The sequence below is a fragment of the Algoriphagus faecimaris genome, assembly GCF_900101705.1.
In the GTDB taxonomy this organism is placed as follows: domain Bacteria; phylum Bacteroidota; class Bacteroidia; order Cytophagales; family Cyclobacteriaceae; genus Algoriphagus; species Algoriphagus faecimaris.
Genome location: NZ_FNAC01000015.1, coordinates 1 through 57,671, shown reverse-complemented (window position 1 = coordinate 57,671; position 57,671 = coordinate 1). Strand labels below are relative to the sequence as shown.

50 protein-coding genes (1 of these 50 running past the window's edge) are annotated in these 57,671 nt (G+C 40.2%); 22 read left to right on the top strand and 28 right to left on the bottom strand.

The genetic code is table 11. The annotated features are described in order from the left end of the window. Positions 1–211, bottom strand: partial view of a VWA domain-containing protein gene (locus BLQ57_RS09745; protein ID WP_087939071.1) — the beginning only. It extends 755 nt beyond the left edge of the window; only the first 211 of its 966 coding nucleotides appear in the window; the start codon lies at positions 209–211; its stop codon lies beyond the left edge, outside the window. 147 nt (positions 212–358) lie between these two features. On the opposite strand from BLQ57_RS09745, the gene BLQ57_RS09740 reads away from it, so the two are divergent. From BLQ57_RS09740 to BLQ57_RS09710, 6 genes are all read left to right on the top strand, one after another. After that, complete coding sequence (locus BLQ57_RS09740; RefSeq protein WP_087939072.1) at positions 359–2,746, top strand: TonB-dependent receptor; 2,388 nt, start codon at positions 359–361, stop codon at positions 2,744–2,746. Further along, entirely contained in the window at positions 2,746–3,576 is an 831-nt protein-coding gene (locus BLQ57_RS09735) for a DUF4249 family protein (protein ID WP_087939073.1), read from the top strand. The genes BLQ57_RS09740 and BLQ57_RS09735 overlap by 1 nt, the downstream gene beginning before the upstream one ends. 213 nt (positions 3,577–3,789) lie before the next feature. After that, positions 3,790–4,164, top strand: coding sequence for a BlaI/MecI/CopY family transcriptional regulator (locus tag BLQ57_RS09730; protein ID WP_087939074.1), 375 nt, complete (start codon positions 3,790–3,792; stop codon positions 4,162–4,164). Beyond that, positions 4,161–5,435, top strand: coding sequence for a M56 family metallopeptidase (locus BLQ57_RS09725; protein ID WP_087939075.1), 1,275 nt, complete (start codon positions 4,161–4,163; stop codon positions 5,433–5,435). Before BLQ57_RS09730 ends, BLQ57_RS09725 begins: the two co-directional genes overlap by 4 nt. Before the next feature lie 371 nt (positions 5,436–5,806). After that, positions 5,807–6,355 carry an RNA polymerase sigma factor gene (locus tag BLQ57_RS09715; protein WP_087939077.1) on the top strand — a complete coding sequence of 183 codons (549 nt, stop codon included), beginning with the start codon at positions 5,807–5,809 and terminating at the stop codon, positions 6,353–6,355. Then, entirely contained in the window at positions 6,342–7,682 is a 1,341-nt protein-coding gene (locus tag BLQ57_RS09710; RefSeq protein WP_087939078.1) for a hypothetical protein, read from the top strand. Before BLQ57_RS09715 ends, BLQ57_RS09710 begins: the two co-directional genes overlap by 14 nt. A 208-nt stretch (positions 7,683–7,890) precedes the next feature. Here BLQ57_RS09710 and cas6 read toward each other — a convergent pair whose 3' ends face one another. From cas6 to BLQ57_RS09685, 5 genes are all read right to left on the bottom strand, one after another. After that, positions 7,891–8,790 (bottom strand): CRISPR-associated endoribonuclease Cas6, encoded by a 900-nt coding sequence (gene cas6 / locus BLQ57_RS09705; RefSeq protein WP_087939079.1) that lies wholly within the window; start codon positions 8,788–8,790, stop codon positions 7,891–7,893. A gap of 100 nt (positions 8,791–8,890) precedes the next feature. After that, on the bottom strand, positions 8,891–9,988 hold the full coding sequence (gene ychF, locus BLQ57_RS09700; RefSeq protein ID WP_087939080.1) for a redox-regulated ATPase YchF: 1,098 nt from the start codon (positions 9,986–9,988) through the stop codon (positions 8,891–8,893). Next, on the bottom strand, positions 9,989–11,083 hold the full coding sequence (locus tag BLQ57_RS09695; RefSeq protein WP_087939081.1) for an AI-2E family transporter: 1,095 nt from the start codon (positions 11,081–11,083) through the stop codon (positions 9,989–9,991). An 81-nt stretch (positions 11,084–11,164) separates the two neighbouring features. Beyond that, a complete protein-coding gene (locus BLQ57_RS09690; protein WP_087939082.1) occupies positions 11,165–11,494 on the bottom strand; it encodes a DUF3276 family protein in 330 nt (109 codons plus the stop codon). Between the two features lie 170 nt (positions 11,495–11,664). Then, the gene (locus BLQ57_RS09685) at positions 11,665–12,012 is read right to left on the bottom strand and encodes a 4Fe-4S dicluster domain-containing protein (RefSeq protein WP_087939083.1); all 348 of its coding nucleotides are present in this window, start codon (positions 12,010–12,012) and stop codon (positions 11,665–11,667) included. 126 nt (positions 12,013–12,138) lie between these two features. Here BLQ57_RS09685 and BLQ57_RS09680 point away from each other — a divergent pair, with 126 nt between their 5' ends. Further along, the gene (locus tag BLQ57_RS09680; protein ID WP_087939084.1) at positions 12,139–13,155 is read left to right on the top strand and encodes an acyl-CoA reductase; all 1,017 of its coding nucleotides are present in this window, start codon (positions 12,139–12,141) and stop codon (positions 13,153–13,155) included. On the opposite strand, the gene BLQ57_RS09675 is transcribed toward BLQ57_RS09680, so the two are convergent. Then, entirely contained in the window at positions 13,156–14,910 is a 1,755-nt protein-coding gene (locus BLQ57_RS09675; protein ID WP_087939085.1) for a sensor histidine kinase, read from the bottom strand. A gap of 103 nt (positions 14,911–15,013) precedes the next feature. Here BLQ57_RS09675 and BLQ57_RS09670 point away from each other — a divergent pair, with 103 nt between their 5' ends. The 5 genes from BLQ57_RS09670 (at position 15,014) to BLQ57_RS09650 (ending at position 23,714) form a co-directional block, all read left to right on the top strand. Further along, the gene (locus BLQ57_RS09670; RefSeq protein ID WP_087939086.1) at positions 15,014–16,321 is read left to right on the top strand and encodes a TIGR00366 family protein; all 1,308 of its coding nucleotides are present in this window, start codon (positions 15,014–15,016) and stop codon (positions 16,319–16,321) included. 140 nt (positions 16,322–16,461) lie between these two features. Then, the gene (locus tag BLQ57_RS09665) at positions 16,462–18,723 is read left to right on the top strand and encodes an aconitate hydratase (protein WP_087939087.1); all 2,262 of its coding nucleotides are present in this window, start codon (positions 16,462–16,464) and stop codon (positions 18,721–18,723) included. A 154-nt stretch (positions 18,724–18,877) separates the two neighbouring features. Beyond that, positions 18,878–19,453, top strand: coding sequence for a hypothetical protein (locus BLQ57_RS09660; protein ID WP_139162705.1), 576 nt, complete (start codon positions 18,878–18,880; stop codon positions 19,451–19,453). 441 nt (positions 19,454–19,894) lie between these two features. Continuing rightward, positions 19,895–20,575, top strand: coding sequence for a DUF2490 domain-containing protein (locus tag BLQ57_RS09655; protein WP_087939089.1), 681 nt, complete (start codon positions 19,895–19,897; stop codon positions 20,573–20,575). A 235-nt stretch (positions 20,576–20,810) separates the two neighbouring features. Continuing rightward, complete coding sequence (locus BLQ57_RS09650; RefSeq protein ID WP_087939090.1) at positions 20,811–23,714, top strand: ATP-binding protein; 2,904 nt, start codon at positions 20,811–20,813, stop codon at positions 23,712–23,714. Here the strand turns inward: BLQ57_RS09650 and BLQ57_RS09645 are convergent. The 7 genes from BLQ57_RS09645 to BLQ57_RS09615 form a co-directional block, all read right to left on the bottom strand. Further along, the gene (locus tag BLQ57_RS09645) at positions 23,702–24,658 is read right to left on the bottom strand and encodes a tetratricopeptide repeat protein (RefSeq protein WP_087939091.1); all 957 of its coding nucleotides are present in this window, start codon (positions 24,656–24,658) and stop codon (positions 23,702–23,704) included. The genes BLQ57_RS09650 and BLQ57_RS09645 overlap by 13 nt on opposite strands. After that, the gene (locus BLQ57_RS09640) at positions 24,630–25,724 is read right to left on the bottom strand and encodes an AI-2E family transporter (protein WP_087939092.1); all 1,095 of its coding nucleotides are present in this window, start codon (positions 25,722–25,724) and stop codon (positions 24,630–24,632) included. Before BLQ57_RS09640 ends, BLQ57_RS09645 begins: the two co-directional genes overlap by 29 nt. 41 nt (positions 25,725–25,765) lie before the next feature. Then, the gene (locus tag BLQ57_RS09635) at positions 25,766–27,802 is read right to left on the bottom strand and encodes a M3 family metallopeptidase (RefSeq protein WP_087939120.1); all 2,037 of its coding nucleotides are present in this window, start codon (positions 27,800–27,802) and stop codon (positions 25,766–25,768) included. Positions 27,803–27,965: 163 nt separating this feature from the next. Beyond that, entirely contained in the window at positions 27,966–30,386 is a 2,421-nt protein-coding gene (locus BLQ57_RS09630; protein ID WP_087939093.1) for a zinc-dependent metalloprotease, read from the bottom strand. Positions 30,387–30,448: 62 nt separating this feature from the next. Next, positions 30,449–32,542 (bottom strand): helix-hairpin-helix domain-containing protein, encoded by a 2,094-nt coding sequence (locus BLQ57_RS09625; RefSeq protein ID WP_087939094.1) that lies wholly within the window; start codon positions 32,540–32,542, stop codon positions 30,449–30,451. Beyond that, the gene (locus tag BLQ57_RS09620) at positions 32,539–33,354 is read right to left on the bottom strand and encodes a PorV/PorQ family protein (protein WP_087939095.1); all 816 of its coding nucleotides are present in this window, start codon (positions 33,352–33,354) and stop codon (positions 32,539–32,541) included. The genes BLQ57_RS09625 and BLQ57_RS09620 overlap by 4 nt, the downstream gene beginning before the upstream one ends. 83 nt (positions 33,355–33,437) lie before the next feature. Then, positions 33,438–34,883, bottom strand: coding sequence for a POTRA domain-containing protein (locus BLQ57_RS09615; protein WP_240507783.1), 1,446 nt, complete (start codon positions 34,881–34,883; stop codon positions 33,438–33,440). 58 nt (positions 34,884–34,941) lie between these two features. On the opposite strand from BLQ57_RS09615, the gene yidD reads away from it, so the two are divergent. Then, complete coding sequence (gene yidD / locus BLQ57_RS09610; protein WP_087939096.1) at positions 34,942–35,166, top strand: membrane protein insertion efficiency factor YidD; 225 nt, start codon at positions 34,942–34,944, stop codon at positions 35,164–35,166. On the opposite strand, the gene BLQ57_RS09605 is transcribed toward yidD, so the two are convergent. The 5 genes from BLQ57_RS09605 to BLQ57_RS09585 are packed head-to-tail and all read right to left on the bottom strand — an operon-like array spanning position 35,163 to position 40,375. Further along, complete coding sequence (locus tag BLQ57_RS09605) at positions 35,163–36,269, bottom strand: prolipoprotein diacylglyceryl transferase (protein WP_087939097.1); 1,107 nt, start codon at positions 36,267–36,269, stop codon at positions 35,163–35,165. The two genes, yidD and BLQ57_RS09605, sit on opposite strands and share 4 nt — an antisense overlap. Before the next feature lie 10 nt (positions 36,270–36,279). Beyond that, on the bottom strand, positions 36,280–38,109 hold the full coding sequence (gene nadE / locus BLQ57_RS09600) for an NAD(+) synthase (RefSeq protein WP_087939098.1): 1,830 nt from the start codon (positions 38,107–38,109) through the stop codon (positions 36,280–36,282). A gap of 11 nt (positions 38,110–38,120) precedes the next feature. Further along, positions 38,121–38,861 (bottom strand): ribonuclease III, encoded by a 741-nt coding sequence (gene rnc / locus BLQ57_RS09595; protein ID WP_087939099.1) that lies wholly within the window; start codon positions 38,859–38,861, stop codon positions 38,121–38,123. A 7-nt stretch (positions 38,862–38,868) separates the two neighbouring features. Further along, positions 38,869–40,119 carry a beta-ketoacyl-ACP synthase II gene (gene fabF, locus BLQ57_RS09590; protein ID WP_087939100.1) on the bottom strand — a complete coding sequence of 417 codons (1,251 nt, stop codon included), beginning with the start codon at positions 40,117–40,119 and terminating at the stop codon, positions 38,869–38,871. A 19-nt stretch (positions 40,120–40,138) separates the two neighbouring features. Further along, positions 40,139–40,375, bottom strand: a complete 237-nt coding sequence (locus BLQ57_RS09585) for an acyl carrier protein (protein ID WP_024282156.1) — start codon at positions 40,373–40,375, stop codon at positions 40,139–40,141. A gap of 151 nt (positions 40,376–40,526) precedes the next feature. On the opposite strand from BLQ57_RS09585, the gene BLQ57_RS09580 reads away from it, so the two are divergent. From BLQ57_RS09580 to BLQ57_RS09555, 6 genes are all read left to right on the top strand, one after another. Further along, positions 40,527–40,955, top strand: coding sequence for an IPExxxVDY family protein (locus tag BLQ57_RS09580; RefSeq protein ID WP_087939101.1), 429 nt, complete (start codon positions 40,527–40,529; stop codon positions 40,953–40,955). Between the two features lie 3 nt (positions 40,956–40,958). Then, a complete protein-coding gene (gene pyk / locus BLQ57_RS09575) occupies positions 40,959–42,383 on the top strand; it encodes a pyruvate kinase (RefSeq protein WP_087939102.1) in 1,425 nt (474 codons plus the stop codon). A 226-nt stretch (positions 42,384–42,609) separates the two neighbouring features. Next, on the top strand, positions 42,610–44,919 hold the full coding sequence (locus BLQ57_RS20900) for a fasciclin domain-containing protein (RefSeq protein ID WP_139162704.1): 2,310 nt from the start codon (positions 42,610–42,612) through the stop codon (positions 44,917–44,919). A gap of 179 nt (positions 44,920–45,098) precedes the next feature. Beyond that, positions 45,099–46,127: a sensor histidine kinase gene (locus BLQ57_RS09565; protein ID WP_087939103.1), complete on the top strand. Its 1,029-nt coding sequence runs from the start codon at positions 45,099–45,101 to the stop codon at positions 46,125–46,127. Beyond that, positions 46,102–46,872: a LytR/AlgR family response regulator transcription factor gene (locus BLQ57_RS09560; RefSeq protein WP_087939104.1), complete on the top strand. Its 771-nt coding sequence runs from the start codon at positions 46,102–46,104 to the stop codon at positions 46,870–46,872. Before BLQ57_RS09565 ends, BLQ57_RS09560 begins: the two co-directional genes overlap by 26 nt. 2 nt (positions 46,873–46,874) lie before the next feature. Next, positions 46,875–47,249 carry a hypothetical protein gene (locus tag BLQ57_RS09555; RefSeq protein ID WP_139162703.1) on the top strand — a complete coding sequence of 125 codons (375 nt, stop codon included), beginning with the start codon at positions 46,875–46,877 and terminating at the stop codon, positions 47,247–47,249. Between the two features lies 1 nt (position 47,250). On the opposite strand, the gene BLQ57_RS09550 is transcribed toward BLQ57_RS09555, so the two are convergent. The 5 genes from BLQ57_RS09550 to BLQ57_RS09530 all read right to left on the bottom strand — a co-directional run bounded on the left by BLQ57_RS09550 (position 47,251) and on the right by BLQ57_RS09530 (position 51,006). Continuing rightward, positions 47,251–48,765: an NFACT RNA binding domain-containing protein gene (locus BLQ57_RS09550; RefSeq protein ID WP_240507784.1), complete on the bottom strand. Its 1,515-nt coding sequence runs from the start codon at positions 48,763–48,765 to the stop codon at positions 47,251–47,253. 65 nt (positions 48,766–48,830) lie between these two features. Beyond that, entirely contained in the window at positions 48,831–49,595 is a 765-nt protein-coding gene (locus BLQ57_RS09545; RefSeq protein WP_087939107.1) for an MBL fold metallo-hydrolase, read from the bottom strand. After that, positions 49,592–49,870 (bottom strand): hypothetical protein, encoded by a 279-nt coding sequence (locus tag BLQ57_RS09540; protein ID WP_087939108.1) that lies wholly within the window; start codon positions 49,868–49,870, stop codon positions 49,592–49,594. The genes BLQ57_RS09545 and BLQ57_RS09540 overlap by 4 nt, the downstream gene beginning before the upstream one ends. Before the next feature lie 3 nt (positions 49,871–49,873). Then, positions 49,874–50,254, bottom strand: coding sequence for a response regulator (locus tag BLQ57_RS09535; RefSeq protein WP_087939109.1), 381 nt, complete (start codon positions 50,252–50,254; stop codon positions 49,874–49,876). Beyond that, on the bottom strand, positions 50,251–51,006 hold the full coding sequence (locus BLQ57_RS09530) for a response regulator (RefSeq protein ID WP_087939110.1): 756 nt from the start codon (positions 51,004–51,006) through the stop codon (positions 50,251–50,253). Before BLQ57_RS09530 ends, BLQ57_RS09535 begins: the two co-directional genes overlap by 4 nt. A gap of 44 nt (positions 51,007–51,050) precedes the next feature. On the opposite strand from BLQ57_RS09530, the gene miaA reads away from it, so the two are divergent. Next, positions 51,051–51,959, top strand: a complete 909-nt coding sequence (gene miaA / locus BLQ57_RS09525; protein WP_087939122.1) for a tRNA (adenosine(37)-N6)-dimethylallyltransferase MiaA — start codon at positions 51,051–51,053, stop codon at positions 51,957–51,959. On the opposite strand, the gene BLQ57_RS09520 is transcribed toward miaA, so the two are convergent. Both BLQ57_RS09520 and pfkA read right to left on the bottom strand, forming a co-directional pair. Then, entirely contained in the window at positions 51,947–52,282 is a 336-nt protein-coding gene (locus BLQ57_RS09520; protein ID WP_087939111.1) for a hypothetical protein, read from the bottom strand. The genes miaA and BLQ57_RS09520 overlap by 13 nt on opposite strands. 3 nt (positions 52,283–52,285) lie before the next feature. After that, the gene (pfkA, locus tag BLQ57_RS09515) at positions 52,286–53,260 is read right to left on the bottom strand and encodes a 6-phosphofructokinase (RefSeq protein ID WP_087939112.1); all 975 of its coding nucleotides are present in this window, start codon (positions 53,258–53,260) and stop codon (positions 52,286–52,288) included. A gap of 132 nt (positions 53,261–53,392) precedes the next feature. On the opposite strand from pfkA, the gene BLQ57_RS09510 reads away from it, so the two are divergent. Together BLQ57_RS09510 and BLQ57_RS09505 are read left to right on the top strand one after the other, a co-directional pair. After that, complete coding sequence (locus BLQ57_RS09510) at positions 53,393–54,283, top strand: aldo/keto reductase (protein ID WP_087939113.1); 891 nt, start codon at positions 53,393–53,395, stop codon at positions 54,281–54,283. 69 nt (positions 54,284–54,352) lie between these two features. After that, the gene (locus BLQ57_RS09505; RefSeq protein ID WP_087939114.1) at positions 54,353–56,530 is read left to right on the top strand and encodes an acylase; all 2,178 of its coding nucleotides are present in this window, start codon (positions 54,353–54,355) and stop codon (positions 56,528–56,530) included. A 30-nt stretch (positions 56,531–56,560) separates the two neighbouring features. Here the strand turns inward: BLQ57_RS09505 and BLQ57_RS09500 are convergent, their stop codons facing one another. Together BLQ57_RS09500 and BLQ57_RS09495 are read right to left on the bottom strand one after the other, a co-directional pair. Next, complete coding sequence (locus BLQ57_RS09500) at positions 56,561–57,079, bottom strand: hypothetical protein (RefSeq protein ID WP_087939115.1); 519 nt, start codon at positions 57,077–57,079, stop codon at positions 56,561–56,563. Positions 57,080–57,325: 246 nt separating this feature from the next. Beyond that, positions 57,326–57,671 (bottom strand): IS1595 family transposase (locus BLQ57_RS09495; protein ID WP_139162656.1); only part of this gene is annotated, 346 nt, incomplete at its 5' end.

Genomic DNA, 57,671 nt, shown 5'->3' with positions numbered 1-57,671 from the left:
TAGTCGATACCCCGATCGAGGGACCAGCTAAGGCTACCAGAAAGAGTAGGAAATACAGGGTTCTCAGGACCATTTTTGTAAATAGTCTTCTTTTTTCTACTTGTAGACGTCGATTAATCAACCAATATCTACTGATATAGATGAAGTACAGGACGACAAATAGTCCAGAAAGTAAAATAATCAGATTAATATCAGGATATGCCCAAACCATGGCCTGAAATTATAAAATAAAGCTTACTTAAAAAGAAACTTTGATGCGAGTGGTGAGTTTAGAAATGAAACTGTACCGATAATTAACAAACATTAATTGCTAGGTTGCGTCTTAAAGCACAAACAGACTTTGATTTTGCATACAAAAATGGCCAAAAGACTTATTGGCAGTTTAGTTTTTCTGCTTCAAACGCTTTTTTTTGGAGAAATTATCGCTCAACAATACCTACGTGGGACCATTCTAGATGCTATGTCTAAACAGCCTCTACCCGGTGCAACAGTATATTGGGAGTCTGAAACCAACAAGGGAGTGATTACCGATATTGATGGAAGATTTGAACTGGAAGCCATCCGTCTGCCTGCTCAACTGATGGTTTCTTATCTGGGCTATGAAAAATCTACCCGACTGATACAAGAAAAGGACCTAGGAAAGACGATTCGGATTTTATTGAAAGGAGAGGATTTTGACTTGGACGAGGTCACCGTTTCAGAGCGAAGGGCAGGTGCTCAAGTGAGGAGTCTGGAAATGGGAAAAGACTACCTGCCCATAGAGACCATTAAAAACATTCCCGCATTGTTTGGGGAAGTAGATTTGTTTAGAAGTCTGCAATTGCTCCCCGGCGTGCAGACTGCCGGAGAGGGAACAACGGGTCTATTTGTGAGAGGAGGTTCAGCAGATCAAAATCTAGTTCAAATCGACGGTGCTCCGGTATATAATCCTTCGCATTTCTTTGGGTTCTTCTCCGTATTTAATCCTGATGCGCTCGACCAAGTAGAATTGTATAAAGGGAATATGCCTGCTTCCTTTGGTGGAAGATTATCCTCATTGATTGATGTGGGACTTAAAGAGGGTAATCGAGAAAAAGTGCGGGGGGAAGGAGGTATTGGGACGATCTCTTCCCGTCTTACACTAGATGGCCCACTTTTTTCGGATAAATCTTCCTTTGTGATTTCTGGTAGACGGACCTATGCAGATTTGTTTTTAAAGCTTTCCAGCAATGAAGACATTCGAAACAATCAGCTCAACTTTCATGATCTCAGTGCGAAGGCAACTTTTTTTCTTTCTGAAAAAGACAAGCTCAGTATCTCCAGCTATCAGGGAAGTGACTTTCTAGGACTTTCGGAGCAGTTTGGTTTAGGCTGGTCCAATTGGGTAAGTGCTGTCAATTGGTCGAGAAATAAGACGGATAAATTATTTTTTGATCTCCAGGCTTATCATTCACAGTACAGCTATAAGGTCGAGTTTGAGGATCGGGATAATGGATTCAAGTGGGATAATCAGCTTACTGAGTCGGGTGTCAAAGCTACATGGACCTTGCTGGGAGGAGAAGGTTTTGAGATGTATGGAGGACTTCATAGTCAGCTGTATCGCTTTTTGCCAGTTGAGTTGAGTCCTGCCCCTACGAGTAGTATTCAGCCCATTGCTACAAGTCCAAAAAATGGATTTTTGAATAATTTGTTTTTAGAGACAAAGTTTGATTTAAGCCCAAAACTCAGTGCTGAGGCTGGGCTTAGACTGGGGCTTTATCAGCAAATCGGCCCTGGAGTGGATTATTTTTATGACAGGGAGATTCCTGGAGAAGCTACAGCAGTGACAGATTCCATCAGTTATGGGCCTTTTGATAGAGTGCAGTTTTATCAAGGCTTGGAGCCAAGGATTGCTATTAGAATGATGTTAAATGAGCAGCTTTCGATCAAGTCAGCCTTCAATCGTAATTTTCAATATGTACAAATCGCTTCGAATAGCTCTGCCGGCTTACCCATTGATAGATGGATATTGGCGGGGAGGTATGTATCTCCCTTACGTTCAGATCAGATTTCCCTAGGCTTGTTTCAAAATCTTCAGGGAGGAAAGTGGGAGATTTCACTTGAGGGATATTATAAAGATCTCAGAAATGTAATTGATCTGAAAAATGGCGCTCAGGTTTTATTTACTGATCAAGTGGAGACCGAGTTGCTGACAGGGAATGGTTGGTCCTACGGCTTGGAGTTTTTGGCGCGAAAGAATGTCGGTAAGACCACGGGGTGGCTGGCTTATACCTGGTCTAGAGCTTGGAGGAGGATCGATGGAATTAGTCAGAATCAAGCTTTTAACCCACGTTTTGATCGACCGCATGACATCACCTTGGTACTTAATCATGAATTTACGCCGCAGTGGTCAGCAGGTTTAACTTTCGTTTATACCACCGGACAGGCTGTAACTTTCCCGATTGGCACTTACCAAGCAGATTTTCAGTCACTTCCTTTATTTTCAGAGTTTAGAAACCAAGACCGGTTTCCGGATTATCATCGCATGGATGCTTCTATTATTTGGAAAAGACCAGATAGGGGTAGGAAATGGCGAGGAAGCTGGAATTTTAGTGTCTATAATCTTTACGGAAGAAAAAACCCATTTGCATACGAGTTTAGACAGATTTACAATGATGATTTGAATTTCAGCCCTGCAGATGGGCCTATTACTTCATCCCGTCAGGGAATCGTCATGACCTATTTGTTCACCTTTTTACCTTCTATTACTTATAATTTTCAATTCTAATGAAGCGGCTACTTATCATAATGTTTGCACTTTGGATGATTTCTTGTCAAGAGGAGGTCTCACTGCCTTTAGCAAGTATTGATGGTGAGGTCCCAGTGATAGAGGGGATTTGGACAGATAATGAGCAGTACAATGAAGTGAAAATTTCACTTGCTAGAAATTACTTTGACCCGCAGTCTTATCAAATCATATCCAACGCTTCAGTCAGCATCCTGATACCTGGAACTGAGGTAGTTATTCCTTTTAGGTTTTACCCTGAGAGTAATAGCTACAAGCCAATCGATAGAAAGAGGACGGCAAGGGTAGGAGAGCGCTATGAATTGCTAGTCGAGTGGGAAGGCCAAGTGTATAAGGCTAGTGGTTTGATGCTGGAACCGCCTATACTCGATAGTCTTTCGGTTAGTTTTCAAGAGGAGCGACTTTTTAGAGAAGAGGGGTATTATATCAAGGCTTATGGTAAAATCCCTTTTCCGGAGGATAATTTTTATAGGATAAGGGTCATTGAAAATGATACGCTTAAGAATAATAGAGAGGATTATTTGCTTTTTGATGATACGTTTGGACTTACTTTCTTTGAAGAAGGCTTAGAATTAGGCTACGCATTCAATGAAGGGGACAGGGTTCGTTTGGAGCTTTTTAGGATGAATGAGGACGTTTATGATTATTTTAGTCAATTGGTAGGACTATTATTTAGCGATGGTGGTCTATTTAGTCCTCCTCCTCAAAATCCAGATGGAAATATTCAGACTCTTCGGGGTGAGGGAAAAGCATTGGGGTATTTTAAAGTAACCCCGGTTATCAGTTCCACGATTTTTATTGCTGGTGAATAAATAGAGTCCTAATTCTTCTGGAAAAAATAATGCTTTGGAGGCTAAATAAGTCAATTGCCTCTCTTTTTAAAGTCTTTAGGTCTTTCTAAAGTAATACCCATCAAGTGGATTTCTAAGCAAAAAATGTTAGAAATTATTTTGACCTTTAAAATATTCTCGTAGATTTACGAAAGAATCATAGTAGTAATAATTAATTCTTAAACACACCACCTTATGAAAGAACTTAGCAATCAAGAAGAAACCATCATGCGCATTTTGTGGAGCCTTGGACAGGGACTAGTACGAGATGTTTTGAATGAGATGGAAGAACCAAAACCTCCATACACTACACTTGCCTCTACGATACGCTTGCTGGAGAGTAAGGGCTATTTGACACACAAGCTGTATGGCAACACACACATGTACATACCTTTGGTTTCTAAGGAAGAGTACAGTAAAAAGAGTATTAATTATATGGTGAAGAATTTCTTCGAAGGGTCAGTGGGTAACTTTCTTTCTTTTATGGTCAAGGAAAAGAACATATCTAAGAAAGAAGTAATAGAATTAGAGAAGATGATCGATGATTATGAGAAGAAAGGTAAAAAATGAGCGGGTTTCTGAATTATCTGATTGAGGGGAGTCTCTGCCTGCTTTTGGGTTGGGGGTTTTACAGGGTTTTTCTGGAAAAGCTAACTTTCTTTGATTGGAACCGAAGCATTCTATTGCTTCTGATGGGAGTAGGGCTGATTGTTCCACTCTTATCTTTCGAAGCTGTAGTGAGCACGGTTTCGCTTACTGAATATACACTCCCATTAGTGGAAGTGGGAAATGGCTCTTTTGAGTCGGGTTTTTCGCTTTCCTGGCAGGAAGCATTGGTATGGATCTATGGTATTGGTTTTTTGGTTTTTCTGGGTAGAATTTTACTAGGAATTGCCAAGCCAATATTTCAGTTACAAATGGTAGAAAAGCTGGAGTATCAAGGAATGAAATTAGCCATTCATCCAAGCTTCGAACCGGCTTCTTTCTTCAATTACATTCTACTCCCGTATTTTGATCCGCAGGATGAAGATCTGCAAAAAATATTATTGCACGAATCAGTTCATGTGTCCAAAAGACACACCTTCGATTTGATTTTACTTCAATTGGTTAAAGCGATCTTTTGGTTTAATCCTGCTGTGTATCTTTTTGAACGATCGCTGAGAGAGGTTCATGAGTATCAAGCAGATCAGGGAGTAACTAGAAACTATTCTCAAATTGATTATTCTAGATTACTCCTTCGATTAATTACTCAAGATCAAGGCTGGCAATTCACTAATAGTTTTAACCAATTTCAAACCAAAAAACGCATAGTTATGATGAATAAAGAAGAATCTAAAAATTTACAGAAAGGCCGATTTTTAATGATTTTGCCTATTCTTGGATTGATGGTATTTGCTTTTTCCTGTGATCAAAATATAGGAGAAGAACCGATCAAGCCTGAAAACATTGTCGAAATAATTGATGAGGATGGCAATGCTGAGTTAAAAGCTATCGAAAATGGCAGAGTGATAGAAATGTCTGCTGATGAGATCTTTGATGTAGTGGAGGATCAACCAAATCCTGCAGGAGGGATGCAAGGATGGAACCAGTATCTTTCTTCAAATCTTGTCTATCCCGAGCAGGCAAAGAAAGAAGGAGTAGAAGGAACAGTTATAGTTGTCTTTGTAATCAATACGGATGGCTCTATTCAAGATGTAGATATTTTAAGAGGTATAGGAGCCGGCTGTGATGAAGCAGCGATTAGAGTTGTTCAAAATGCACCTAACTGGGAGCCTGGCAAACAGCGGGGAAGAGAAGTTCGTACTAGAATGCGACTACCAATCCGTTTTAAGTTAAGTTAAGTTAAATTTGATTATAGGTTTTAATTTTGAATACGAAAATCTCCTCAATCGTTTGGGGGGATTTTTGTTTTTTACAAATTCAATGAAAGATAATTTTGAGATTTTTTTAAGCACTTTGTAGCATTCTTCACCCTCTCAGCGTCCTTATTTAAAACAGGCTATGAATAAGTTTTTCAGCGGCGTCCTTTTGATTTTCTTTTGCAGTTTTGCTTGGCAGCTGGGTCATCAAAAAAACGAGAGAATCAAGCGTGGCCCTATGGAAAATGATTTGCCTTGTCAGACAAAAGAGGAATTATCAGTAGAGGGTAACCGAAAACTAGAACTTGGCCGTTTGAATAGTAATAATTCCCCAAATCCTTGAATCGAAGCACTTGAACTGGTCAGATGAAGAGCTGATTGCCGGTTGCAAACGGAAATCAGCAAAGCATGAAGAAGTTTTTTTTAAGCGATACTATGGCTATGTCATGGGAATCTGTCTGTCCTATGCCAAAGACCGTGATTTGGCTCAGGAGATAGTCAATGACAGCTTTCTTAAATTTTTCTCTTCCATCAAGAGCTTTGAGGAGTTTCAATCGGTAAAATCTTGGCTTCGGCGGATTACAGTAAATACAGCAATAGATTTCTATAGAAAGAATAAGCGTTTCCAAGATCAACTTGCGATAGAAGATCAAGTCGATATCTTTCACGAAGTCGGCGCTTTGTCCTCACTGGCCTTTGAGGATTTGATGCGTTTGATTCACCAGTTACCGGCTGATCATCGATTAGTATTTAATCTTTACGAAGTAGAAGGATACAGTCATCGGGAGATTGCCGAAAAAATGAAAATTACCGAAAGTTCTTCCCGGGTTTATTTGGCTCGGGCAAAAGCGAGGCTTCGGGATTTAGTACAATTTCACCTGAAGGAATATGCAGGAAGATAAAATAAGTAAAATCATTGCTAAACGGCTGAAACAAGCCCAGGAGTCCCAAAACATGCCTTATGATTTGGATGCATGGGAGACTTTTCAGCGGAGGCGTAGCCATGCCAAAAACTCAAAGATAACTTGGTGGCTTAGCGGGATTGCTGCCTCGCTTCTTGTAGGGGTGCTGAGTATGGCGTATTTCTATGATGGAGATCAAGACAGCTCTAAGTTAGGTCCCGAAAATGGACTTGCTGACTCAGGTCAGATAAAGAGTCCTGAGTCTAATCAGATCAAGGAATCAGATGAGAATAATATTTTGGTACCAAATACTTCTAATGAATTAATAGAGAAAAGTAATGAGGAAAAAACTCCATTTCCTACACTTGCCCAACTAGCGAGTGAAGAGAAGTACGAGTCCGGTTTAGAGCAAATGAAACAAAATGATCTCGGAATGTTGACTGCAAAAGCCGAATCAGAACAAGGTCAGGGAAAAGTATCCGCGAAGGTGTCAATTGATCAAGAATGGATTCCTTTGGCTAATTCTAAGCGGGGATTTGATTTAATGGGCAAGGAAAAGCCGATTTCTTCAAAGGAATTTTTTACAACATTAGGATTGAAATCAATTGAGGAAGTAGGTAATAGTAAAATAGAATTTGATTTTCCTGAGGTCGAGCCTAGAAAAGCTAAAATCTCTCTGGGACTAGGAGTAAGCCCGAGTTTTGGGGCCGCTCAGCAAAATGGTAATACTACGGCTAGTTCTTCCTTGGGCATGGGTTTTCTAGTCGCAATGGACTTACCGGGAAAGTTGATAGTAGGTTCAGGTCTCGGAGTTAATTTGTTTAATCAACAGAATCAATTGGAATCTTCTCCCTCGGTAGCCTTTGCTTCCAGTATTTCACCGATTCAAGAGCAGTTGCTAGTAAGACAGACTCAACTGGAAGTACCCGTTTACTTTCAATATCCGCTGACTACCAATGAGTCTGTTTCTCTTCAGGCAGGGTTTTCTAATTTCTACGCCCTCAGTGAAGTGGCCGAACTGGAATCTTCTTTTTCTCGTCAAGTACCTGTTTCTGGACAAGATGCATTACTGACCAATAGTTTTCAGCTTAGAAGCGAATCGGTAGTGCAGACTCAAAGTTTAGCTACTACTGAAGGTAAGTTTTATCCTTTTGCGACCATGAATTTCGGATTAAATCTTCGGGTGCTTCAGTCCGATAACACATCTTATATCTTGATGCCCTTCTACCATCTCCCTGTCAATCAATTTACCGGTTTTGGAGATAATCCCAGTTTTTTCGGAGCTTCTTTTAAAGTTCGGTTTGGAAGTGTGGGAGAGAAGAAATAGTGAATAGCCATCTTGATAGGGGCTATGATCAAAATAAATAATTGGAATCGGGCACAATGTAAGCGACATACACTGGGATGGATGTTTGTAAAATGTACAAGTGCCCTTCCCGACTTAAAGCGCGGGACAAGTTATGACCTCCAAAAAACAAATTATAATCAGATTAAAAAAGACAAAAAAAAATCCCCTTACTCAAGGGGATTTTTTTTTAATCTTCGGATTGACTTTCTTCTGTGCTTTCTCCACCTTCTGATTCGGTGGGAGCTACATTTTGTCTGATTCTCTCGGTTGGTCTATAAGGAACAAAACCTTCACGCTTAAACTTGTAGGAGGTTGTCCTATTACCCGATGGATGGTTTGCTAAATCTAGCATTCCAAAGCCTTTGTGGGTGAACGCTCCTAGACCACATTTGAATACGAAGTCTTGAACTTCCGGTGCGGCATACAAAGTAAATGGAAGGGTGTATCCTCTTACTTCGTATTTGACATCCATGTCATAGACAGCATAAATTCTAGCAAATTTTTTCTGCTGTTCTTTTAGCTTATTGACATAGACCATGTCCGGCACTACTTGGAACTTGTAGAAGGACTCCATTTGCTCTGGGGTGTACCAGCCGGAGCGCTCCATACGTGTCAAGGTAGATTCGTATAATAAATCAGAGAATTCATCGCTATCAGGGCTGATGAATCTTTTGCCAATTTCCTCGTTAAATGCGGGGGTGATTAATACAAGGGGGGAAATACAAACAAACTTGTTTGAAGTTTCCAACTCAGGCTCATTCTCCAGTTCAGTATATTCTGGAGACATGATTAGATTTCCCAATTCAATTTTAGGAGTAGCAAACACCTGCTCAAGCAAGTAATCCATGAATTCTTCGCTTTGAGAAGAAAGCACGAGGGTTACCAAGCTGGAGTAATAGTGCAGACCACTTCTACTCACCTTCGTCTGTCCTTTGAGGCCAGAGAAGTTGAAGTAATTGTAGTTGAAGAATTCCTCACGACCTCCTTTGACGATCAGTCCTTTGAGGAACTGAGCCAGAATGTACTGATGATGGAAAGGCAAATATGAGCCTTTGTTCTTTAGTGAAAATATAAGTCTAACTCTCACGGTTTTTTAAAAATAAAATGAGACATTAATTAAATCAAAATACGATACGTAATTTTGGGTGGATAAGCAATGGCAAAAGTACGATTTTTTTTATTATACATCAAACATTAAATCTAAAATGCATAATGTCACCGTCTTTGACGATGTACTCTTTGCCTTCGATTGCTATCTTTCCGTTTTCTCTACAACCCGCTTCGGTCTTGAATTGTTGGTAATCTGGCAATTTTATTACTTCGGCTTTGATAAATCCACGTTCAAAATCAGTATGAATCACACCTGCTGCCTGAGGAGCTTTCCACCCTTTTTTAATTGTCCATGCCCTCACTTCTTGTACACCTGCAGTAAAATAGGTAATTAGGTCTAATAGCGAATAAGCACCAGCAATTAATTTATTAAGTCCACTTTCTTCTAATCCATACTCAGAAAGGAACATCTCTTTTTCCTCAAGATCCTCAAATTCGGCAATTTGGCTTTCTATGGCAGCACAGAGAACGATGACCTCTGCATTTTCTTCAGCTACTTTATTACGAAGTTGGTCTACATAGCTGTTTCCTGTCAAAATGCTAGATTCATCTACGTTGGCCACGTATAAGACAGGCTTGATCGTGAGTAGGTGTAGGTCACGGACGGCCTCTAGATCTTCTTTTTCAGCTTCGATGGCTCGTGCATTTAGGCCTGACTGTAGCCCTCCTTTAAACCTTTGCAAGGTTTCTAATTCTCTTTTTGCCTTAGCATCCCCGGATTTCGCAATTTTTTCAATGCGTTGGATTTTTTTGTCTATGGATTCCAAGTCCTTCAGTTGGAGCTCTGTATCGATGACTTCCTTGTCAAAAATCGGGTCTACACCTCCGGCTACATGGACAATATTATCATCTTCGAAACAGCGAATCACATGGATGATTGCATCCACTTCCCTGATATTCGCCAGAAATTTATTTCCCAAGCCTTCTCCCTTACTTGCTCCTTTTACTAGGCCAGCAATATCTACAAATTCGATTACAGTAGGTAAAACTCGATGAGGATTGACAAGGTCAGAAAGGATTTTAAGACGTTTATCGGGTACGGTGACTACTCCTACATTAGGTTCGATAGTGCAAAAAGGAAAATTAGCAGCTTCCGCTTTTGCAGAGGAAAGTGCATTAAACAAGGTGGACTTTCCCACATTTGGGAGTCCCACAATGCCACATTGTAAAGCCATTTAATTTGTAGATTTGATTTTAAATATTCGATACGATTTGTACCCTTTAAAGAATTCTAAGACAGAAACTCTAAAGATGGTATAAACCGGTATGGCGAAGATCATTCCTAGAACCCCGGCGATTTTTGCCCCCGCAAAGATAACAACAAAAATTTCAAGGGGATGTGCTTTTACGGTTTTCGAGAAAATCAATGGCTGAAGGAGGATATTGTCCGTTAATTGGACCACCCCAAATACCATCAATATCTTGATCAAAAGATACGTGACTTCGCTTGCTTCGATGAAAATTCCCGTGGAAACCCCAACGATAATACCGAATGTAGCCCCCAAAATAGGACCTGCATAAGGAATAAGGTTGGCCACTGCGGCAAATAATGCAATGGTCAAGGCATATTCTATACCTAAAATACTCAATCCTATACTGGCAATGGTGAAAATGGCTAGCATTTGAAAAAGCAATCCAGATAAGTAATTGGAAAGCAACCTTTCTACTTTGGTGAAAGTGGCTACTGAAAGCTCAAAATAAGGGTTTGGGATCAAATTCAAGAGATTTCTTCGAAGTATCCCATTTTCCAAGAGTAGAAAAAAGGTAATGAAAGCTACCGCCATTAGCCCGATGGCCAAGGTGCTTGTGGTGTCGATGACTTGTCCTATAAAGTTTCCAAAATCAAATCCTGAAACAGCGGAAATGACGTTTTTCTTAAATTCATCAAAGAGAAAACCAGGCTGAGATTCTATCAATTGATAATTCAGGAGAGTTTGCTCCAAATTAGAAATGGGTCTTTGGATTTGTTGGTAAATCCCTTCCAGGTCCAAATTGCTCAGAATTTGAATCTGATTATTGATCAATGGAAAAAATAGAAAACTCACTGTGATCAAAAGTAAGATAATCGCTGAATAGGAAATTAAAATGGCAGTCCATCTCGGGATATGCTGTCCTAATACATGGAAATCATTGAGTCGATTGGTCAATGGCCTAAGCAATGCCGCTAAAATCAAAGACAAAATCAAATAAGAGGTGATATTGGAAAAATACCAGCCAAAGAGCAGAAACGCAGAAATGAATAATATGAGGTAAATAAAGAATCGCTGCATAGCCAAAATAAAAGGAGGTCATTTGACCTCCCCTAAAATACTATTTTAATCTTCTATCAATCAAATTTGAAAGGAGATTGTTTACTCCCATTTCAATTCATCGTCCAATTCATTTTCCGAATCTTCATTGGAGTACTGCTCGAAATCAAAATCCGGCAATAGTTCATTTTTCACATGATCTACACTCTCATTGAGCGCGTCTACGAATTTCAAAAAATCCTCTTTGTAAAGAAAGATTTTATGCTTTTCATAGCTGAAGTTGTCTCCGTTGATTTTACGCTTACTCTCCGTAATCGTCAAGTAATAATCATTGGATCGGGTGGTTTTAATGTCGAAAAAATAGGTTCTTTTTCCTGCTTTTACTTTTTTGGAGAATATTTCATCTCTGTCGTAGCCTCTTCTATCTTCCACAATGCGTAAGGGTTAAATTTGCTGGGGTTTTTATTTTCAAACCAAGATAAGGTAATTCAATTCTAGTTTTCAAGCTAATTCTTGTTTTTTTTCAAGAAATAGTGAAAAACAAGGGATAAATGGTAGAAAATTATAAATGAATGAAAATCTGTGCAAAGAGAGTAAACAAATTACTCTCCGTGCATAAATGATTTTTTAGCAAGTAATTGTTCTTCGGTCTCAGGGTGCTCAGGATCATCCACGCAGCAATCTACCGGACATACAGCAGCACACTGTGGTTCTTCATGAAAACCATTGCACTCTGTACATTTCTCTGTCACGATGTAGTAAAACTCATCCGAAACGGGAGTTTGCTTTTCCGTGGCACTTACTACAGTTCCGTCTTCGAGGGTCACTTCCTTGAGGGCTGTTCCTCCTCCCCAAGTCCATTCTACTCCTCCTTCATATATTGCCGTATTGGGACATTCAGGTTCGCATGCACCGCAATTGATGCATTCGTCAGTGATCATTATTGCCATATCTCAAACTATTTGAACTCAAAAGTAAGAAGCTTCGAAGACTCTGCCAATAAAAAGTTGTCATACTAACTAATTTAAATCAATTCTTACTTTTCTTCTCTCCATTTTCGGTAAATTTGCGTCATTATGACCTTACAAAAAAGACTAGAAGCTTTCGTTAAACTTGGTGAGTTGATTCAGAATTTATCAAATGACAAGAAAGAAGCACTTTTTGATAGAGCCGCTCAGAAAAACAGCTGGTTTACACAAGGTAATTGTGAAGAGGCACTTTCGGGTATTGCTCATCTATTAAATCCAGAAAATCTAAAAACTTGGGTGTCCAAGTATCCGCTAGAAAATGACAGGAATACGCTGAAGGTCGGGATTTTGATGGCAGGCAACATACCTATGGTAGGCTTTCACGATTTGATGACTGTCTTGGTCTCGGGTCATGAAGCTCATGTGAAACTAAGTTCAGCAGATCAGGTTTTGATGACTTGGTTGATCGAGCAAATTATAGCGATTGAGCCTGAATTTGGAAATCGAATTCAGGTCGCCGAAATGCTCAAAGCTAAAGATGCCTACATTGCAACCGGTTCGGATAACTCAGCGCGTTATTTTAATTACTATTTTGGGAAGTACCCTTCAATTATTCGTCAAAACAGGACTTCAGTAGCTATTTTAGACGGGGAAGAATCTGAAGATGATCTTAGAAATCTAGGTAAAGATATCTTCCAATACTTTGGCTTGGGATGTAGAAATGTCTCGAAGATTTTTGTCAAGGAAAAGACACAGCTTCAACAGCTTTTGGCCGTACTTGAAGAATACAAAGAGGTGGCAGAGCATCATAAATACCATAATAACTATGAGTACAACAAATCCATCTACTTGGTAAATAGTGAACCGCATCTTGACAATGGTTTTCTGATTTTAAAGGAGAGTTTAGATTTGGTATCTCCGATAGCTGTGCTTTACTACGAGTTGTATGAAGAAGAAGAACTTCTCCGCAATCGACTTGACGAACTCAAAGACAAGATACAGTGTATTGTTTCTGATCCTCAAAGGCGGGAAGGTGCGATTCACTTTGGAGCAGCTCAATCACCTGATGTTTGGGATTATGCAGACGGGGTTGATACGATGAAGTTTTTGATGGGCTTAGGCTAATCAAGCGGAAGGTAAGTACACCGAAAAAGTAGTTCCAACCTCTTTTTGAGATTTTACTTCGAGCTTGCCATTATTCTTTTTGAGGTAGTCTCTTACTAGGACTAATCCCAGTCCGGTTCCGCTTTCATTGTGAATACCACGCGTGGTAAAGGATATTCCTTCTTTTAGTTTTTTAAGGTTTTGCGCATCTATCCCTGCTCCACTGTCTTGAATATCAATTTTTATGGTATCCTCGCTTAGGCTTGTGGAGATTTTGATCTCACTGTCTCTTTGTGAAAATTTAATCGCGTTGCTTATTAAATTTCGAATAATCAAATCCACCATATTTTTGTCGGCGAAGATTCGATGTTTTTCATGTGACTGAATAGTGATTTTGATTTTATTTTCCTCAGCGATTCTGGTTAAGAGTTTCTTTTGATTTTCTAGCAAAGGGTAGAGGTCAAAGGCTACCGCTTCCACAAATTCCCCACGAAGCTGAGAGCTTGCCCATGCCAAAAGATTTTCTAAAAGTATGGATACCTGTTCCATATTTTTGGATACTTCAGGCAACATTTCCATGAATTCATCTTTGCTGATTAGGCCTTGCTCGGTCATATTGATCAGCTCTTTGACACCAAAAATAGGTCCTTTCAAATCGTGGGAGATAATGCTGAAAAATTTATCTTTTAATTCGTTGAGCTGTTTTAAGTCCTGTGCCTGATCACGTAGTTGCTGATTGACCTGTGTAGCAATCGTGATATCTTCAAAAAGCAAAATCGTACCTCCGAGGATCGACTTTTTATCCAAAATCGGAATCATTTCGATTTTAATAATCAATGAATTTGATGCTTTCGTAGAAGTAATAGTGATTGTATTTTGAACGCCTTTTGTAATCAATTGAAGAATCTCCTCCTTTTCTTTAAAAATATCAGTGGCTAAAGCTCCAATTTTGATCTTTTCGGGAACCGCACAAAATTTGCGTGAGGCGGGATTAAAGTCTACCACTTTGTTTTTTGCATCGAAGACCAACACACCTCGTGGGATGCTTGCCATGATTTTGGTGTGGGCAATGGGCTTGATACTAAAAAGATTATATCTCAAGATAGCGAAACCCATTACCAAATAGGTGAAGATAAAAGCGTAAGGTGTGAGATCAATTCCTTCGTAGGGTTTGATGATCCCAAGTTGGTAAATGAGGTTGAAGACTAAAGGGAAAATTCCTGCTGCTATGATAAATTTCGTCTGAGTTTTGAACAAAGGATCAGCAAACTGGAATCTTTTCCAAAGAATCACAGTCCCTAATAAGAAGGCGATGTAGGAGTAAATGGTATGCACCAAGTACCAAGGCCCAATTTCAATCCCTAAAACAGGAAATGGTCCAGAGGCAATCACCCAAGTATCAGCATAATGTAATTGATGGCTTTCATTGGTAAGTACTAAGAAAAAAGTAATTATGGGTATGACAAATGTCAAAATAAAGATCCAACTTTTCCTCCAGCCAGGATAGCCGGTATATCGTAAGGTAAAGATCACCCAAATCGCAGGGGTAAATGAGATGCCTAAGTACTCGAGCTTGATCCAAAACAACATGTCTTCGAGGCTTTTGCTGGAAAGCTCCAAGCCGTAAAAAAAAGACCAAGTAGATACAAAAATCATAGTCAATGAGATCCATCGAGTTGAGTCATTGAGTTTAATGGCTAAAAATGAAGACAAGCCGACCACCACTATACTCGTGAAAATTAAAATGGATGAGAAAAAATTAAGTTCTAATTCCATACACTGGATTTTCGAGCAAATAAATATTTGTAAAGATCAGGGGATTTTATCTACTTCGAATTTAATAATTCTACTCAAAAATCAAACAATTGTTTAGGTAAATTTGAAGTTAAAAAGAAAAACAGGATTCGTCATTTCACCATTCAGTCTGGTTTTGTTCCTGACTGTGCTTTGCTTGGTCTTTTCAGTTCTCATAGTAGAGGATAAGGGGAATAGTCTCAAAGAGAGCATACAGCAAACATTGGGTTTTTGGCAGCAGGGTTTTTTTGGACTTTTGGACTTTACCCTTCAGATGATGATCATCCTGGTCTTTGGCTATGCTTTGGCCATTTATAAGCCGATACATTCAGTTTTGAAAAGGATTGCAAAAACACCAAAAAATGCCTCTCAAGCAGTGTTTTTGACAGCCGGGATTACGATGCTTGCAGGTCTTTTGAACTGGGGTTTTGGATTGATTATCGGGGCTTTGTTGGCGAGGTTTGTTTTTCTGGCCATGGAGGAGAAAGGCGTGAGAAGTGATCCCGTTTTATTGGCCGTGGCGGGCTATCTTGGGATGGCTGTCTGGCATGGAGGATTATCTGCCTCGGCACCGCTGAAGGTGGCAGAAGAAGGTCATTTTCTTCAATCAAAAATAGGGGTGATATCCGTTTCTGATACGATTTTTTCCAGCTTCAATATTTGGGGAAGTGGTGGACTCATATTGGTTTTTTTACTAGTTCTCGGGATTTTAGCCCAAAAAAAGCACAAAAACGACCCTCCTGTTTATTCGCAGCCGCTACGTCCAATAGATGGGAATTCAAAAGAATATACTGGATTCCTGCTAGGTGGAATAATGATCCTTGTAGTGATTAATCAGCTTTTTTATCAGTCAGTATTTAATCTGGGCTTTTTGAATTTAAACATGGTTAACTTTTTACTTTTCGCATCGACGCTGCTCGCTTATCGTGGAGTTAATGAGTTTACTGAGGCAGTTTCTGAGGGCTTAAAAAGTTCTTCAGATATCTTTATTCAGTTTCCTTTTTATGCAGGGATTTTGGGGATGGTAACTCACTCTGGAGTTTTAGAGTCCACAGTAGGTTATTTCATGGATAACTCCTCGTCTTCTGTTTTTCCTGTTTTTGCTTTGGTTTCCTCGGCGGTGGTCAATTTTATGGTTCCCTCTGGTGGAGGTCAATGGGCAGTTCAGGGGCCAATTCTCATGGAAATCAGTGATGCAATGGGTTTGTCTTCATCAAAGACCGTCATGGTTTTTTCTTTAGGAGATCAGATTTCTAATCTTTTACAACCGTTTTGGGCTTTGCCACTTCTGGCTATCACAGGTATAAGTGCCAAGCAATTGCTTAAATATGGGTTTTGGCTTTTTCTTGCTGGATTTAGCTACTTGATGCTATATGTATATTTATTTTTCTAGCTCTTTCATTCGAATAGCTAAAACGGTTTTAAATTAGGATAAAGTCTCTTTTTGATAGGTTGTTTGGTTACTGATTTTGGGACTAAATTTCTATATTTGCACCAAAATTTTGAATCTTTTACTCACCTAAATCCAATAAAATGGCTTTTGATATAGAAATGATCAAGGCGGTATATGCCCGCTTTCCTGAGCGAATCGCCGCTGCCCGCAAGGCAGTGGGTAGACCTTTGACCTTGACAGAGAAAATCCTTTATTCCCACCTTTCCGAAGGAGCAGCTTCTGAAGCTTTTGAAAGAGGAAAATCCTATGTGGATTTCAAGCCTGATCGAGTGGCTATGCAAGATGCTACTGCTCAGATGGCTCTTTTACAGTTTATGCAGGCAGGCAGAGATCAAGTGGCGGTTCCCTCTACGGTGCACTGCGATCACTTGATTCAAGCTGAGGTGGGTGCGGTGAAGGATCTTACCAAAGCAAAAGACAAGAATAGAGAAGTATATGACTTTTTGGCTTCAGTTTCTAATAAATACGGGATTGGATTTTGGAAGCCGGGGGCAGGTATTATTCACCAAGTAGTATTAGAAAACTACGCCTTTCCTGGAGGAATGATGATAGGTACTGATTCTCATACACCGAATGCCGGTGGTCTTGGAATGATCGCGATCGGAGTAGGTGGAGCAGATGCCTGTGATGTGATGGCAGGTTTACCTTGGGAGCTGAAGTTCCCAAAACTCATCGGTGTGAAGCTTACTGGTAAAATGTCAGGCTGGACGGCAGCCAAAGATGTGATTTTGAAAGTTGCAGGTATACTCACCGTGAAGGGTGGTACAGGTGCAGTAGTCGAATATTTTGGTGAAGGGGCAAGATCTCTTTCAGCAACCGGAAAAGGAACCATTTGTAATATGGGAGCTGAAATAGGTGCTACCACTTCAATTTTTGGATATGACGAGAAGTCTGCGGCATACTTAGAAGGCACAGGAAGAGCTGACATTGCAGCCTTAGCTAATGGCATTGCAGCGCATTTGACTGGAGACGATGAGGTTTATGCTAATCCTGAAAGCTATTTTGATCAAGTGATTGAAATCAACCTCTCTGAGCTTGAGCCTCATGTAAATGGTCCATTTACTCCGGATTTGGCTTGGCCAATTTCGAAATTTGCAGCTGCCGTGAAAGAAAATGGATGGCCTGCAAAGCTTGAGGTAGGATTGATCGGCTCATGTACCAACTCTTCTTATGAGGATATCTCAAGAGCAGCTTCATTAGCTCAGCAAGCAGTAGATAAGAAATTGACAGCAAAATCAGAATACACCATTACACCGGGTTCGGAGCAAGTGCGCTACACGGTGGATAGAGATGGATTCCTAGACACATTCGGAAAAATGGGAGGGGTTGTCCTTGCTAATGCTTGTGGACCTTGTATCGGTCAATGGGCCCGTCATGGAGCCGATAAGCAAGAGAAAAATTCCATCATTACATCTTTCAATAGAAACTTTGCTAAAAGGGCTGATGGAAATCCAAATACTCATGCTTTTGTAGCTTCTCCCGAGATTGTAACTGCTTTGGCGATTGCTGGCGATCTGACATTCAACCCGCTTACAGATACCCTTCTAAACGAGGAGGGTCAGGCAGTAAAGTTAGATGAGCCTCAAGGTCTCGAATTACCTACCAAAGGATTTGCTGTAGAGGATGCCGGCTATCAGGCACCCGCAGAGGATGGCTCTACAGTCGATGTGATCGTGGATACAGATTCTGAGCGTTTGCAGCTTTTGGAATCTTTCCCTGCTTGGGAGGGTACCGACCTCAAAGGCCTAAAGTTATTGATTAAAGCGAAAGGAAAATGTACTACTGACCATATTTCTATGGCAGGACCTTGGCTTCGTTTCCGTGGGCATTTGGATAATATCTCCAATAATATGCTCATAGGTGCGGTCAATGCCTTTAACGATGAGACCAACAAAGTTAAAAACCAACTTACAGGTGAGTACGGAGAAGTTCCCGCTACTCAGCGACATTACAAGCAGATGGGAATAGGTACTGTAGTGGTTGGTGATGAAAACTATGGAGAAGGGTCATCTCGTGAGCATGCAGCCATGGAACCAAGATTCCTGGGCGTTCGCGCGATTTTGGTAAAATCCTTTGCTAGAATCCATGAGACCAATTTAAAAAAGCAAGGCATGCTGGGTCTGACCTTTGCTAATCCTGCCGACTATGATAAGGTCTTAGAGGATGATGTCATTGATATTATAGGACTAGAGTCCTTCGCACCGGGAAAGCCGCTGCAAGTAGTTCTACATCATGCAGATGGTAGTACGGATACGATTGAGGTGAATCACACCTACAATCAGGGACAAATTGAATGGTTTAAAGCTGGTTCTGCGTTGAATTTGATCAAAGCAGGAGTTTAATTTCCTTTGTCTAGTAAATATAAACCGCAGCCAAACCGGCTGCGGTTTTTTTTCGTTTTAGCTTTAAAACTATTGATATATCGAAACCATATGAAAAGGTGGAATCATGTTTATTTGCCACAAGAATTATAACAGTCTGAGATTGATACTAAAGATGAGATGTTTCTACATTACCCTATTCAGTTTTATAATAATCGTTCAAGCTCATGCTCAGGTGAAAATCGAGCGGGAAATAAGGGTGAATCAAAGAGATGTGCCCGAGGAAGCGGTGATTTGGTTAGAGGATGCCTTTGAGACTATAAAAAAGCCAAAATGGTATAAGGAGTTTTTCGAAACTGGATTTTCATATGAGGCAAAATTCTACTTAAAGAAGAGGTTTTACAGCGTAGAGTTTGATTCTTTGGGAATGATTGAGGATGTGGAAATAGAGATGGACGAGTCAGAACTTTCTGAGCATGTGAATAAGAATCTTCAGGCTTATTTTAAAGGAAATTACCAGTCTTTTAAAATTGAAAAAATCCAAATCCAGTATACCGGTGATCCAGATGATTTAGAGGATTTTTTTGATGAATCTGAGAAGGAGGGGATTACTACAAGGTATGAAATTGAATACAGAGCAAAACCAAATGATGGAAGTGAGGAAATATGGGAAGGTACTTTTGATCAGGAGGGGAGATTTATTTCTAAGCGGAAAATAGAAATACGAATTACTGATAATTTGATTTTTTGATGAAATCGAGCATGACCCAAAGCGACACACAGTGGTATGCCCCGATGGATTGGGGAATGCTTGCGAAGATTCCTTGTGGCCATTAAAAATCAAATTATAAACACATGAAATCGAGCACGACGCAAACGACACACAGAAGCATGAATGTAAAATGTGCGAGATTCCATCCCGATTTTCGGGACAGGTAGTGGCCATTAAAAATCAAATTATAAACACATGAAATCGAGCATGACGTACCCGTCACACACCGGGATGATTATAATTACGAGATTCTCCCGAATCAAGTTCGGGACAGGCTATCCCGATACTCGGGACAAGTTATGACCGCTAAAAGACAATTATAGACACATGAAATCGAGCATGACGTAGCCGTCACACACTGGTATGATTATAATGCTTGCGAAGATTCCATGTGGCCATTAAAAATCAAATTATAAACACATGAAAAGAAGAATTATAAGTTTTTTGCTTTTTCTGTTTTGTTTTGAAGGGTTTGCACAGGATAAAAACACCTTTTTTACAGGATTTTTCCCGGAGGTGTCTTTTACCAAAAGCCTCCCAAATTCCAATAAACTCAATTTTAAAGTGGAAAATCAGCACGTGATTTTTGACAATAGACTCACAGAACGCCCTCAGTTTGATCATTACAGAACTGATTTTATGTTGTTTCACGATTGGAAACTCAATGCCACCCAAAGTATGGCGTTGGGGGTGTTTCATAGAATTCAAGATGGTGCGAACGGGAATCGGCTGGTACAGCAGTTCGCATTTTTAAATCGGCTGCGCGGACTTCGTATAGCTCACCGTATGAGAACTGACCAGACTTTTACCAGAGGTGAGTCAGTCGAGGTAAGGTTTAGGTATCGCCTGGCCTCAGAATTTCCGCTCAACGGTTCCACTTTGGACCCGGGAGAGGGGTATTTGCTGATCTCAAATGAACCTATTTTCAGTCTTCAGGGAGGAGAGTTCAATCTCGAAAATCGATTGGTTTTATCCTATGGTAAACTCTATGCAAAGAATCAAAAATTAGAATATGCCATTGATTACCGGACAGACGGTTTTTTCAACAATAATTTTAGGACAAGACTATGGCCTAAGATCAGCTATTTTTATAATTTTTAGGCTAGATAGTGCTCAGAAAGTTTTCTTTGATTGAAAATGGGTAAGTGAAAGCCTCTTTGGGTACGCGAGGGACGTAAAATTGAAAGTTTTTTGATTTTTTTATGCATTTTTAATTATTTGAAAAGTAAAAAACTTGTTATGAAATACAAATTGCTGTATGTTTACGAAAATAAATAAAAGGACTGAGTATTCCTTTTATTTTATCATCCAAAACTAGAAACGCAATCATCATTTAATGCAAGATAGGGGTATCAATAGTACTTTTAAAAAGATCATTTACGAGTCATCGGAAATGGTTTTTCTTGCGGATGATACTTTTCCGTACAGCATTTTTTATGGTAATGAAACCTTTGAGGAAAAGATAGGACAAAACCTCAAAGAAAGAACGCTTGTCGGTTTAGGCTTGGATATCAATGCTTATATTTTCAAAGAGGAATTGATACTGAATTATGAGGGGAGGGAATTTGGGTTCAAATTGGAGTTGCCTTCAGACCATTCGGGGAGTTATTACCTTTTTTACAAGGGGAAAGAAATTCGAATGAATGGGTTGCCTCCCAAAAAAGATGTTCAACACTTTTTTAAATCTTCACTTGATCTGATTGCGGTAGGACAGCATGATTTTCTGACCTATGTGAATCATGCTTCCTTGCCTATTTTGGGATATGAGTCTAGCTTTCTTCAGAACACATCACTTTGTAGCTTTATACACGAGGAGGATTTGAATATCCTTAAACCGATTTGGAAATCAAAAGGGGGAGAAGGTAATCTTTCATTTGTAAGGTTTCGATTCAAAGCTAAAGATGGTCAATTCAAACACTTAGACTGCTCGGTGCAATTTACCGAAGATCGATTTTTTATACTGGGTAGAGATGTGTCTGATCGTGCAAATTCAGAACTTGTACGCAAAGGACGTGAAAAGGCACTAAAAAGCTTTTCTTCACTCGGAAATGGAATCTCCTGGGAATTTGACGAAAAAACTGATCGGCTAATTTGGGACACTGAAGAGGGAAATTTCTTTAATGGTCTTGACCAAAGCGAAATTTCAATTCAAATAAAAAATGCAATTCTAGAAAATAAGATTTCTGCTGAGGGCATCTATTTGAATGGAGAGGAACTTAAAGTTTCGGGTGAAAAACTTAAATTAGACTTAGATGAACTTTCCATCTGGGTAGGAATACTCTGGGACGAAAGACCCCTCAAAGCTTTGGAGTCTAAGGGTAGGCTTCATGAAAACCTGATTTTAAATGCTCCTGAGCCGGTTATTATTTCCCGAGGTGACGGTGAAATCTATCTTTGTAATCAAGAAGCTAGGAGGCTTTTTGACTTGCCTTCTAACCAAAAGATTACCCATTTAAAAGATTTGGAGTCTTTTCTAAGCTCTAATCAGGAATGGAAATCCTGGATTCAGTCTACCCTTGAAGAATCAAATACGACGCACTTTTTGAGCGAAGTTCACAATGATTTGGGCCGTGTACATACGATAGAAGTTTCTGCTAATCGATACATCGATGAAGAGGGGACTTTTATATTTTTATCATTTAGAAATATTTCTGAGAAAGTTTCTCTGGAGAAGTCATTAGAAGAGAACAGTAATTTTTTGATGAATCTTACAGAGCAGGTTCCCGGAGGCCTTTACCAATTGGTATTGGATGAGCAGGGTAAAATGAATTTTTCATTCCTTTCTAAAGGTATTGGATCAGTTCTTGGCCTTAAAGAAGAAGAGCTGGCTCAGTTTTCAGATATTTCCATAGCCATTTCCAAGGTTCACCCTTTGGATTTGCCCCAATTGATCATGAGTTCTGTGGCTTCTGCCAAAAAACTGGAACCTTGGCAATGTCAGTTTAGAGTGAAAAATGGAGCTGACCCTAGCGGATATCGGTGGATATTGGGTGCTGCCCGTCCACAAAGCTTAGAAAATGGAGACATGGTCTGGTACGGTTACCTCACGGACATCAGCCATCAGAAAGAGTTTGAATCCAAACTTGATGAAGCTCGTAAAACAGCTGAAAAAGCAAGTCAGATTAAGTCTGATTTCCTGTCCATGATTAGTCATGAGCTCCGAACGCCTCTCAATGCGATATCGGGTTCTGTCTATTCCTTGCGACAAGAAAAGCCTACTGATCAACAGCTTGGCGCTTTGAATACGATCAATTTTGCTGTAGATAATTTGATCATCATGATCAATGACTTACTGGATTTCCAGAAAATCGAAGCAGGAAAACTCACGATAGAAAGCGCTCCTTTTAATTTGAAAGAATTGGTAGAACAAGTGATCAAAGGCCTTTCTTTTCATGCTAAAGACAGTAAAAATAAACTTGAGCTTCACCTATCACCTGGACTTGACGTGACAGTGAAGGGGGATAAGACACGGCTTTCTCAAGTATTGAACAATCTGATCACTAATGCACTGAAGTTCACAAAAGAAGGCGATGTCGATGTCAGTGTGAAAATTGAAGAAAAAGAAGGTGAAAAAGTTAATGTCTATTTTGAAGTAAGGGACACAGGGATAGGAATAGCACCTGAGCATCAAGAGCGAATTTTTAATGATTTTGATCAGGTGAAGCCTACCTTTAGTGCAAAATATGGAGGAACAGGTTTAGGCCTATCTATCACACGCAAGCTACTCAACCTCATGGGGGGATCTATAGGTCTACAGTCAGCAGAGGGAGTAGGAAGTACTTTCTATTTTGATTTAAATTTTGATGTAGTAAAAACAGCCTCGGGTGAAAGTTCGTCCAATAATTCTTTTCAGTCGATGGATTTTTCTTCTCTACACCTGCTGATGGCCGAGGATAATGATGTGAATGCGTTGGTTTTGGGTAAAATCATCAAGAAATGGGGTTATACTTTTGAACGAGTAAAGAACGGTCAGGAAGCTGTCGATGCCATGAAAAATGGAAACTACGACTGTGTTTTGATGGACATTCAAATGCCTGTCATGGATGGTTTTGAAGCCACCAAAGCGATTAAAGAGTTTTCATCCATACCAGTATTGGCGCTTACTGCCGCAGCCAAACTGGAGATTATGGAACAAATCGAAGCCTGTGGCTTTGATGGCTTTGTAGCCAAACCGATTGATGCAGCCGAATTGTTAAAAAAGATTCGAGAGGTAATCTATCTTAAGAATCAGAGCGCTTGAGCCTTCTGATAGTATTCAGTGACAAGTTCCAAATCTGGATAGTTTTCATTTAAATCCTTCAGAAAAGACAAGGCTGATAATTTGTCTCCTGTCATGACATAGTAAATGCCCTTATTTCTCAACGCATAGAGATTGGAATCGTCCATTCTTAAAGACTGATTGATCAACTCTAATCCACCTTCCAAATCATCAAGATAAAGTAAATAAAGTCCCTTATTGTTGTAGAAATAGGGCTGCCTGTTATTCAGCGTTATCGCTTTTTCTACGCTTTCTAGAGCTTTTTTATAGTCTCCCTGATCAAATTCTATCATAGATCGTAGGTTGTAGAGATTGGCTTCAAAAGGGTTGACTTCTTCTGCTGTGACAAGGATTTTTGAAGCCGTTTCCAAATCCTTAAGGTAATAATAGATGGTAGCTTGATTGACTAGAAGATCTGAGTTTTCGGGATCTAGCTCCACTGCTTTCGAAAAGGAAGACAAGGACTGTGGATAGTCTTTTAGTTTTTCGAAGGCCAAGCCTGCTAAAAAGTATCCTTTCCAGAATTCAGGTTCATTTTGTGTAAGGAATACGGCATCTTCCCTTGCCTTGTAGAATTCTCCATTGTCCAAATAGGCTAAACCTCTTTGGAAGTGGGCTTCCCAGTAATTGGGCTGATGGCGAATAGCTTGGCCGAAATCTTCTATTGCTTCCTGAAGTTGGTTTAGCTGTATATGACTAATAGCTTTATTGTACCAAGCGTCGGCATAAGTTGAGTCAAGTTCTAGTGCTTCTTGATAAAAGCCAATGGCTGTTTTAGGATCGTTTTCATCTAATTTTTCATTTCCTTTGAGTAAAAAACGTCCCTTCTTATCCTCAATGCTATCGCAGGAGATGAAGAGGATTAAGGAAAATAAAAGGACATTACTCAGTAAGTGGCTACTCTTTTTCAGGTTTATCCTCATCATTTTCTGATTCTTTTTTTTCTTCGCCCAAAAGTAAGGCATAAGGTTTAGTGGTTTCACTTAACTCGAAAATTTCTCTCAATATTGCCATTGCCGGAATCACGAGTATCATACCTGCCACACCCCATATGGTTCCACCTACCAATAAACCTAAAAAGGTCAGGAAAGCATTCAAATTCACATTTCCACCTACAATTTTTGGAGTCAAAACATTCCCCTCTAGCATTTGGATTAATTGATAAGCTCCTAAAATTGCTATAGGATAAAATAAGCTGTCCTTGGTCAGGAAGGAGTAGGTAACAGGCAAAAGCACACCGAAGAAAGGTCCGACATAAGGAATGATATTCAGAAGAGCACCGATAACTCCAAAGAAGATCGCATGCTTAATTCCCAGAACTGTGTATACAATAATGTTTAATACTGCCAAAATCACCATTACTTTACCTACGCCGACTATGTAGTTTTGAATTACTCTTCTCAAGTTGGCAATTCTTTTTTTGACTAATTCGGGCTCAAAATCCCGATAAATCATAACCATCATGTCTGTCAGATGATAGCGATACAAAAGGAAGAAGAACATGAATACAGGGATTAGTACTAAGCCAGATAAGGAGCCTACTGCATTCATGGCAAAAGTCGAAATACTGCCACTGTTTTCTGTCAATAGATTTTTGATGTACTCAGTATTCGCCTTTTTTCTAGTTTCTGGATCGTATTGGAAGCTTGATTGACTCCATTCATCGAGTTGTTTAGCATAATTGGAAATCTTTCCTGATACGTTATCAAAGTCGCTTGTGAATTCGGCAACATTGGAAATGATAAAGGAAAGTAATCCTCCCACCAATAAAACCATCGCCAAAAGTGAAAAAATCGCCGCGAGAATTCGGGGAAACTTTCTCCTTTCCAGCCAATTGGTTAACGGGGTGAATAAAATAGCAAAGAAACCTCCCAAGAAGAGAGGGATCAATAGCCCTTTTCCAACGATCAAAGCAAAAATCAGAACGATGATAAAAACCATCACTGATAAGGCTTTTAGGTAAGCAGGTAAAATATATCTTTCTTTCGTCATGGCTTAGTAGGGTTACTACATGGGAGTAGCAATTTTTAAGCCTATTTAGCAAGCAAACCAGCTCTTCTCAATAATGCCTCTGGTTTGGGGTCTCTACCTCTAAATCTCCGATAAAGTATGCTTGGATGGACCGATCCTCCTGAGGAAAGGATGTTTTTGGCAAAAGACTGAGCAGTTGCCCTGTCAAAAACTCCTTTTTCTTGGAAAAGCTCAAAAGCATCTGCATCCAAGACTTCCGCCCATTTGTAGCTATAATATCCAGCGGCATATCCTCCCTGGAAAATATGAGAAAATGAAGTACTCATCATAGTTCCTTCTACTCTTGGAAGCAATTCGGTCTTTTCCATAACCGATTTCTCAAAGCTAGCGATGGTTTCAATGTTATCAGGATTCTGACTGTGATAAGCCATATCCAAAAGTCCAAAGCTGATCTGTCTTACCGTTTGATAACCTTGCTGAAAATTTGCGGATTTTTTGATTTTCTCGATCAGTTCTTCGGGGATTTTTTCACCCGTCTGATAGTGCTGTGCAAAAAGATCCAAACACTCCTTTTCGTAGCACCAGTTTTCAAATATCTGGGAGGGAAGCTCTACAAAGTCCCAATATACGCTAGTGCCAGAAAGGGAAGAATACCGGCCATCTGCCAGCATGCCGTGAAGGGCATGTCCAAACTCGTGGAATAGGGTAGTCACCTCGTTAAAGGTGAGTAGACTGGGCTTGCTTTTGGTAGGTTTGGTAAAGTTACAGACGATAGAAACATGGGGTCGGAAGTCTTCATTTCCCAATTTGTATTGTGATCGATAGCTCGTCATCCAAGCTCCATTTCGTTTACCCGACCTTGGGAAGAAGTCTGCATAAAATACAGCAATGTGCTTTCCGGCTTCATCCTTGACCTCATAGGCTGTTACATCAGCGTGATAGACGGGGATCTCTGGATTTGCGACGAAGGAGAGACCATAAAGTTTCTCTGCAGTCTGAAAGACCCCATTGACCACTTTTTCCAATTGGAAGTAGGGACGTAGTAGTTCGTCGTCTAACTCGTAAGTTTCCTTTTTCAAAAGCTCTGAATAATAAGCAAAATCCCATTTTTCAAGACGGTCAATTGCGTCTAGTTTCTTGGCGAATGCCTCAAGCTCACGGACTTCATTCTTGGCTTTGGGTTTGGCTTTTTCAAGAAGATTTTCTAAAAAATCTAAAACCGACGGTCCACTTTTGGCCATTCGCTCTTCCAAAACAAAATCCGAATGGCTTTTGTAGCCCAACAGGTTTGCCCGTTGGTTTCGTAATTTTAAAATAGCTTTGATCACCTCTTGATTGTCAAGCTCATCTCCTTTGCAGGCTTTGGTGTTATAGGCTTTGAAAAGCAATTGTCGAAGGGAACGATTTTTCAAGTACATCATCGCAGGGATGTAGGAAGGATAGTCTAGTGTGAAGGCCCATTGACCAGGTTTGCCTTTTTCTTCAGCAGTTTGTGCAGCGGCTTCTTTTATTCCTTCAGGAAGTCCATCGACCTCTGACTCATTCTTTACAAAATGCACAAACCGATTGGTTTCAGCCAATACGTTTTCTCCAAATTTTAGAGAAAGTTGAGCCAGTTCTTGATCGATTTCACGTAGCTGTCCGGCCTTTTCTTCATCCAAGTTGGCTCCATTTCGGACAAAAGATTTATAAGTTTTTTCCAGTAGGGTCAGCTGCTCCTCTGAAAGGTTTAGTTGTTCGCGCTGATCAAAAACCTGTGCTACATTTTTGAATAATGACTGATCAAGTAGGATGTCGTTGGAATAGGAAGTTAAAAGAGGAGAAATTTCCCGAGCTAGTTTTTGAATTTCATCATTAGTCTCCGCGGAATTCAAATTGAAAAAGATTCCTGATACCACGGAAAGCTGTTTTCCAGACCTGTCGAGTGCCTCGACTGTATTTTGGAAACTTGGAAGTGCCTCTGCTTTGATTTGTTCGATCTCAGCTTTTGCCTCAGAGATCAACTCTTTGATGGCAGGAAGAAAATCTGCCGTCTTTATTTGTGAAAAAGGAGGTGTTTGAAAAGGGGTAGAAAAAGGGGCTAAAAGCGGGTTGCTCATAGTAGATAATGATTTTGAAATTAAATGTAACTGACTGTATGATTTTAGAACATCAAATCGCTGACTCGGTTCCAAATTTACCCAAATGATTTCAGTTTGATCCAAAATTTTAAGGATCAAAAAACTAAGGAGAAAAAAAGCCGGGAAATTTCCCGGCTTGGTATTAAAATTCTAAATCACAACTCATGATTTCTGTACCTATTGGAGCTCCATCAGGAATTTTCAGAGGAGATTGGAGTGTGAGTTCCTCAGGTAAAGACAAATAAGCCTCTATTTTCTCATTCAGATAGGCTCTATGAGCCGCGAGAGGTTGTGATGTGGGTGCTTTTTGGTTTTTTAACTCTTTGAGATGAAATCTCGCCAGGGCTCTTACTGTCTGAGAGGCTCCGGAGTCTTTAGAAAGGCCGATTAAAGCATCTACATATTTTGACTCTGTCATCAATTTAATTTCACCTTTGAGTCCATTGCCCATTGTACCAGCGAATACTTGGCTGCTTATTTTTTTGAAATAATTCTCCAAGCCCATTAATTCAGTATTTTGTAATTGCTGTAGATAGATTCTATTGACCCTTCCTGTCTCAAGCATTAAGCTCATTGCCAGATCGATAACGCTTTCTGCAGGAGCAATGGGATCAAAAACAGGACCCATTCTCGAAACAAACGTTTCTCTATTTCTATTATATCCAAAGGGTCTTGGAGGAATCAAATCTAGAATGGACTGAGGCACCTCAAGTTGGTCGGGTGAAATGGCATACATCAAAGCATCCAAAGCCTTGCTTTGATCAGCTGCATTTACCCAGTTGTGTCTAGGTTGATTGTCTCCTTTGATCTTATATGTGTAATCTACGCCCCCAAGGATTTTGCTTGTGGCTTCTACTTGGAAGCGATGCATAAGGTATAGAGGGACCAAAACTTCCTCTAGAAGAGCCTCTGGAGTACCGTTTGGAATAGCATTCAGGCCGAAGCTTTGTAGTTTAGATGATCTCAATTCTAGCATTCTCATAAGTTCATCGGGTGCTGAGGCACCGTTGTCCCAAAGATGTGACCTTGGATGGACACCACTAGGATCTCTAGAGTCTGAGTCTGTTATGAATTCGTGTCCTGCTTCAAATGTTCTTTCTAGGGTAGTTTGAAGGAACTCCTCTTCCGTTTCTCCACTTTCTGGGTATCCATATCCGTATTTGATGGCCCATTTATCCCAATCCCCTATTTTGTCATCGTAGGCATTGTTTAAGTCTAAATCACCATTTGAACTTTGAGTGATCATTGGGTAGGGGTAATCCATCACAGAGGATCGGCCGTTGGCGGAAGTTGCATAGCTATGAGAAAGACCGATAGTATGTCCGATTTCATGGGCTGAAAGTTGCCTTAATCTCGCCAGCGCCAATTCCAGAAGTTTAGGGTCTGCTTCCGTTCCAGTCTCGAAAGGCTGAAGGAGGCCTTGTGCGATTAAATAATCTTGACGAACTCTTAGAGAACCCAAGGAGACATGTCCTTTGAGTATTTCACCTGTACGCGGATCTCTGACACTACTTCCATAAGACCATCCCCTGGTAGATCGATGGACCCATTGAATTACATTGTATCTCACGTCCATTAGGTCTACTCCTTCGGGTGCAATTTCTACCCTAAAGGCATCTTTGAAGCCTGCTGCTTCAAAGGCTTGATTCCACCAGTTTCCTCCTTCAATGAGTGCAGTAGCAACTGGCTCGGGTGTGCCTCTATCCAAGTAATAAATGATAGGTTCCTCTACTTCGGAAACAGCCGCAGTGGGATTTTTCTTGATCAGTCGATGTCTTGATATGAATCTCTTGACTATGGGGTCAGAGATAGCAGTAGTAAAATCCATATAGCTGATGGAAAAGTATCCTGCTCTTGGGTCAAAAGCTCTCGGTTTGTAGTTGTCATCTGGGAGTTCGATGAAGGAATGTCTCATGCGTACGGTCACTGCATCAGGACTGGGAGTGACTGAGCGAATTAATCCGCCATTTGCATTTCCTGTCAAAGTGATGGTGGCTTCTACTTCCGTGTTTTTGGGAAAATTTTTGGTAGTGGGATAATATAGTCCAGATCGAGAAGCATCCGTTCGGTAGCTTCCTTGTCTTCGTTGATTGAGACGTTCAGCTACTCCATGGGCATCCTGCATATAAAAATTTGTCGCGTCTACGATAAGCTTTTCTCCCTCTTTTTGTACGATTTCAAAACCCCAAAGGATCGATTCCGCAAAGGCATCTTTTACGGATTTCACCTCATAATCATTTTCTGAATAAGCTCTAAAATCATAATTTTTATGAACCAAAAAGACCTTATTTCCAGATCTTCTGAATTCTACTATTCGGGTATTACCTAATTGTCCTCGGTCTAAGCCCAAGTCATTAGATCCTACTCCAGCAGTAAGGGAGTTGACATAGAGAAATTCATTCTCTAACTGTTCGATTTCTAAGTAAATTTTGCCTTTATCATGATCTAGGTAGAAATTTACAAAGCCCTCTTTTTGATCTAGCGAACTTAAGTCCACTTTCTGCGCATATACCGTCAGAAAAGACAAAAAGAGAAAAAGGAGAGTGGTTGGTGTTTTTTTCATAGGAACAACTTTGGTGACAAATTATCAAATAAAGGTCTATTACAGATACCATTGATGGAAATTTACCGATTAAAAAGGTACCGAAGAAGAACTGTGGTTTCTGAAATGGTATTTCCCTCAATGGTTTGAAGCCCTGAACTGATACGGCTTCTATCGGTGTAGGTAGTTTTAGCGTACCGGAAATACAAGGTAAGCTTTCTTCCCAAGTCCATTTCTCCTATAAGGTAGTATCGTTGACCTTGACCAAAGAGTGCAGGAATAGAAAAGGTCCAAAGTACATGGTTTTCGAAGGCGTAAAGGCGATTGTCATATTCCAAAGCATCGAAAAGTGCATAGCGTCCAGTGATTTTCCAATTCTTAGCCCCATACTTGATGTCTTGAAATATCAAAAATCCATGAGTTCGCGATTTCATTTGTTCAAAACTGCTCCACAATATTCTCGACCGAAGATATAATTGAGGGTTGACTTGGTATTCAAAACTCCATAATCCATTTATTTTATTGACCGAAGTGGGATTATATGTCAATTGCGGTTCACCAGAATCAGGGGAATTTCTTAATTTTTGCTCCTGACGAATTTGGATAAATGTAGTCATCTCTCTCGATGGTCGGAAGCTCACTCTGCCCAGCCACTCGGATCCATTGGAAGGAGAATATACTCTGAATTTAAGCCATGGAAACCGAAAAAAATCATAGTAGCCATTGATCTTCCATTTTTTATTAGGTCTGATTTCTATTCCTAAGTAGGAACCTCGTTCATTAATTGGTCTTGTATTTTCTGAAAAAGCATTGCCATAGAAACTGTGAAAATTTCGATCGTAATTTCTCCAAAGAAATGAAAGGTCAATTTTGGGATCTAAACTGCTGACAAATCCAGCGACTATTCCTTTCCCCCCTGATCTTGAAATGGCAGACTCTCCGAAAAAATTAAAATTTTTCCAATTCCAATTCACGTAAAAAGATCCAATTTGATTGCTTCTTCCGGCAAATTCATATTGATTGTAGGGGCGAGGATCACGCTGCCAGTTTTGTCCGAAATGGCTATGCAAAAAGTTTACACCACTATTCCAGAGCCCATTTGCAGCAGTATAAGTAAGGTTTAATCCTATACTTTGTTCTCTGAATTGATTTTTGGTCGATAGTTCGCTCGGCGTCCGATGAAGTCCACTTTGATTGAAGGAGCTAATTCTGGCAGGTTCTGCAGCTAAAGAATCCAACGCTTCAGCTCCACGGCCGTCTCGGGGGGCGTGGGAGAGGAGGATAGTACTTGACCAGTTTCCGAATTTCCTAGTGGCAGCAACACCTCTAAAGTAGCCAAACTCCAAGGCTGCAGTGTAGGGGATCAAGCCTACACTACTTCTCCTCACCGTGGGAACAGTCTCGGCTCCTTTCCCCAGGGAGTAGCCAGCTCCAAAGACAAGCCCCTGCCCAAAAGATGCTTGAAAGTCTCCTGCTGTAATAGTTTTCCATTTTCCTACCTCATACCGCGTAAAATGAAAGGAAAAAAAATTGAAACCGTATCGCGCGGTGGATCTGTCCCAGATAAATTGCTCTCCGGCGTCCTTATCCAAGGTGAATCCCAAGCTAAAATCTTTGGCGTGCTGTGACCTAAATCGAAGATAAAGGTCGTTTGGATCACCTAAGTACCTTGAGGAAATACGGCCTGTAGAGCTAGTGTCAGGCGGAGTGAAGCCTCTCCGCTTTTGCCATATTCTTCTGTGCCTAAGGATAAAGTAGCTCTGCTCCTCAGAGGCTAGACGACTCAAAAAAGGCTTACTTTGCTGATTTGTGGATTGTAGCGTGAGGAATGGTGCAATAGATTTGATCAGCGCTTGGTCAAAGCCAGGAATAGCTTGCAATTCATAAAGGGAGAGTAAAGGGCCAAATTGGTTTCTGTAAGAAAGTAAAGAATTAATCTGGCGCGGATTTAGAATCGAAAATTGCTGTAATTCTTCAGCATTAGCCTGATTTAAATCCAATGGGTTAAGATAGAGCTGAAGGAGCAGCTCATAGATGGATTCATAATCCAGCTCTTCATCTTGCACGGGAAATATCCGTTCGATGAGGATATCCAAGTCAACTTCTTCCTTTGGAGGACTTTGTCCAAAAGCTGAGGAAAAAAGTAGAAGGCAAAGAATAAAAACAAAGCGATTCATCGAAATAAATAAGATAAACTGAAATGATTTGTACTGCCTAATGCTTGGTTTTGTCCTCGAGAATAATCAAACGCGAAGTTTTCGTGGAGGAGGCCAAATCCAAAAAAAAGTTTGGAGGGATTCGAATTTATTCCAGTTCGTAAATGAAGCCATTTTTGGAAATTATATGCTACACCCACTTTTATGACAGGATCTTGTAATATGTCTTTTTCTACTTCTCCGTAAAGATTTACAGAGGGTGCAGGACGATATCGAACCCCAAGTTGAATAGCAGTCGGTAGTCGACTCTCGGATAGCTTGCTGATTTTACTTCTTCCCAAGTTAGTGATATGAGCTCCTATGAAAAAGTCAGGGCTCAGTTCGCTGATGCCACCTAAGGAGATTACAGGAGTGCCACTACTTCCAAAACCTTCAATTTGAGTTTGAAACCACTCCATTTTGACTCCGATTGATGTGATCCCCAGCGTGTTTGAAAAACCTAGCCCGACGGTTTGCTGATTGAATAGCTTTCCTCCAAATCTAGAAATGGATAAGCCAAGAGTTCCTCTACTGGTTTTAGTGGCAGCTGCTAAATTATAGGTGTTGAGTTCCTTAAGATTATACCTCTGATCAAAACCAACGGCTATCCCGCCATGCTCAAGACGATCAAGTGCACCTATATTGTTGAAAACTGACCAGATGTCAAGTCCTTGAACACGTAAATTGCCCAAACCCTGACTTTTGGCCCCATGCACCTGGGTCAAAGGGTCTGTTTGTGCTTGAGTGTAGAAAATTACCCAACAGCAAAGCCAAGAAAAAATTATCTTTTTCATCACTTTGAGTAAAAAGTTGAACTATAAGTTAATTAAAAAAGAAAAAATTAGAAAATATCAGTTTGGAAATTTCTAATAATTAGTCAAAAAGGAGCTTTGATGTTGAAAAAGAAATTGGCTCCTCCGGTATTATTCAAGGAGTATTCGAACCTGAAAACGGAATCATAGAGTCCGACCATATCAATTCCCAGACCGTATCCGAAAAGGTACTGATTGGTCAAGGCAGCATTTTCAGGGAGATTGTTGCGGTCTTTAACATAGCCATGATCAAAATTGGCACTGAGATAAAACTGAAAGGGAATGATGCTGAATTCCTCTAGGGGCATGGTTCTCGATATATCAAAAGCCCAATCGATAAATTTCCATCTGAAGCTATTCTTGTGAACATAGAGCTGCTGTCCTTCTATGACATTGAGCTCATAACCGCGAATGAAGTTCGGTGAATAGCCAATCCCTCTTACCAAAGTATAAGGTTGCCTTGAGCTCAAAAACCAATTGGTGGTTAATCCTGTGGTAAAGTGAAATTTTTCGCTGAATTTGAAATATTTGTTGGCAGTCAATGTGACTTCAGCCTCCCCGATTTCTTCATTGGCGAAGAGTCCGTATTTAGTAGCAGTTACCTGCAGTAGCTCACCTTGTGTAGCATAAGCTACATTGTCTCGCTTATCGTGTCTAAAGGAATAGGATGCCCAAAAATAATTCAGCCTATTGTCATCATGCTGAAAATAGTTCGGATTTTCATTTAATACGTCGGGGTTGATCCAGGTTCTGTTATGCCCAAGCGTGAAAAAATGAAAATTATAAAAAGTTCTTCTGAAGGTATATCTTAAGGCAGCTGAGAAATTTTTTCGTAGAACGTCTTCTGTCTCATTGAAGTAAAAAACCTGTCGATTGTTTACTGATCGAATTGGGATGGTCTTTTGATCAAAGAATGTCAGTTGAGCGGCCAATCCATGTTTTTGTTTTTTATCGATATAAGGTTTGCTGTATTGGACATCCAAAGCCTTGGTGAAACCTAGCTGCCCAGAAAACCTCAATTTTTCATTTCTTCCCCCGACATTGGAGTGAGAGAGTCTTAGACCGTAGTTTACTCGGGAAAAATCCCTCTGCTGATTGGTCCACCATTCTGAGAAGTTTCTGTCGGCCAATTGAAAAATGACTGAAGGAACCACATACCAGCGTTCTTTTACAGCTATTAAGACCTCTACCTCATCTGTACCGGTGAGTAGTGGAGTGATTTCCACTGAAGTGAAGAGCCTAAGGTTGTAGATTTTTTGCTGGTCAGAATTAATGATATCAAGGAAGGTACTCCAATCGTAATAAAATCCGGTTGTAAAATCCAGTTCTCTTAGAATGATATCTTTTTGGGTTTTTTCATTTCCGATGATAAAAATCGTATTGACTTTTACGCTGTCCGGTGTGTCTATTTTCACAGGCGAATAGCTGGTATCCTGAGCCCAAAGCACTGAGTGACTAAAACCCAGTCCAAGAAAAGCTAAGATTAAGATATGTTTAATTCTGATTTTCAATTGGAATTAAGTCTCAATACTTTTGGTTTAAATTTATACACAACAGCCTACCGACGGTATGTTTAAAAACTTATTTCGAAAAATCGCCATCTTTCCCATTTTGGTTTATCAATATACGATTTCACCCCTTTTTCCTTCTACTTGTCGGTATACACCTACCTGCAGTCAATATACGAAAGAAGCTATCCAAAAGTATGGGCCATTGAAAGGTGGTTGGCTTGGAATCAAGCGTATCGCGAGCTGTCATCCCTGGGGAGGCCATGGTCATGATCCTGTCCCTTAAGCTCTTTTGGTTGTAATTTTATTAGTTCTCAATGCGCGGATTACCAGGAAAACTCCTCCTATCACTAGAGGAATACTTAATATTTGTCCCATATTGTATTTCATCGCATCTTCAAATTCTACCTGGTTCTCTTTTAAGAATTCCCATACAAAGCGCATTCCAAATACGGTAATCAAGAAAATCCCAAGTAGTAATCCTTCTGGAACTTTTTCTTTATACTTAAACCATATCGCCAACAGGAAAAGAAAGATGGCAAAGTAAGATAGGGACTCATAAATCTGAGTGGGATATTTTGCTCTGCCAAAGGTTTCCACAGTCGCGATGAACTTGCCCTGCTGTTCAATGATATTCAATCGTAATTCTGATTCAGGCTCTTCGGCGAAGTAGGTTTTAGTCGAATTAAATTGTGTCAGTGCGTATTTAATATCACTGCGTAAAGTAGACTCCAGATTTTCTAAGGTGAAGTTCCCTTTTGAAATTTGAATTTCAATATTGACCGGTACAATCCCATTACCCTGTAATTCATTTTCCCTATTATCAGGTTTGTAAGCTTCGATAGACTCGATGGGGACTCTTAGAGACTCTAAAATTTCTTCTGCTGACCTGGCATAGACAAAACCAGAATCAGAAAGTGTGTCTTTACCTCCAATTTCTGAATTCATCAAGTTTCCAAAGCGAATCAAAGCTCCTGTCATTGCTGTGACTATTACTATTCGATCTACTATCCACAGGTAGCTTTGTCCGGGGGTCCTTTTGGCATAAAGCCAAAGTGCAAGTAAGATCGCAATAGCAGCTCCATGAGATGCCAAGCCCCCTTCCCATACTTTCAAGATGTCAATGGGGTTGCTCAAGTAGCGTTCTGGCTCATAAAACAAGACATGACCAAGGCGTGCACCTATAATGGTAGCTAGTACCATATAAATGGTTAATTTATCTACTAGCTCTTCTTTTTGGCCTTCTTTACGAAAGAAATAAACCATAAACTGCTGGGAAATTATAAATCCCATAGCAAAAAAAAGACTATACCACCTCAGTCGATCAAAGCCAGAAAATACAGCTGGATTGGGGTCCCATACGACATAATTCAGAAAGGAATCGATCATAATTTTTGATTCAGAGTTGTTCTAGTAATTCTAATTCTTCAGCAAACCCTCCGGAAAGAATGGGGAAGCGACACCAGGTTTTTGGATCTATGTTAAACTGATCCAAATGGAAGGATGGTGCATATCGTTCGCGTTTCCATTGGTTTCTTGACCAAAGTTGAAAGAATTTTTTGATATAGCCTTTCAAAACTGGCTTTTCTAGGGATAGTTCTTCTCCTAGGATTAAATAAATGTCTAAAGGAGATCTTCTGTCACGAATGGCAAGTTTCTCGATTTCAACAATTACCTCATAGGGCATGAGGTCTTTTTCATCTGTCTGAGAATTTTCTTGAGGCCTGAGTTCTGCAGATGGCTGCAGTGCATTGACCTGAGCAAGACCTGAGCGATTAAGGTTTTTTTCTGCCCACTTGAGCCAGTGGAGAATAAAGTGTTTGTCTACTCCAGCTATTGGCGAGATACTTCCGCTCGTATCTCCATCCATAGTCGCATATCCTACATCTCCCTCACTTCGATTGGAGGTGGAAAGGAGCAAGGCGCCTTTGATGTTAGCCAAAAGCCAGATAATGGGAGACCGCGATCGTGCCTGAATATTTTGAAGCGCGATATCGTCGCTGTCCCATGTAAGTTTTCTACCTAATACATTTTCTATTTTCTGCGTGTAGGATAGAACTTCTTCGTCAATGGTCCAATGGTAAAATGTAGCCCCTAAACTCTCCGCTAGGTTTTTAGCACTTTCAAAGGTTTCTTGGGATGAATTTATTGTCCCTTGGTAAGCTGTGATTAAGAGTTGGCTCATCAGTGATTGCTCGGATTGATTTTCACTCGACAATCCCAATCGTTCGCAAAATCTCGATATTCCGAGTTCTTTAATTCCTCTTCTGACCATTTCTGCCACCAATACTGCGATACTGGAAGAGTCCGCTCCTCCAGACAGAGAAAGCACAAAGCCTCTGCTTTTACTTTTCCTGAGATAATCATGCAGGCCTAAGGCAGAAGCCTGAGTGAACTCCCATTCTTTTTCTAGCAGGGGGGCAATAGCTTGAGGTTTTGGATCCAAATCAAAAGGTACGATTTGAAAATCTTCGAAGGAAAGTAGCTGATTTCTTCCTAATATTTCTCCCTGATGGGAAAGCACGCATTCTCCGTCAAAAATCATCCGGCCTGCTTCATTTCCCAACAGATTGACGTAGCAATAATAACAATCAAACGTTTTACTGCTGAATTCAATGAGTTCTTTTCTCTCCCAGGTTTTACCCATTGCAAAATGACTGGCACTTGGGTTGAAAATCAAATCAATCCCTCTTTTTTGAAGCTGATAGCCTGGACGAACAGGGCCACGCCATGCATCTTCGCAGATTTCAAAGCCGTACCTCATTGTTCCATGTTGGAAAATTTGATCACCAAAGGGCACTTTCTCTCCAAAAAAATCAAAATCAATAAGTCGATTGGATTCCCATGGCGTAAACCAACGAAACTCATAATGAACTCCATCGATGGCCATGAATTGCTTAGCGACAAACCCTTCGAGTTTGCCATCCTTGATGATGGCCATTGTGTTATAGACTTTATTCTCCAACCGGACCGGTAAGCCTACAGCGACGGTGATGTCTTTGCAATGAGGAATTAGAGCATGTAATTGATCTAGAGCTTTATTGGGAAACCAGATACTCAAAAATAAGTCCTCGGACCCATAGCCGGTTATTGCCAATTCGGGAAAACAAAGAATATCTACCTGCTTCGTTTTGGCTTCTTCTATTGCAGAGATAATTCTTTGGAGGTTGCCTTTCCAGTCAAGTGGTGTTTGATTTATAGGACCTCCGGCGATTTTAATAGCGGCCATTCAAGTGGTTGTTAAGTAGGTATTTTTAAAGTTTCACAGGCATTCTTAGAAGCTTCCTGCTCGGCTTTTTTCTTGGTAGAGCCTTTTCCTTGAGAGGTTTTATTGCCTTCTACCTCGAGGGCAACAACAAATTCCTTGAAGCGTTGGTTGCCGTTTACTTGAATTACTTTGAATTCGACTTGTTTGTTTTCCCGCTGTGACCATTCGATTATTTTCGACTTGTAATTGGTGGTCGCAGCAATCATTTCCTCTAAGTTAAAATGAAGAAGAATACGTTTGAGTACGAATTGCTTGGTGAAATAATAGCCCTTGTCTAAGTAGATGGCACCTACAAAGGCTTCCAGCATGTCTCCATAAAGGGATTTGTTAGCGTTGAAATTCCTGTCCCCTAGGAGTTGGTCTAAGATGTTTTTGAGGCCAATTTTAATTCCTGCTTCATTAAGGCTTTCTCGATTGACTAGTTTGGAGCGGGACTCTGTCAAAAAACCCTCGTCCCTGAAAGGGTACTTTTGGAATAAGTGTTCAGCTACGATCATTCCCAATAAAGCATCTCCTAAAAATTCCAAACGTTCATTTGATATCCGAAAACCTTTGGCGTTTTCCTCAGCGAGTCCGGCAGGAGTGAGGGCGAGCTGATACAAGGAAACGTTAAAAGGCTTGCTACCAATCAGGAGTTTGATTGATTTTGCAAGCCTTTTTTCTTTTTTACTCAGAAAGAGAAAGTGAAATCCGAGTTTCTGAAAGAGTTTCAAACCCTGATCAGTTATGTTTTTTGAAAATGACGGAACAGTTATGTCCACCAAATCCAAAAGTATTACTTAGCGCATAGCTTATTTCTCGGGATTGTGCCTTGTTGAATGTCAAATTCAATTTAGGATCAATAGCTTCATCATCTGTGAAGTGATTTATGGTCGGCGGCACTAGGCTGTTTTTAATGGCCAAGATGCAAGCTATAGCTTCTATCGCACCAGTGGCACCCAACAGGTGTCCTGTCATGGATTTGGTGCTGCTGATATTCAGCTTGTAGGCATGCTCTCCAAAGACATTTTGAATGGCTTTAACTTCTGAAAGGTCTCCTAATGGTGTAGAAGTTCCGTGCACATTAATATAATCAATGCTCTCAGGAGATAGATTTGCGTCCTTTAGTGCTGCTTTCATCACACTGCTAGCCCCTAATCCTTCTGGATGCGGTGCTGTGATGTGATTAGCATCAGCTGACATTCCTCCACCAACAATCTCAGCATAGATTTTAGCTCCTCTAGCGACGGCGTGCTCGTATTCCTCTAGAATAAGGGCTCCAGCTCCTTCTCCCAACACAAAACCGTCACGATCCTTGTCAAATGGCCTGGAGGCTGTTTCCGGGGAGTCATTTCTTTGCGACAATGCTTTCATCGCGTTAAAACCTCCGACACCTGCTTCAGTCACAGTCGCCTCAGAACCTCCACTGATGAATAAGTCAGCTTGTCCCAATCGAATGTAGTTAAATGCGTCAATAAGGGCATTAGTAGCAGATGCACAAGCGGACACGGTGCAGAAGTTTGGTCCTCTAAATCCATATTTGATGGAAATGAACCCCGCACTAATGTCTGCAATCATTTTTGGGATAAAGAAAGGATTAAACCGAGGAGTACCATCACCAAGGGCAAAATCAGTCACCTCATCCTGAAAAGTACGCAATCCACCAATACCAGATCCCCAAATCACACCGGCACGGGATTTATCGATTTTGTCAAGATCCAGACCTGAATCCGTCATGGCCTCATCCACAGAGATCATGGCATATTGGGTGAAGGGATCCATCTTTCTAGCTTCTTTGCGATCAATAAACTGTTCTACGTCGAGATTTTTTACTTCGCAGGCAAATTGAGTCTTAAATTTAGAAGCGTCGAACTTAGAAATTGGTGCAGCACCACTTACACCCATGGACAATCCTCTCCAGAATTCCTCTGCAGTATTGCCTATGGGGGTAAGGGCACCTATACCAGTTACAACAACTCTTTTTAAATTCATGGAATGAATTTAGGGGTTATTATTTTACGTTAGCTTCAAGGTAGGAAACAGCCTGTCCCACCGTACCGATTTGCTCAGCCTGATCATCTGGGATAGAGATGTTGAATTCCTTTTCGAATTCCATGATAAGCTCTACGGTATCCAAAGAATCAGCTCCCAAATCATTGGTGAAGCTAGCTTCCATAGTGACTTCAGACTCTTCAACGCCCAGTTTGTCAACGATGATGGCTTTTACTTTTTGTGCAATTTCAGACATTTTGTGATCAGTTTAGTTAATAACACTTCGCAAAGAAATATATTTAAAAGCTAATTGACAAAGAAATGGCAGAAGTAAATTTTTGATCGTTTGTTCTTTTCGTTGAGTTGGATTTTTATTTCTACCTTTGTTTTGCTCCATATCCGCCTCTATGAAGAAGGTAAAGCTACAATTTGATCACATTTATGACTTTGAAATTTTAGGCCTTATGTCTCCTGTGAAAGAGTACAAAATGGCCTGGCTGATAAATCGTGAATTAGAGCTGGATTTGATTAAAACCGAGGACCTAGAAATCGAGTTTGTTTCAGGTCCAATGCTAAAAATTTCACAATATTTCCTTTCTTTACCACATGGATATGTTCAATTGCTGAAAAATAAAGCCGTCAATTCCACCCATCAAGTCGCTTATCTTATCCCAGAACTGAAATACATGGATTATTTTCTCCTGGTTCAAGACCATACTTTTCTGATCGACATCAATACCTTCGCCAACAAACTGGCGAGGGTCTCCTTTATTCAGAACGTAATGAAACTTGATATCACCAAAATTAAATCAAAAGAAAACCTATTAACTTATTAATCAATGAGTCATTTTAACAAAACCAAAATATTGGCTACGATTGGGCCTGCTTCCAATAATTACGAAACCATCAAAAGTCTAGCAGCAGCAGGAGCCAATGTCTTCAGATTAAATTTTTCACATGGTACTCATGACATACACCAGGAAGTGGTCAAAATCATCCGAGGAATCAACAAAGAGCTCAATTGCAATCTAGGAATATTACAAGATCTTCAAGGACCCAAAATCCGAGTTGGTGAAGTGGAAAACAATGGGGTCGAAATCAATCCGGGAGATCAAATCACCATCACCAATGACCCGGTAGTGGGTACAAAGTCACTTGTAAGTACAGTATATCAAAATTTGCCCAACGATGTGGAGGAAGGTGATCGGATTTTGATTGACGATGGTAATCTGGAACTAGTGGTGAATTCTACTGACGGTAAAAATGTCAATTGTACAGTGATTCATGGAGGTGTTTTGAAATCAAGAAAAGGAATCAACCTTCCCAACACTAAAGTTTCCGCTCCTTCATTGACAGAAAAGGATTTAGAAGATCTAGAATTTGGACTTGCTCAAGAAGTGGATTGGATAGCGCTATCTTTTGTAAGATCGGCAGAAGACATCCATGATTTGAGAGAGCGTATTCAAAAGGCCGGTAAGTCTTGTAAAATCGTAGCTAAAATCGAGAAGCCGGAAGCCTTGGAAAATATTGATGCGATTATTGAGGCCACAGATGCTATCATGGTGGCTAGAGGAGATTTGGGAGTAGAAGTACCTATGGAAATTGTCCCTCTTTGGCAAAAACGAATGGTAGAGAAGTGTAAGCTCGCTTGCAAGCCTGTCATCATTGCTACTCAGATGATGGAGAGTATGATTGTAAATCCAAGGCCTACGCGTGCAGAAACCAATGATGTAGGCAACGCAGTGTTAGATGGGGCAGATGCTGTGATGCTATCTGCTGAGACAGCATCAGGAAACTACCCAGTTCATGCTGTGAAGGCAATGAGTAGTATTATCAGCTACCTAGAGAGTAATGCCGATATATATCATAACCTTTATAAAATCAGTGATGCTGATCAAACTTTCCTGAGTAATAATTTGATTTTGATGGCTGCCAGACTTTCCAGAAATGTGAAGGCAAAAGCAATTGTAGGTATTACTTCCTCGGGTTTTACTGCATTCCGGATTGCTTCGCATCGACCCAAAGCCAGTATTTTTGTGTTTACTAGAAATGAAAAGCTGATTACGCAAATGTCCCTAGTTTGGGGTGTAAGGGCCTATCATTACCAAAATCAAGTGTCCACTGATGCTACTTTTGAGGATATTGAAGATAAATTGAAAGAAGATGGACATGTAAACACAGGCGATATTATCATCAATACTGCCAGCATGCCACTTAAAGCCAAGGGTAAAACTAATATGCTTAAAATTCATCTTGTAGATTAGAATTTTATAGACCTATTAGAAACGGCTGTCTTAATTTAATTTGAGGCAGCCTTTTTTGATTTGTTTAATCCAAAGCTTTTTGAAGAAATTAGAGATAGATTTACCCAAAATTGCTTTTTAACCTCACTATTCGACAGTTCAACCTGAAAAATCGACAGTTCATAAAAAATAAATAATCAATTCGTCATGTTTTTTGGTTAAGAGACCAAACTAACCAAAATAAGCTATGACAAAAATTTTCAAGTACTTGCTTATCGGTACCTTTTTTATTTCACTGTTTGCCTGTGAAAATGAAGACTATCAAGGACCGATTCCTTTTCCCACCTTAATAGAGGCAGCTGAAGACGCCGGTTTGACGACCTTGGTCACTGCAGTGAGATCAATCCCTGGATTGGAAGCTACACTTCAAGACCAAAATGCGATTACAGTATTTGCGCCCACCAATGATGCTTTTGCTAATGCACTTGCAGCATTTGATGCCAATAACCTCGACGAGTTGGTAGAGAATTTAGGAGGGGCCTCCAATCTTGAGACTGTTTTAGGGTTTCATGTTGTTCCTACTTTGATTTTTTCTGAGCAACTTAATGAAACGAATGTAGTCACTACACTAGCTGGACAGCAATTGACTGTGAATCGTGCTCCGGGTGTGGTCACTGTAGTAGATGCTACTGGTGCTACTGCCACTGTTATTCAGGCGGATGTGGAAATTGAAAACGGTGTGGTTCATGTAATTGACCGTGTATTGATTCCTTCTATCGAGCTTCCCAAGCCTACCTTAGTAGAAGCTGCTACAGAGGCGAATTTGACTACTTTATTGACAGCCGTTACTGCCGTAGATGGATTGGCCAATACTTTATTATCTGCAGGAGCTATTACGGTGTTTGCGCCTACTAATGAGGCGTTTGCCGCTGCATTGGAAGTTTTCGGTGCGGCTGATTTGGACGAATTGGTGGTAAAGATTGGTGGAGTTGCCAATCTTGAAAGAGTTTTAGGATTTCATGTAGTACCTGCTGTGGCTTTCTCCTCAGACCTAGATGCTAGCAATACGTTCACTACGTTGGCTGGACAGGACATTACTGTAGAAGTAGCAGGTGGAAACGTAACTGTAACCGATCAGCTTGGAAGAACTGCTCGAGTTGTAGCCGCTGATGTAGAAATCGCTAATGGTGTAGTACACGTGATCGATGGGGTAATGCTTCCTGATTTGATGTTGCCTACAATTGTAGAAGCCGCAACCGCTGCTGGTTTGACTACTTTGTTGGACGCAGTTACTGCTGCTGATCTCGGAGGAGCACTTTTAGATGCTGAAGCGATTACTGTATTTGCTCCTACTAATGAAGCCTTCGGAGATGCCCTCGCATTCTTCGGCGTTTCTAATCTCAATCAATTGGTAGCTAAAATCGGAGGAATTGAAAACCTTCAGACCGTACTCGGTTTCCATGTAGTACCTGCGGTGGCTTTCTCTTCAGATTTAGAAGCTACGAACACATTCACCACGCTGGCTGGTCAGGAATTGACTGTAGCAGCTGGAGAAGCAGGTGTCACTGTGACTGATGCGCTTGGAAATACTGCTAATGTAGTCGCAGCTGATGTAGCGATTTCTAATGGTGTTGTTCATGTCATCGATGGAGTGCTACTTCCTGAATTGACTTTGCCAAATATTGTAGAAGCCGCTACTGCAGCAAACTTGACTGTATTGCTTGATGCAGTGACCGCAGCAGGTTTAGGTCAGACTCTCCTAGACGCAGAAGCGATTACCGTATTTGCGCCTACTAATCAGGCCTTCCTTGACCTTTTGGGCGCATTAAATTTAAACTCTCTTGAAGCCTTGATTAATGCGGTTGGAGCTGAGGAAGTAGTGAGAATTCTAGGTTTCCATGTAGTGCCTGCTACCGCTTTCTCTTTTGACCTTGCAGAAGGTTCTCAAACGGTACCTACGCTAGCCGATGAGGAATTGACTGTAACCCGGTCAGGTGCAAATGTGACTGTGACTGACGCAAGAGGAAATACTTTCAACGTAGCAGTAGCTGATGTTGCCATTGAAAATGGTGTAGTTCATGTAATTGACGGGGTACTTCTCCCTTCTGAGGATTTACCAAATATCGTGGAGGCGGCTACAGCTGCTAACCTTACCGTATTGTTAGATGCAGTAACTGCTGCAGGTTTGGCACAGACCCTTTTAGATGCTGAAGATATCACGGTATTTGCTCCTACTAATCAGGCCTTTACTAATCTTTTGAGTACTTTAGAATTAGGCTCATTGGAAGAACTAGTAGATGCTATTGGTATAGAAAATGTCCAGAAAGTACTCGGCTTCCATGTGGTTCCTGCGGTGGCGTTTGCTGCTGATTTACAAGAAGGTGCACAAGAAGTACCAACTTTAGCCGGAGAAAATCTTACTGTAACAAGAAATGGAAACAGTGTTACTGTAACCGATTCAGCAGGAAACACTTTCAATGTAGTGACTGCTGATGTAGCAGTAGAAAACGGAGTAGTGCATGTAATAGACGGAGTACTTCTACCTACACTTGACTAGTCATAGGATAATTTAACTACCACAAAAAAGGGAGAGAAACTATCTCTCCCTTTTATTTTTCTCTTTAAAGTTGAGTTTCGGATGGTACTACTTAACTACTTAATAGAGTGGGGCTAATATTTAAAACTAACTCGTTTTCATCAGGCAATTCATCTATTTGTGTAGAAAGGATATAGCAAATGTTTGGGCATAGATACAAATTGTTATTTCCGGGTTTACTCGGTTTATACTCCTTCTTCAATATTCTCATTTTGGATGGTGATAGGCTTTACCAAGCATCCCTTCCCGAAAATCAACTTTTTATTCTAATCATATTTTTATCCTATGCTATCTGGATGATCAATTGGGGGATTGAGGCATGGATGCTTAAAAAATTCCATAAAATTCATCCTTTGATTATACAATTTTTAGTCAGTGCAGTAGCGATGGTGTTTTTGGCCATAGTTTCAGTGTCTATGAGTGATCTGTTTTTTGGAGGGATTTTCGGATATAGTAAACAAAACTTCCTGCTTACTTTTGGATTTTTGTCCCGGTTAAATTTATTCTTGAATTGTTTAAACTCCATTTATTTCTTCAGCAAAAAACTGAATGAAAAAGAACTTGAGACAGAAAAATTAAAACTACTCGGTACAGAAGCTAAATTGGAATCTATCAATGCGCAATTAAATCCTCATTTCTTTTTCAATAACCTTAGCGCGCTTTCGGTTCTGATCCATCAAAATGTAAATCAAGCTGATCAATATTTACAAAAGTTAAGTCAGATTTACCGCTATGTACTCAATAATAAAATCAATGAGTTGGTAAGCCTGGAAGAAGAATTGGCTTTTCTTCAAAACTACCTTGACCTGTTACAGATTAGGTTTCAGGACTCATTGAGTTTTTCGATGAGCATAGAAAAAAATGCATACCAACGAATGATACCCCCTGCTGTACTTCAATTGTTGGTAGAAAACGTAGTAAAGCATAATTTTTTCACCACAAAAAAACCTTTGGAGATCAAGATCATTGCCAGTGAAAAAACAATAACTGTCAGGAATTTAGTTCAGCCCAAGGAGGTGGTAGACACATCAACGGGCATTGGACTTCAAAACATTTCGGATCGATATAAGTTTTTAAATCAGTCTATTCAAATCATAGATCAAGAAGGAGTTTTTGAAGTTGTTTTGCCATTAATTGATGCTCATGAAGATATTGTTAGTCGAAGATGAACCCTTAGCGAAGCAGCGAATTGTTTCCATTTTGTCAAATCATAGGGAAGATTGGAAAGTGACAGAGTCAGCACAAACTGTCTCGGAATTGAGAGATTCTTTAAGCCGTATTCAGAATTTTGATCTTATACTATGCGATATTCATCTCGCAGATGGGTTGAGCTTCAAAGCTTTACAGGAGTTTGAAATCAGAGTTCCCATTATTTTTATCACCGCTTATGATCAATATGCCCTTCAGTCTTTTGATCATAACTGCATTGATTATGTACTCAAGCCAATTCAGGAGGGCCGTTTATTGATGGCTTTGAAAAAAGCAAGTTCCTTCAGCAAAGGTAAATCGGACTTTTCCTTCCCAGAAGATTTTTTCAATGATATTTTAAAGAATTATTCGTCAAAAACGTTTAAAAAGAGATTTTTAACCAAACTTGGATCAAAAATGGTATTTATCCCCATAGAGAAGGTGGCCTATTTTTTTTCTGAAGAAGGAATCACCTATCTCGTTGAGACCAACTCATCCAACAAATATATGGTCGAGCACTCCCTTACCGACCTTCATGAAAATCTTTTGGACCCTTTAAAGTTTTATAGGATTAACCGATCGATGATTATTAACTTGGAAGCACTAATGGAGATTCGACCTTATCAAAATGGCCGTCTTGCCCTTTCGCTCAATGTAAAATCCGAAGACATTCTCGTGGTTGCTAGAGAGCGTGTAGGCGAATTTAAAAATTGGATAAATCAGTAAAAATGTCACGAATTTCTCTAATTACGCTGCTTTTAATGTGTACGTTTTCGGGTATAACTTATGCCCAAAGTAGTGAACAAAGGGCAGCCCTAGACTCACTGAAGCAGGTAGTCTTGCAATTAGATCAAGATCTCTATCAGGTAGAACTTAATTTGCATCAATCCAAAAAGCAGTTGAAGACCGGTATTTTTATTGCAACTGTAGGTTATACAGTCACCATTATAGGAGGACAATTATTGGGTAGAAATCCGGATTTAGGAGAAGCCCTACTTTATGCAGGAGGAGCGACAGGAATAGGAGGTACTGTGGTGTTGGTCAACGGTTTTAAGAAAATTTCATTGGGTAAACCTCGGCCGCGAGTTTTGATCAGCCCATAGCTCAGCTGGAAATTCCTATTTCTTGATCTGGCCCTTGAGGAGTCACCATCACAACTGATTCTCTATCTACCATCACTGAACCCGGTGCAGCTCCTTTAACTTTTCGAACGTATTTCGCTTCTGTAAAAATCACTGGGGCTAGGCTTTCAGTCTTTAATTTGGAGTAAAATGCAGCTAAAGCAGCGGCACGCTCTAAGACTCTATCACTGATCTTTAAATTTCCTTTTTTCCGGATAATAACATGGGAACCAGTGACTTGCCTTGCATGAAGCCAAATGTCATCTTTGTGAGTAAAATTACGCAGCATTTCATCATTATCCTTTGCTGACTTACCTACCCAAACGGCAAAGCCTTCTATCTCAAACTGCCTGAATGGCAAACTGCTTTGATCTTTTTGAATGGACTTGTCTTTTTTGTGGTGCTTCTTAAAATTTTTAAGGTCTCTGAATTCTGAAATGTTTTGAAGGTCAAATACAATTGTATCCAATTCTTCCAGAAGTTCTTTTTTTGCCTTTATATTATTCTCTAACTGTTGGATTTCTAGTTGTCGATTTTTACTTTTTCTGTAGAGTTGGGCTGCTAGATCCTGTGGTTTTTGATTGGGTTTTAAATTGACTATTATACGCTCATTGGTATAAAAATTTTCTAATTCGGCAGATTGAACTCCTCCTTCAAAAACGTGTAGATGAGCCATTATCACATCAGCTAACTGGGATGGAGGAGCACTTTTGACCAGGTCATCTAATTTTTGAGAGGATTTTTGAATATAGTTTTGAGTCTTTTTGGCCTGATCCTCGTATGCTTTGAGAAGTTTTCGTTTTTCATTTTCAAAGTTCCCTACCACTAAGGCCTTGTAAAAAAGCGCATTGAGTGCCTCTATCGGGTCAGCAATGGATTGAATATTATATGTGTCCGGTAAAAGTGTGAGATAAACCTCGGTGTCTTTTTGAGCAATTGAAAATAAAGGGCTATCAAGCATATCCATGAGCTCTTGCATGAGTCTCCATTTTTCATCTACTGAGGCCTCTATGTAGCCTTTATCTTTTAGCCATTCACGGGGAATTTTCCCTAGCGTGGGCAAAAACTGAGAAGCATTTCCCTCTAGTGAAAAAAATATTTCTTTATTCAAGGAAAGCTCTTTTCTCAAACTCTTCCAATCCAAAGTCTTATCTTCTTTGAGTTCATTTCTAAATATCGCCCTTGGATTTAGCTCTTCTTTAGGGTAGTAGAGGATATTACTTCTATTGCCATGAAGTTTTATCAAAAGAAGGTCTTCCGAATCAAATTGGATCAAGAAGGCTCTTTCAAAGGCGAGTACCTCAAAGTTTTTGATTTTCTGACCGATGAGGAAAGGAAATAGATCAATACTATTTCGCTTGGCTCTTTGAAATTTATTTGTAAAACTGTAGAAAATCTGGGGAGGCAAAAAGTGCAGCCGGATATAGAGTTCCCTTCCTTCATTTTCGGCAGCTAGGATCAGTTCATCTTTACTTTGAGAAAAACAGGCTGTGATCAAAAACCCAGAAAAATTTTCTGTGAGTCGAGGGCAAAGAAACCTTAGGAAATGAAAATTCAGATGCATTAAGGCAAAGATAACTCAAGACCATCATAGGCAAGGTGTATCCCTTCAGGAAGTTCATTTTCTACTTCGCTATGAAGTCCCAGTTTGTGAGAAATATGGGTGAAATAAGTGTTCTTTGCACCCAATGTTTTGGCCATATCTATAGCTTCCTCCAGTGTAAAGTGAGAGATATGAGATGTTTTTTGAAGTGCGTTGAGCACGACAATTTCCGAGCCTCTTACCAAATCAATGGAGGTTTGGGGAATATCATTGGCATCAGTGATGTAAGAAAAGTCTCCTATTCGAAAACCTAAGACAGGAAGCTTATAATGCATCACAGGAATAGGGGTCACTTGAATACCCTCAATTGAGAAGGCAGCTTCATCGATTTCGATAGCCTCGACTTGAGGTACTCCGGGATATTTTTTACTCGCAAAAATGTAGGAGAATTCTTGTTTGATCTGTTCTAGGACTTGCTTTCTCCCGAAAACAGGCATGTCCTTTTGCTGCATGAAATTGAAAGGTCTGATGTCATCCAGTCCTGCAGTGTGGTCCTTATGTTCATGGGTGAAAATCACCGCATCCAGCTTTTTTACTTTGCTTCTTAGCATTTGGGCCCGGAAATCAGGCCCAGTGTCGATAACTAAACTGAGTTCTCCCACTTGCACATGTACAGACGTGCGAAATCTTTTGTCTCTGAAATCGAGTGATTTACATATTTCGCAAGAGCAACCTATGACGGGAACGCCTTGAGAAGTTCCTGTTCCTAGAAAAGTGATTTTCAAAACTTAAGTGTCGTTTGTTTCAATTCTTTTAAAAATTCCTGATTTCCTTTTTCCTTAAAATCCTGAGGGTTGAATTGAAGTTCATTTAAAATGTCAATCAGCGCATTTATTTTTCCCTCAAGCGGAAAATACTTGTTGACTATGACGATTTTATTTTCATTCAATACACAATATCCCGATTTGAAGTTCCCTTTTTCGTAGCGCAGGATGTACTCTGATGCTGCAAAGAGATTCTCGAGCTTGTCCAAAAAGTGTTTGGTGTATCTTATAGCCATAGCTTAGGCACTCAGGTATTTTTTTACTGTAGCGAGTACTTTATCAAAGTCTAGTGGTTTTTGGATAAATTCATCAAATCCAGCTTTTCTGAAATCATCCATGGTATAATTATGGATATTTCCGGAAATGGCGATTATCGGTATTTTGGATTTTTTCTCTTCTTCCATTTCCCTGATGGCTTTGGTACATTCCAAACCATCCAATACTGGCATACTGATATCCATTAAAATTAAATCGAAGTCCTCCTTTTCCATAAAGTCAAGGACTTGTTTTCCATTTCTAGCCGCCGTCATTTTATAATTTTCGAAGGCAAGGACATTCTTTGTTAGATTGATAATGACAGAAGAATCTTCTCCTACCAATATTTTTTTAGGTTCACTCATGGCATAAAATTACTTTCTTCTTGTAAAAAATCTTGAAAAGAGCGGATTTCATTTTCAAGATTTTGAATTTTTTCTTCAAAATTTATTGTCAAATTATCTTTAAGCTGTTTTTCGATGTTAAAGGCTTGTGTATAAATTCGGTTGGCACCCAATGTGCCGGAATTTCCTTTGATAATATGAATGGTTTTGGCCAATTCCTCAAAATCATTTGCTTTAACCTGAGCTTGGGATTCATTGATTAGGCGATAAGATTCTCTGATAAAGTCTTCAAATACTGATCTGATGATTTTGGGACTATTGTATTTCATCAATTGCTTGACCACACTCAAATCCAAAATCTTATCCATTTCAGCAATTTCCTCCGAAGGATTAGCTGATTCTAGCCGGCCTCCCTGAATCATTCGTTCGAGGACTTCCAAAAACTCCCGGGGCCGTATAGGTTTGGCAATGAACTCATCAAACCCTTGTTTTAAGAAAGTATCCCGATCTCCATTGTCGGCAAAAGCTGTAATAGCGACTATAGGGGGATTTGTTTTCCCTAAAAGCCTGATCTCCTTCATGGCAGATATTCCGTCCATTTCTGGCATCTGTATATCCATCAGAATCAGATCAAAATCAGATTGCTTGACTTTTTCTACAGCCTCTTTTCCATTGCTTGCACTCTCAAACCCCCATAATTGACCAATCAAATTTTCAAAAAGCTTGCGGTTAAGATCATTATCTTCTACGATCAGTACTCTTTTGCTTTTCATAGTTTAACTTTGGACTTTTGAATTCTGATCAAAAACATCTCCTCTTGGCAAAGGCTTCATTTCTGATTTTGGTAGTAGGTCCCACCGCTGTAGGCAAAACCGATTTATGTATAAATCTAGCTAAAAAATTCGATACCGAAATTTTATCGAGTGATAGTCGGCAATTTTATAGAGAAATGGAAATAGGCACAGCCAAGCCTACCCAAAAAGAGCTCAAACTAGTGCCTCATCATTTTGTCAATTCACTTTCCATTCATGAGGATTATGATGTTAAAATGTTTGAAAAAGATGCTATAACACTCCTTGAACAGCTTTTCAAAGAAAAGAAAAGCGTAATCATGACGGGAGGTTCCGGACTGTTTGCAGATGCTGTGACCAAAGGTCTTGATGATATGCCAGAGGTACATAAGGAGGTGAGGCAAAGGGTGATTTTCGACTATCAAGAGAAAGGCTTGTCTTATTTACAGCGGGAGGTAGAGAAGCTTGATCCTGAATATTATGAGGTTGTCGACCAAAAAAATCCTCAGCGATTGATGCGTGCTCTGGAAGTTTGTCTTGGCACTGGAAAGCCTTTTTCAAGTTTTAGAAAAAGGAAAGAGACGATTCGACCTTTTCAAATTCTCAAAATCGGTCTTGACCGAGACCGAGAAGAAATTTATGATAGGATTGATCGGAGAATGGATCAAATGCTGGAATCTGGTCTGATTGAAGAAGCTGAGCAGCTTTTTCCTTTTAGACATTTGAATGCTCTTCAGACCGTCGGCTACCAAGAATTATTTGGATATTTGGAGGGAAAATACGACAAAGAAGAAGCCATACGCTTGTTAAAAAGAAACTCTCGTCGCTATGCGAAAAGACAGTTAACTTGGTTTAGGAAGGATAGTGAAATACGATGGTTTCACCCTGATTCCGTCGATGCGATATATGCCTATATCGAAAGTCAGATGGCCTGAAATCCCGCTAATTTTGCCACCCAATTGTAGGGAGCTTTTTTGATGAGTTTGTTGTATTGTAATTTATTGATTTTAAGCTCTCTGATTACTTTATTGCTTTCCTCTTTTTGGCTTTTTTTGAGTTCAGTTTCTTTGATTTTCTCCTGAATCACCTCGGGGTCGGCAAGTTCACCGGCTATAAGGCCAAGCTGCGGAAGAGCCAAACTTAAATTGGCGATCAGTTCACGCTGAAGATTGAGCCTTTTTTGTAAAGAGTTTTTTACAGTGAGGAAAAAGAGGAGGCATGCACCTCCCACTGTCAAGAATAAAGGGATAAAGCCCATATTTTAAATACTTAAGATATCAATAAGTTTGAGATGATCCTCGATCAAAGGTTTGGTTTTACCAATACAATCGGCAAATGAGGTATAGACTACGGCTTGATTCATTACACCCGCCATACAAGCAAAATTACCCTGAAGCAGACCATCTACGGCCGCCATGCCACATCGACTTGCCAATACACGGTCTCTTGCCGTGGGATTGCCTCCTCGCTGAATATGACCTAATGTAGTGACTTTAAATTCTTTTGAATCATCTTTAATTTTGGATTTCACTTTCGCCATGATTTCTTCGGCATTTCCCTCGTCGTCACCTTCTGCTACGACAATGATGCTTGAGGTCTTGGTCTTGCGGAGGTTTTTTAGGGATTTGACTACAGCGTCTAAGTCTGTGGCTGTTTCAGGTACCATTACAAACTCCGCACCGCCGCCTATTCCTGATTCTACTGCCAGAAATCCTGCATCTCTTCCCATTACTTCGATGAAGAAAATCCGGTCATGCGCTGCCGCGGTGTCTCTGATTTTATCAATCGCTTCCAGCGCCGTATTTACAGCTGTATCAAAACCAATAGTATAATCAGTTCCATAAATATCATTGTCAATAGTTCCAGGGCAGCCGATGACAGGAATGCCAAATTCTTCATGGAAAATTTTGGCGCCGGTGAACGTACCGTCTCCACCTATAGCTACAAGTCCTTCTATGCCATGTGACTTCAGATTATCAAAGGCTTTCTTTCTACCCTCGGGAGTCTTAAATTTTTCGGATCGGGCTGATTTGAGAATGGTACCTCCACGCTGTACGATATTACTTACCGAGTAGGAATGCATTCTTTTGATGTCCCCGTCAATCATTCCTTCGTAGCCTCTATGTATCCCATATACTTCAAGTCCTTTAAAAATAGCAGTACGTACTACTGCCCTGATGCAGGCATTCATTCCCGGACTATCTCCTCCTGAGGTAAAAACAGCGATTTTTTTCATAATTGTAGGTTTTTGAGCTCCCAAAAATAGGGATTATAGCAGGAATGCCGTAGTTTCTTGATTGAATTAACTGTAAAATTTATCTTAAGTTTTTTGAACCAAAGATTCAAAAATTAATCGATTGAAGGACAAATGAATACACGTAAAATAGGGGATTGCAAATTAGAAATTTCAGAGGTTGGATTAGGCTGTATGTCTCTTCCTGTTCAAAAAAATAAGGGGAAAGCTATCATCCATGCAGCATTGGATGGGGGGATAAACTTTTTGGATACAGCAGATCTCTATCAAAATGGAGAAAATGAAAAAATAGTAGGTGAAAGCATAAAGGATCGCCGTGATCAAGTGATTGTGACGACCAAAGTAGGAAATCAACTTCATCCCGACGGTAAAAGCTGGAGCTGGAATCCCAAAAAGGAATACCTTCTTGAGGCAGTAGAAAACAGCCTTAAAAGACTTCAAGTCGACTACATAGACCTCTGCCAGCTACATGGGGGTACTATTGAGGATCCTTGGGAAGAAACCTTGGAGGCTTTTGAACTTTTGAAAAGCCAAGGTAAAATTCGTGAGTTTGGGATTTCTTCTATACGTCCGAATGTCATCCGAAAGGTTATGGGTATGAATCCTCCTGCCACTGTGATGATGCAATACAGTCCTTTGGACAGAAGGCCAGAAGAGACTGTTTTCCCTGCATTGGAGGGTTCTGATACAAGGGTATTGGTTAGAGGAGCATTTGCAAAGGGATTATTGGTGGATAAACAAGCCATGGAATACATGAATTACAGCGCTTCTCAAATCCAGAAATTTCAGAAAGTGATAGGAGATACTCAGATGATGCCTGAGTCGGTCTTGATCAAGTTTGGGCTTTCGCAGGCAGCGGTAGCTTCACTAGTAATCGGAGCTAGCTCCATCACGCAAGTAAATAAAATACGAAGAGGCTGGGAACAGAGTCAAAAGATAGAGATTGATCTGATTAAAAGTCTGAGGAGAATATTACCCGTTAATCACTATCATTCCCATCGCTAAATAATCCTTTTGTGCAGCAATAGAATTTCGTGTAATTTTCTTCTTGTACTTCACCCAATATTACTAAAAATGAGAGAATTTAAGTTTTTGCTCCTTCTGAGCGTTTGGAGTTTTACAGCTGTTTCCTGTCAGCAATCTGAAATGGATAGGTGGGAAGAGCAAGCTAGTCGCGTAGAGATCGTGAGAGATGATTTTGGTGTCCCGCATGTGTATGGCAAAACAGATGCTGATGTGGTTTTTGGTCTCTTGTACGCACAGTGCGAGGACGATTTTCGAAGAGTCGAGCGAAATTACATATGGGCCACAGGTAGACTAGCTGAGCTAGAGGGTGCAGAGGCACTTTATTCTGACCTAAGAGCTAATATGTACATGACCGAGGAGGAGGCCAAAGAAGCTTATGCATCAGCACCAAGGTGGTTGCAGGAACTTTGCGATGCATTCGCTGATGGGGTTAATTATTACCTTCATACCCACCCGGAAGTTGAACCTCAGGTCATCAAAAGGTATGAGCCTTGGTTCCCGATGTATTTTTCCGAAGGGTCAATCGGAGGAGACATTGAGCGGATCTCTACTCGTCGTATACAGGCATTTTATGAGGAGGATAAAGCTCTGGCACTAACCGAATATGGAGATGGTCTTCATCACGCGGATCCCAATGAAGAGCCCAAAGGATCGAATGGTATTGCTGTTTCAGGAGAACTGACTCAATCTGGCAATGCCATGCTTTTGATCAATCCTCATACCTCTTTCTACTTCAGACCCGAAGTCCATGTAGTAAGCGAGGAAGGACTGAATGCTTATGGAGCAGTGACTTGGGGGCAATTTTTTGTTTATCAGGGATTTAATGAAAAAACAGGCTGGATTCACACTTCTACCTTTGTAGATTTTATAGATGAATTTGAAGAAGAAATAGTCGAAAAGGACGGTGACTTATTTTACAAATATGGTGAGGAGACTAGAGCAGTAGAAAGCAAAACTATCACCCTTAATTACAAGGAGGATGGGGCTATTAATCAGCGTGAATTTACTTTTTACAGGACGCATCATGGTCCTATTACCCATAAACTTGGAGATAAATGGGTTGCTACTAAAATCAACTGGGACCCTGTAAATGCTTTGATCCAAAGCTATACCCGAACCAAACTAGATAATTATGAGGAGTTTAGGGAAATGATGGATATCCGGACCAACTCTTCCAACAATACGGTATTTGCTGATGCAGAGGGGAATATCGCTTATTTTCACGGGAATTTTATTCCTAAGAGAAATCAAGCATTTGATTTTGCGAGACCTGTGGATGGCTCCAATCCTGAGACAGACTGGCAAGGGCTACATACAGTAGATGAAAGCATTACGATTTTAAATCCAGCGACAGGTTGGATTCAGAATTGCAATTCTACCCCTTTTACAGCAGCAGGCCCTTATAGTCCAAAGCCTGAGGATTATCCCGTTTATATGGCTCCCGATCAGGAGAATTTTAGAGGAATTCATGCTGTGAAAGTACTTCAAGATGCAAAAGACCTTACTTTGGATAGCTTCAGGGAGTTGGCTTACGATCCATTTATTCCTGCTTTTGAGCGATTAATTCCTCCTTTGATTCAGGCTTACGATAAGTTTGGAGCAAGTGCTGCAGTAGGGGAGGCCATAGCTATTTTGAAGGACTGGGGTTTTAGGACGAGTAAAGAATCGGTGGCTATGAGTTTGGCGCATTTCTATGGAATCAATTATCAGCGGGAATTTAGAGATCTTAATGAACTGGTCGAGAAAGAAACCTTGACTGCTCATACTCAACCTGAAGTACAAAAAGCTATGCTGAATGTTTTGGAAGAAACAATCACTCAAATGAACGAGGATTTTGGCATTTGGTCTACACCTTGGGGAGAAATCAATCGGTTCCAGCGATTGTCAGGTGATATTGACTTGAAGTTTGATGATGATCAACCTTATATCCCTATAGGTATGGCATCGGGAAGATGGGGCGCACTGGCTTCCTATGGGGCAAGTGCCAAAGAAGGTACCAAGCGTTTGTACGGAAGTTCTGGAAATAGCTTTGTGGCTGTCGTAGAATTTGGTGAAAAGGTAAGGGCAAAAAGTATCCTTGCAGGTGGGCAGAATGCTAATCCTGAATCTCCTCATTTCACAGATCAGGCACTGCGATATGCGGATGGAAACTTTAAAGAAGTAGCATTTTATGCAGAAGATGTCAATGCAAGAGCCAAGGAAAGATATCGGCCAGGCGCAAGATAAGCTGGAAGCAAAAGCGAGCCGATTTTAGAATCAGCTCGCTTTTGTTTTGGCTATCATTTCACTGAAAAAAGACTTCAACTTTACTCCATCTTCGTCACTGATTCTATGATTTTTTAAGACTTGTCCGATCATCCCATAGAGCTCGTCAAATGGCTTTTGATTTTTCAAATGCTCATTTTTTTGAATCCATTGGTTAAGTTTATAGACTTCATAGGTATTGACCTCACCACTGGATAAAATGCCTTCAAAGAGTCCTTGAAGAAAAAACATATTGAGTTTTTTTTCATCTTTTGGGCCGGTTTTCTCCAGAAAATTATCTAGAATCTCTTTGAGGTCTTCGATTTCTTCACTGGTGACTACACCAGATTGTATGATGGGGTTGATTTGCTCATGGAGGGATTTAAATTCTTCCATTTCGCAGAGGTGCTCATGATTGGTACACCAAGCCTTGAGCTGATCATATTCATTTTTATTGACATGTCCGTCTAGAGAAATACCATAGATCATCCCTGCTAATTCATAGGCAACATTTTGGATTTTAGATTCCATCTTGATCTTATTTAGTTTAAATAATTGTAATTCAGTAAAATAGAGTATGTAAAATAGTAATTTATTTGAAAAATTGACGGGTAGTTGACGATTAAAAACGCAATAAAGGTTTTGGGTTTGTTCGTTTTCGCACAAGTTATGTACGGATAGTAAGCAATTGAACTCCGGTAATCCTGCAAAAATGAATGTTTGGGCTATTTTCCAGCTTTGGCACACTCTGTGAACTTCCATAATAAAAAAATATGATTATCCGCAATCATGCCAGTATGGGTAAATTGAAGCAATAATGAGTCTGTCAAAGAGTTTTTGACCGAAGTATCTTCTGTTTAGCTTGTAACAAAACTCATCCAGATAGTTCTGCATCATTCGTTCGCTGATCATATGGTATGTCTGCAGGTGTTTCTTTAAGTTACTGATGGCAATATGAACCCATTTGAGGTTAAAATTGCCTTCTTGTGTACCAGAGATTTCTCTGACATGAACATCAATACAATCACTCAGGTCTGAGAAGGTGGTACTTTTATCTGTTTGAAGCACAGCGTTTGAATCAATGTAATCCTTGATTAAATGCTGTGCGGTTTTCGCCTCCAAG

What these genes read in the sequence shown, in the direction of transcription:
- BLQ57_RS09710 (WP_087939078.1), top strand. Translation starts at nt 6,342, where the DNA reads ATGCAGGAAGATAAAATAAGTAAAATCATTGCTAAACGGCTGAAACAA.
- BLQ57_RS09740 (WP_087939072.1), top strand. Translation starts at nt 359, where the DNA reads ATGGCCAAAAGACTTATTGGCAGTTTAGTTTTTCTGCTTCAAACGCTT.
- BLQ57_RS09540 (WP_087939108.1), bottom strand. Translation starts at nt 49,870, where the DNA reads ATGGCTATAAGATACACCAAACACTTTTTGGACAAGCTCGAGAATCTC.
- pfkA (WP_087939112.1), bottom strand. Translation starts at nt 53,260, where the DNA reads ATGAAAAAAATCGCTGTTTTTACCTCAGGAGGAGATAGTCCGGGAATG.
- BLQ57_RS09695 (WP_087939081.1), bottom strand. Translation starts at nt 11,083, where the DNA reads ATGCAGCGATTCTTTATTTACCTCATATTATTCATTTCTGCGTTTCTG.
- BLQ57_RS09685 (WP_087939083.1), bottom strand. Translation starts at nt 12,012, where the DNA reads ATGGCAATAATGATCACTGACGAATGCATCAATTGCGGTGCATGCGAA.
- BLQ57_RS09645 (WP_087939091.1), bottom strand. Translation starts at nt 24,658, where the DNA reads ATGATGAGGATAAACCTGAAAAAGAGTAGCCACTTACTGAGTAATGTC.
- ychF (WP_087939080.1), bottom strand. Translation starts at nt 9,988, where the DNA reads ATGGCTTTACAATGTGGCATTGTGGGACTCCCAAATGTGGGAAAGTCC.
- BLQ57_RS20900 (WP_139162704.1), top strand. Translation starts at nt 42,610, where the DNA reads ATGACAAAAATTTTCAAGTACTTGCTTATCGGTACCTTTTTTATTTCA.
- BLQ57_RS09505 (WP_087939114.1), top strand. Translation starts at nt 54,353, where the DNA reads ATGAGAGAATTTAAGTTTTTGCTCCTTCTGAGCGTTTGGAGTTTTACA.
- BLQ57_RS09565 (WP_087939103.1), top strand. Translation starts at nt 45,099, where the DNA reads ATGTTTGGGCATAGATACAAATTGTTATTTCCGGGTTTACTCGGTTTA.
- nadE (WP_087939098.1), bottom strand. Translation starts at nt 38,109, where the DNA reads ATGGCCGCTATTAAAATCGCCGGAGGTCCTATAAATCAAACACCACTT.
- BLQ57_RS09730 (WP_087939074.1), top strand. Translation starts at nt 3,790, where the DNA reads ATGAAAGAACTTAGCAATCAAGAAGAAACCATCATGCGCATTTTGTGG.
- BLQ57_RS09510 (WP_087939113.1), top strand. Translation starts at nt 53,393, where the DNA reads ATGAATACACGTAAAATAGGGGATTGCAAATTAGAAATTTCAGAGGTT.
- BLQ57_RS09620 (WP_087939095.1), bottom strand. Translation starts at nt 33,354, where the DNA reads ATGAAAAAGATAATTTTTTCTTGGCTTTGCTGTTGGGTAATTTTCTAC.
- BLQ57_RS09680 (WP_087939084.1), top strand. Translation starts at nt 12,139, where the DNA reads ATGACCTTACAAAAAAGACTAGAAGCTTTCGTTAAACTTGGTGAGTTG.
- BLQ57_RS09640 (WP_087939092.1), bottom strand. Translation starts at nt 25,724, where the DNA reads ATGACGAAAGAAAGATATATTTTACCTGCTTACCTAAAAGCCTTATCA.
- BLQ57_RS09580 (WP_087939101.1), top strand. Translation starts at nt 40,527, where the DNA reads ATGAAGAAGGTAAAGCTACAATTTGATCACATTTATGACTTTGAAATT.
- fabF (WP_087939100.1), bottom strand. Translation starts at nt 40,119, where the DNA reads ATGAATTTAAAAAGAGTTGTTGTAACTGGTATAGGTGCCCTTACCCCC.
- yidD (WP_087939096.1), top strand. Translation starts at nt 34,942, where the DNA reads ATGTTTAAAAACTTATTTCGAAAAATCGCCATCTTTCCCATTTTGGTT.
- BLQ57_RS09660 (WP_139162705.1), top strand. Translation starts at nt 18,878, where the DNA reads ATGAGATGTTTCTACATTACCCTATTCAGTTTTATAATAATCGTTCAA.
- BLQ57_RS09675 (WP_087939085.1), bottom strand. Translation starts at nt 14,910, where the DNA reads ATGGAATTAGAACTTAATTTTTTCTCATCCATTTTAATTTTCACGAGT.
- BLQ57_RS09650 (WP_087939090.1), top strand. Translation starts at nt 20,811, where the DNA reads ATGCAAGATAGGGGTATCAATAGTACTTTTAAAAAGATCATTTACGAG.
- BLQ57_RS09560 (WP_087939104.1), top strand. Translation starts at nt 46,102, where the DNA reads ATGAAGATATTGTTAGTCGAAGATGAACCCTTAGCGAAGCAGCGAATT.
- BLQ57_RS09735 (WP_087939073.1), top strand. Translation starts at nt 2,746, where the DNA reads ATGAAGCGGCTACTTATCATAATGTTTGCACTTTGGATGATTTCTTGT.
- BLQ57_RS09530 (WP_087939110.1), bottom strand. Translation starts at nt 51,006, where the DNA reads ATGAAAAGCAAAAGAGTACTGATCGTAGAAGATAATGATCTTAACCGC.
- BLQ57_RS09535 (WP_087939109.1), bottom strand. Translation starts at nt 50,254, where the DNA reads ATGAGTGAACCTAAAAAAATATTGGTAGGAGAAGATTCTTCTGTCATT.
- BLQ57_RS09605 (WP_087939097.1), bottom strand. Translation starts at nt 36,269, where the DNA reads ATGATCGATTCCTTTCTGAATTATGTCGTATGGGACCCCAATCCAGCT.
- BLQ57_RS09625 (WP_087939094.1), bottom strand. Translation starts at nt 32,542, where the DNA reads ATGAATCGCTTTGTTTTTATTCTTTGCCTTCTACTTTTTTCCTCAGCT.
- BLQ57_RS09555 (WP_139162703.1), top strand. Translation starts at nt 46,875, where the DNA reads ATGTCACGAATTTCTCTAATTACGCTGCTTTTAATGTGTACGTTTTCG.
- BLQ57_RS09665 (WP_087939087.1), top strand. Translation starts at nt 16,462, where the DNA reads ATGGCTTTTGATATAGAAATGATCAAGGCGGTATATGCCCGCTTTCCT.
- BLQ57_RS09635 (WP_087939120.1), bottom strand. Translation starts at nt 27,802, where the DNA reads ATGAGCAACCCGCTTTTAGCCCCTTTTTCTACCCCTTTTCAAACACCT.
- BLQ57_RS09725 (WP_087939075.1), top strand. Translation starts at nt 4,161, where the DNA reads ATGAGCGGGTTTCTGAATTATCTGATTGAGGGGAGTCTCTGCCTGCTT.
- pyk (WP_087939102.1), top strand. Translation starts at nt 40,959, where the DNA reads ATGAGTCATTTTAACAAAACCAAAATATTGGCTACGATTGGGCCTGCT.
- BLQ57_RS09655 (WP_087939089.1), top strand. Translation starts at nt 19,895, where the DNA reads ATGAAAAGAAGAATTATAAGTTTTTTGCTTTTTCTGTTTTGTTTTGAA.
- BLQ57_RS09630 (WP_087939093.1), bottom strand. Translation starts at nt 30,386, where the DNA reads ATGAAAAAAACACCAACCACTCTCCTTTTTCTCTTTTTGTCTTTTCTG.
- BLQ57_RS09585 (WP_024282156.1), bottom strand. Translation starts at nt 40,375, where the DNA reads ATGTCTGAAATTGCACAAAAAGTAAAAGCCATCATCGTTGACAAACTG.
- BLQ57_RS09500 (WP_087939115.1), bottom strand. Translation starts at nt 57,079, where the DNA reads ATGGAATCTAAAATCCAAAATGTTGCCTATGAATTAGCAGGGATGATC.
- BLQ57_RS09520 (WP_087939111.1), bottom strand. Translation starts at nt 52,282, where the DNA reads ATGGGCTTTATCCCTTTATTCTTGACAGTGGGAGGTGCATGCCTCCTC.